The organism is [Flexibacter] sp. ATCC 35103 (genome assembly GCF_001975985.1).
In the GTDB taxonomy this organism is placed as follows: domain Bacteria; phylum Bacteroidota; class Bacteroidia; order Flavobacteriales; family Flavobacteriaceae; genus Flavobacterium.
Map to the genome: position 1 here is coordinate 112064 of NZ_MTQF01000004.1, position 57671 is coordinate 169734.

Genomic DNA, 57671 nt, shown 5'->3' on the forward strand with positions numbered 1-57671 from the left:
ATCTGTGTTGGTGTTTCCGCACTGCCATCCTTTGATTGTATGTTGCAAGTCGTTGAACATATTGATGTTCATATCATAAGCAGAACCTTCCTGCGCCAAAAGATCAGACATTCCGTTGTTGTTGTAATCTCTGTCTGTTAATTTTAAGATCGATTGTTTTGTTTTTTGGCACAACCAAACAATCGCTTTGCTTTTTAATTCCTGTGTCCAGATGCATTCTCCAACAAGCCAAGGCGTTTTGAAACGCGTTAGTTCTACAGCTGCAGACTGGTCCAATACGAAAGTCGCATTAGGGTGGTTTTGTAAAAATGTAGCCGGAACTTCAGAACTGATATCTCCCTGAATGGTTCTCTTGATGATATCGGCTTTGTTTTGTCCCCATGCCATTAGTACGATTCTCTTGGATCTCATAATGGTAGAAACTCCCATCGTGATGGCTCTTTTGGGAACGTTATCGATTCCGTTAAAGTCAGATGAGGCGTCTACTCTTGTAATGTGGTCCAGTGTAATAATCCTGGTTCCTGAATTGATGTGCGATCCCGGTTCGTTGAAACCTACGTGACCCGTACGGCCAATTCCCAGTAACTGAAAGTCAAGTCCTCCCGCATTTTTAATGTTCATTTCATAATCGATGCAATATTGGTTGAGTTCCTCAATGGCAACGGTTCCGTCGGGAACATTTACGTTCTCGGGTTTGATGTCGATATGGTTAAAAAGATGCTGGTGCATGAAATAATGATAGCTCTGATTGTTCTCCCTGCTCATTGGATAATATTCATCCAGGTTGAAAGTGATCACATTGCTAAAACTAAGGCCTTCTTCTTTGTGCATTCTCACTAATTCCTCATAAACTTTTATAGGAGAAGAACCTGTTGCTAAACCCAATACACAAGATTTTCCTTTTTCTTGTTTAGATCTAATTAATTGCGCGATTTCCTGCGCTACAATTACTGAAGCTTCTGCTGAATTTTTGAAGATTTCGTTATGGATTTTCTCAAATCTGGTCTCTTCAAATTTTCCCGCGCTTTTATAGCTAATATCAGGTTTTATTTCTAAAGCACTTTTCATTTCTTTTTTCTTTTTTGTATTTACAATTTTGGTTTTTGAAATGGTATAAGCAATTTGCACTGCTTATACCATTTACTAACCAAACTTAAATTCTTATATTCTTTGATATTTATTTTTAGAAATTTGGAGCATTAACATCCCACCAAAGTCTGGTTCCTCCTGTATCAGGACCTCCTAATTTAGCCACTCCAGTTGCTACACCTTCTTTATTGTTTGCAATCTCAGACTGTACAAAGTTGATTCTTCTTGGACCAAGGGGTGTAGAAATTTTTCCTCCACTGTTATTTACAAGTACAGGAAATAATTTTGGGTAACCTGTTCTTCTGTAATCAGACCATGCTTCTTGTCCTTCAGGAAAACCTGCAATCCATTTTTGAGTAATGATTTTTTGCAATTTTACTTCATTAGTTGCAGCACCATCCCAGGCAATTGTAACATTATTTACCGGTGCAGCATTATTTACAGGAAAATTAGGATCTGTATACGCTACTGGTAATTTTACATTATCTGCTGAATAAGCCGCAGCTCCTGAAACACCTCTTTGATCAAATGAAGCCTGAATACCTAATTTGTATAGTGATTCAGCATCACTACCCATATTCCAGCCTCTTAAAGCTCCTTCAGCTCTTAAAAAATAAGCTTCGGCAGTTGTAAATAAATAAATTTCTTTTGATTTTACGACAGCTCCAATTCCTGAAAAATCCTGGTGATCTCCTTTTCCTCCAATTGTAATACCAGTACGAACTCCTTTGTATTGTCCCGGAAATTGAGCAGATGTATCAAAATAAGCTGCTATTCTAGGATCTTCATATCCTTTTAAGATAGATTCCATATCTGCAGACATACGAATGTCTAACCATGAACCGCTAATTGTAGCAATAGGATTTGTAAAGTCCGGAGATACAATTTTAAACGCATCTCCATTTGTAGTCATTACTCCAAATTTTTGTGCGATTGCTTTTTCAGCCTGTGCTTTTGCGATATCCGGTTTTACTTTTACAATACGCATTGCTAATCTTAAACGCAATGTGTTAGCAAATTTTACCCATTGTTTATAGTCCCCTTTATAACCTGATAAATCAGTAGCGGCAAAAGCTGTAGCTTCACCTGCATCTACTCTTTTTGTTAATTCTGTAACTGCAATATCCAACTCAGAAAACATTTGGTTATAAACTTCTTCCTGAGAGTCGTAAGCTATTGGTGCTTCTTTACCGTATTGAGAATAAATAATTGGTCCGAAAATATCTGTAAGTCTGTGCATTCCTTCTACTTTCAAAATAAGAGAAAGTGCATAAAACTGATCGTATTTTCCTTTTGCTTTATTTGCAATATCATATGCATTAAACATGACGTTAGGATATGCATTACTCCATATAGCAACGTTCCATGGATCAATCAAATCATAAGTAGTATTATTACTTCCTCCTCTAAATCCAGTTGGTGTAGCCATATAACCTGACCAAATATCTGCATTTAAGTTTTGTTGCAGCTGGTATTGATCTTCTCTTTGATTTCCTAATACCTGAATATTATTAAACATTGGAGCAAATCCTCCTTTGATGTGATTAAAGTCTTGCGCTAGTTGCTCCTGACTAAAACCATTAGGATTTGTATTAATATCCTCAAAATTATCTGTACAACCTACTGCAGCAAGTAATGAAATACAGACAGCTGTTGTTTTTATATTTTTTAATTTCATTTTTTTTGAATTTAGAAAGTTACATTTAAATTAAGACCGACACTTCTAGTAGATGGTAAACCATAGATATCAACACCTTGCAAGCCTTCTCCTGTACTTAATGCAATATTTGGATCAAAAGGAGCGTCTTTGTAAATAAAGAATAAGTTTCTGGCAATTAAAGAGATACTAGCTGTTTGAAAAACAGGAAGTCTTTTAGGATTAAAAGTATATCCTATAGAAATCTCTCTTACACTTACGTTTGTACCACTGTAAATATATTCTCCGGTAATTCCGTCTCTTCCTCCAACTGTTTTGTAATATTGTTTAGCATCCATTGTAGTAACTGGTGTTCCATCAGGCATAACAGCGTTGATTGCAACTCCTCCAGCATTTCTGGCATCACCTGTAGCTTTAGATACTCCAAAATAATCGTTTTGAGCCTGAGTCATACTCATAACTTCACCACCAAAACGTCCGTCAACTAATACATTTGCAAAGAATGCCCCTAATTTAAAAGAGTTAGAAAAACCTAACATAAAATCAGGATTTGCATTTCCTACTTCAACAAAACCTGAACCGTTGTTTTGAATGTTTCCGTCTGAATTTAATAAAATTCTACCTTGAGCATCTCTTAAAATAGTTTTACCCATAATAGCTCCAAATGGTCTTCCTTCGATTAATGAATATTGGTAATTATTAACTCCCGGATCTGTAAGGTTAACTACTTTTCCTAATGAATCAGGAAGTTCTTTTACCTTATTTCTATTTTGAGAAAAGTTTACAGATGAATCCCAAGTAAATTTATCACCTCTAACAATTCCAGCATTCAATACAATCTCAAAACCTTTATTTTCGATACTTCCTGCATTAAATCCGTAATATTTAACTCCTTCTGGATTTCCTTCTGGAGCAATAACCTGTAAATATTGATTTTTAGTTTCAGAACTGTAGTATGAAATTTCAAAACCTAATCTGTTGTTAAACATTCTCCACTCAGTACCAAATTCGTACTCAGATTTTAATTCTGGTTTTAAAGTAGTTCCGCTTTGTACACCAACCTGAGGTTGTGCAGGAAGTCCTGGAAGGAAATAATTTACCGGAGTAGTAACAAAAGCATTAATATCGTTACCAACCTCAGCATAAGTTCCACGAACTTTAGCAAAACTGATGAAGTCCGGCATTGTAAACATTTCACTAAGAATACCTGTTACCCCTACTGAAGGATAAAAATAAGATGGACTATCTGTATTAACTAATGTAGATGACCAGTCATTTCTAGCTGCTAAATCTAAATACAACATTTCTTTATATCCAAAAGTTGTAGTTGCAAACACAGATTGTACTTCTCTTTTAGAACCAATTGTTTGGTAATTTCCTGTGTTATTTACAAAGTTATGAAGTGTAAACCAGTTCGTAAGTGTTAATCCTCCTCCAATTCCTGAATCTAAAATTGTTTTTTGATTTGTTAACGTATTAGTTATACTGGTACCAATGTTAGCATTGAATGTCAAATCATTAGAAAATTTTGTATTGATTGTAGCAATTAAATCTCCGTAACGTTGTGTGCTATATGAATTTTCGTTGATGTAACGACCATTTGCATGAGAAAGTGTTCCTTGAGTTGTAGCAAATATCTTTTTGTCAAATTCGCTGTCAATTCTGTTATAGCTATATCTTGAAGCAATTGTTAACCAATTATTTGCTTTGTAAGAAGCTGTAATTGCACCATTAAAGAAGTTATTTTTATCTTCAGATTTATTTCTGTTAATAGCCCAATATGGGTTTTGCATAATATCTCTGTTTGTCATCCAGTTTTGAGCCATTAAATTTCTGTTTGGATCAAAAACTTCAAAATTGTCTTTGTAAGCATTAAAATCGTTTCCTCTTGGCATTAAATAAACTCCAGTCAATGGGTTAAAATAAAGTCCGTTAACTGGTTTATTTATAATTGATTGAGTTGTATAATTTGCATTTACTCCAAGTGTTAATTTATCATCTAAGAACTTAGCACTCTGACGAATACCAAAGTTATTTTTCTTGATACTGTTTCCAGGCATAATTCCTGTTCCTGATGTATTAGCATAAGATAATGCTGTAGAAGAATTTGCTGATGCAGTAGAATATCCTAAAGATGTAATTTGTGTAGTTCCTGTATTAAAGAAATCTTTTACGTGATCTTTTGATTTTTGTTTATTACCCCAAGTTTCATCTTCTCCTGCATTAGCAATGTAATCAGATTGAAATTCTGGTAAATAAGCCGCTGTATCAAAAGTAGTAACAGATGATGCTGAAATATTTCCTTTTCCTTCTTTAGCTTTTTTAGAAGAAAGTAAAATTACTCCATTTGCTCCCTGAGAACCATACAATACAGATGCTGCTGCACCTTTAAGAACTGTCATTCCTTCATAATCATCAGGATTAATCAAAGACACAACATCTCCACCATCACGATTACCTCCTGATAAACTACCAAATGTATCATTTGGCTGTCCTGATCCGGAGTTTAGCATTGGGATACCATCAATAACATACAAAGGTTGGTTGTTTGTTACAGAAGAGTTTCCACGAATAACAACTTTAGTAGATCCACCAGTACCTCCAGAGCTTTTTGTTACGGCAACACCAGCAATTTTACCGGCAATTGTATTGATAACGTTTGCATCTTTTACACGAGTTAACTCTTCTCCTTTAAGTTCCTGAGCTGCGTATGTCAAAGATTTTCTAGTTTTCTTAAGACCTAATGAAGTTACAACTACTTCATTTAATGCATTAGATGCACCTTGTTGCATTTTTACGTTAATTGTAGCAGCATCTCCTACAACTATTGATTGTGTTTCAAGACCTACATACGTAAAAACTAAAGTTTGTCCTTTTTGTGCTTCAATAGTGTACAAACCGTCAAAATCGGTAGTAGTACCTTTTTGACCTCCTTGTACTGCAACAGATGCCCCTGGCAATGGCAACCCGTCAGAATCTGTAATCACACCTTTGACATTTTTTACCTGAGCAAGTGAAACTTGCGCCGTAAAAACAATCATAAAGATTAAGAAAATTTTTTTCATGTTTATTTATTTTGTTAGTTATGGTGTAAATTTATTCTTAAGGGATTGTTAAAAAAAATAATTTATACAAACGACTTTAAATTTTAAACGAACGACATAAAACAATCAACAATACGTTTTACGAAAACGTTTTCAAATAAATAAACCACATGATTTTATATATTTTTCAAAGTTTTATTTATCAAATTAACCATTTGTTTAAAATATCAATTAATCAATAAAGCTCTGAAATACTGCCAGATACATAAAAATTAGGGTATATTTAACAAGATATCATTATCTGAACCCAGATTAGCATCACTTAGCAGAATCTTTATTTTGATTCTGATTTTATTTATTTTTTAAAGACAATTCTATCAATCGCTTTAATTACCACAAAGTCCTGTAGTTTTAAATTTTAAACTGGTATATTTTTTATGAATAACATCTAATAAAGAATATTCAGTAAAAGAATCCTGTGCTAATTCCCAAATCATAATTCCACCTGCATTTTGAGAAGCAAATTCTACTTTTTGAGAAATTGTAGGTCTTCCGTTATAATATGTTTTTCCAAGTTCGTCCTGATCGGCAAATTGAGATCCTGCTTCAACGATTTGCCCATAAGTTGAACTGGTTACTTCAGGATAAGTGAAATTATAACCATAAAAAGGCACGCCGAGTGTTAATTTCTCACTTGGTATATTTTGTAGTTTATGCCAAAAATCAATCCCATCTTTAGCATTACTCATCGAACTGTGTTGTCCCGGATTATTTGGAGTCCACGGTCCTGTGCCGTCATAAGACATAATATTCAGAAAATCGAAAGCATTTAATGCCTGACTGCTTATATTATCGAATCGGGAATTATTTGGCAATGCAGCCGTGAGAAGTTTTTTATGTTCTGTGAGCGTTTTTCTTAATTCTAAAACAAATCCGCTATAACCTGTTGTTACGGCGTCCCATTCCAGATCTACATCAACGCCATCAAGATGATGGAGTGCTACAAAATTTATTATGCTCTGAATTAAAGCCGGCCTGTTTTCAGGTTTATCAATTAAAAATGACCAATTTGCAGCTTGTTCTTCAGATATAACTCCGCCTGCGAGCGAAATACTGATTATAATATTCGGATTAACTGATTTTGCATATTTAATAAGTGCATCTATATCTGCGCTAAAATTTAAACTTCCATCTTTATTCGGATTCGCAAATGCGATATTAAGATGTGTCAATTTACAAAACGGAACTGAAGTCATTTTATTAAAATTATCCGAAGATAAATAACCTACAACTCTTGCTGTTTTTGTTTTTGAATTTTCAGGATTCGTTTCTTTTTTTGTTGAAGCGCTATAGATCGAAAAAAGAGAACTTATAAAAAAGAGAATGCCTAATAAGGCTTTATTTTTTATCATAATTTTAATTTAAACTGTTGTTTTTAATTTTAATTAGAATGAAAATAACACCTTATTAGGCATAACTTTATGTTTGAGATTTATTTTTTAGTTTGCATCCCACCAAACTTTACCTAACCAGTCATTTTTTCCTCCCATTCTGGATATTGCATCTAAATAATTTTTCTGGTTTTTCTGCATTTCATCATTTGGATAATACAAACGTGTTGGTGTAACTCCTCCAGTTTCAGAATCTGTATTGGTTATTGGAAGTAAATGAGGGAATCCTGTTCTTCTCCAGTTTGAATATGCTTCGATACTATTAAATAAATAGGTAATCCAGATTTGAGTTCCAATTTGTTCTTTTTCTTTTCCTGCAACTAAAGGTTTAGCATTTACATAAGCATCAATACTTGCCTGACTTGCAGGAGCTGCACCATAAATTTCTAATTGTTTGATACCGGCTTCAACACCTTTTTTGTAATATTCTGCTGCAGAACCTGAAACCCATCCTCTAAAAGCGGCTTCTGCTAACAACAATTCTGTTTCTGAATAACTAACATGTAAAAAAGGAGTTGTTCTTAATTTTAAATAAGGCTGAATTCCTGAAGCTGAATTTGATCCTCCCGGAAGTTCCCATCTAAATACTCCTGGCCTAACACCTTCATATAATGTTTCGCCCGGTTGTATTGGAGACCAGTAAACGATACTACTGCTAGTTTTTGGCGTTGCGATCATCGTTAATCTGGGATCTCCATTATTTCTTAGATAATCTATTAATAAAGAACTAAAATGATCACCATCTTCATCAGAGATAAATCCGTACGACAATCCATTTCCTCTAAAATCAAGTTTAGAAGGATCATCATTAAAAGGAAAATCTAAATGATGCATAATACAGTTGTCCGCATTGCTTTCAAAAACTCCATTTTGAAGTGCTGCTTTTGCCTGTTTTTCAGCTTCGGCAGGTTTTACTTCAGAGATTCTCATGGCCAAACGCAAACGCATAGTATTCGCTAATTTTTTCCATTTTGAAATATCTCCGTTATAAAACAAATCTCCTTTTACTAAATCTCCTCCAGCATTTAACTGATTAAAAGCTTCGTCTAATTCTTTGAAAAAAGCAGCATAAATATCCTCTTGTTTATCATATTTAGGAGTTACAATTCCTTGAGAAAAAGCTAAACCAGCTTCAGAATAAGGTACATCGCCATAAATATCCGTTAAACGCTGTGCGATCATTACTCTCATAATTTTTGCAACGGCATTCATATTTATTGCTGCAGGATCTGCGCTTGTTTTTTCAAGTATATCAACAATACTTTTCATTTCGTGTGCATATACATTTCGCCATAAGGCTACTGCATACTCCTCGCTGTTTATAAATTTGTTCCCGTATTGTGTTACTGCCCATGAACCGGCATAATGCTGTACAAAACCTCCAGAATATATTAAATTGGTTCTGTGTTGGTAATATCCGTCACCGGACATACACAATTGAGTAAAGGTAAGCTGACCAGCAGGATTTGGTGATAACGCTACCGGATCTTTTACCAGTTCGTCAAAATTTTCGGTACAGCCAACTACTGTAAACACTGCAAGTATGGCTATTATATATTTGATTTTCATAATTTACTTTTTTAGAATGTAATTTTAATATTAAAACCATATGATTTTCTTGATGGCAATGAACCATACTCAAAACCTTGTCCGTTTCCTGACGTGTACATCGATTCCGGATCAATGTTTGGTAAATCTTTATTAAAAGTCAACAGATTTCTTGCAAATGCAGAAACATAGATTGAATTTATTTTTGCACCGCCAAAAACACTTTTAGGTATTGTATATCCTAAACTTACCTCTCTTAATTTTACGTAAGAAGCATCATATATAAAAGGTGCAGGCGTGTTATCAAAAACATTTGTCCAATAAGTCTGAGGATCTACCGGAGTGGTATTTTTTACATAAACAGGATTATCAGCTGTTCCTGTATTTACAACTCCATGTGCTACATATCCGGCTGTAGGAACCCATGTTCCCACATTAAAATTAGGATCGTTTGCGGCGGCTTGCGCTCTGGCTGCATTAAATTCATCCCTGCCTTCTGTAGTGACATCTAAAAGTCCTTTTGTTGCAGCAACTGAATTTGTCATAGAATATACATCCATACCAAATTTCATATCTAATAAAAACTGAAGCGTAATTCCTTTATAAGAAAATCTATTTGTTAAACCAGCTGCCCAATCCGGAAGCCCTTTTCCTAAAGTAACTTTTGTATCTGTGTATAACGGAAGACCATTAGCACCAACGATCATTTCTCCTGAAGGCGTTTTTTGAAAATCTTTTCCAATAATAGTTCCGTACTGACCGCCAACTTGTGCTACGATTGCTGCACCAGCCCAGCGAGCCTCAGAAATAGTGTACGTATTAATATCCGGATGCAAAGAAAGAATTGAGTTTTTATTCTTCGAAAAGTTCAAATCAATTCCCCATTCAAAATCTTTAGTTTTTATTGGTGAACCGGATAAAAATATCTCGATACCTTCATTACGTAATTCTCCGGCATTTACAGAAAGAAATTCATATCCTGATGTTGCAGAAGATGCTAAATCAAGTGTTTGGTCAGATGTGTCTTCACGATAAACTGTTATATCCGCTTTTAATCTGTTTTTAAAGAAAGCGGTTTCTAATCCAAATTCGATTCCTGTTTTGGATTGGTAAGTCAGGTTAGCATTTGGTGCCGATGTATTTTTAATATTCACAACACTTTGTCCGTCATAAGCAGAATAAGTAGTGTAGTTCAAGGCATTTTTATATGCTCCCGGTGCATTGGAAACTTTTGCAATCGACGCTCTCAATTTTCCATAAGAAAATGTATCGCTCTTAATATTAAACGCATCAGAGAATACAAAACCTAATGAAGCCGCAGGATAAAAAGCATCTTTTGTTATAACGCTAAACCAATCGTTTCTTCCCGTAAATTCAGCATATAAATATCCTTTGTAATCAAACTTTGCAGAACCGTAAACCGAATTTGTTCTTGTTTTAGTTTCTGATGGTGCATTAATGGTCTGAGTAGAAAAATTACTGATATATTCTGTTCCCGGCTGAATAATATTTGTTCCCTGGCTGGAATTTTCAGATCTGTTAAAATTTCTTCTGCTTGTTCCTAAAATTCCTGAGAAAGTAAGATCTGTAGCTAGTTTAATTTCACTAAAAGTGGCAATGATATCCGTATTCATTTCAGAAACCGTAATATCATTCAAACCTAAATATCCAGTATCTCTTCCCGGCCAAGTACTTCCGGGCGCCATAAAATCTTTAGAATTAAAAACATAAGTATCAAGACCTGTTCTAAAAGTTAATCCAACCCATTTTTTAAGCTGATATGTTCCGGCGACATTTCCTGTAAAACGATTTTTCTTAGAAGAGTTGTGATTTGCATCTACAGTAAAATAAGGATTCAACTGATAAATGTTATTATTCCATTTATAAATTTCTCCTGTATCCGGATTTCCGTAATTTTTCAACCACGCCTGATCAATATTTGGCGCCAATCCGCTTAAAGAATAACCAACGTTATTAGGAGAATCTCCCAAACCTGGTCTGTTTTGTGTGTTTTCAACCATATAATTTACATTGGCATCCAAAGTAAATTTATCCGATTTTAAAGTAGCATTTAAAGTAGCATTATTTCGTTCTAACCCGGAACCAGGAACTACATCATCATTTTTCAGGTTATTAAATCCAAAACGAACATATGCATTTTCACTACCTCCGGAAAGCGCAACTCCGTTAGTTGTAGTAACTCCGGTTTTAAAAAAGTTCTGAATATTATTGTCTACTTTAGCATAAGGTCTCATCGAACCATCAAATATTTTAACCTGCTGTCCTACCGTTTGCGAGAATTTAGGTCCCCATGCACTTGTAGTATATCCATAAATTTCGCTCGGTGCTTTTGCAGGATCCGGCAAAATTCCGTGTGAACCTGTACCATATTCATCCTGAAAATCTTCATATTTAGCATTTACTCTGTCAAAACTAACACCACTTGTTAATTCTACCTGTAGTTTACCTTTACTTCCTTTTTTAGTAGTAATTAAAATTACCCCATTTAATGCTCTTGATCCATATAAAGCAGATGCTGCTGCTCCTTTTAATACACTCAGGCTTTCGATATCATTTGGGTTAATACTGGATAATCCGTCACCGTTATCACGTCCGTCGAACCATTTACTTGCTGCAGCACTATCATTAGACAAACCTGTATTATCAATAGGAACTCCATCTACGACATAAAGCGGCTGGTTATTCTCGCCTATACTCGAAATACCTCTAATGATAACTCTGGCGCTTCCTCCTGCACCTGTAGCAGGCATAGAAACATCAACACCGGCAATTTTACCGGAAAGTGCCGAGGCTACATTCGTGGTAATCACTTTATTCAATTGGTCTCCTTTTACATCCTGAATGGCATAACCCAATTCTTTCTTCTGTCTCTTAATACCTAAAGCCGTAACTACAACTTCATTTAAATTTTGTGCATCTTCAGCCAGCACAACATTTACTGTAGCTGAACTTGCAACGGTTACCGTTTTAGTTTTAATGCCGATATACGAAAAAACAAGAACATCACCTGTCGATGCCTGTATCGCATACATTCCGTCATAATCAGACTGTGTTGCCGTTTTTGTGCCTTGAATAATAATACTTACTCCCGGCAATGGCAATCCGTTTTGATCGCTTACTAAACCCTTGATTGTTTTTACTTGTGCAATTGAAAATTGCGCAGTAAAAACAATCATAAAGATTAACATAATTCGTTTCATTTTATCATGGTTTTGTTGGTTAAGCGATAAATCTATTGTTAAAATTAACATAAATAAAACATTTTAAACAAACAACACAAAACCTTAAACGAACGACGCAAAACATTCAATAATGCGTTTTACGAAAACGATATCCTCTAAAAATAATTTAGTTTTAATCTTTTTTTCCAAAATTTTCTTCAAAAGAATTGTGTTTTAGCAAGTAATTGTTTAAAGTTGCACAATAATTACAGGCAAGAAGCCAATAACAATAAATCATTACTTAAAGTTGACTGAAATTCAAAAATTAAAATTTGATATTAAACTTAAAAATCACGTTTGGTTTTGGGGCAGCTACTTCACTCTTAACTTTTTACGTTGGGGAGCTTACTTTAATGACTATCCCTATTCGTTTAAATCAAACTTAATTGAGTTCTGTTTACACATTCCTCTGGTCTATTTTAATCTTTTTGTTTTAGTACCTCGTTTTGTACTTAAGCAGAAATATATTCAATATACATTTTCTTTAATAGTAAGTCTTTTTGGAATTTATTTATTAAAAACAGCTCTTACCTATTATATTATATCAGAAAACATCTGGCCTGAAGCAAACAGAGAATACCATCCTTTTGAAATCAATCATATTGTTGCTGTTTGTATTGGCGAATTGTATGTTCTGGCTATGGCTTCATCAGTTTACCTGACATTAACCTGGTTAAGAGAACGCGAAAGAAACCGATCATTAAGAGAAAATCAGTTTAAAATAAAATTGAAATACCTGGAAAATCAAATTCAGCCTCATTTCTTTTTCAATACTTTAAATAATCTGTACGCATTATCATTAGAATCCTCTGATAAGGTTCCGGATGTAATTATAAAACTGTCGAATTTGATGGAATATGTTTTATATGACATAAAAGGGACCAAATTTGTTCCATTAATCAAAGAGATAGATTACATTCAAAATTATATCGAAATTGAGAAGTTACGCTTTGAAAACGTTGAAGTTACGATTAACCTGGAATCCAATATAGAAGATATCGTTGTACCGCCCTTAATATTTATATCATTAGTTGAAAATGCCTTTAAACACGGAGGTTTTAACAACAATAACTTAAAAATTAAGATCAATTGTAAGGTTGTTAACAATAAAACGTTAGATTTTGAAATCCTAAATAATTTTGTAAATTCACAAAATCTTAATACTAAAGGCGGAATTGGTTTAGTTAATACCAAGAAAAGATTAAAATTAATTTACAAAAGTGATTTCAGTTTAAAACATAAAACGAAATTAAATTACTATATAATCCGTTTGCAAATACCTATTAATAATGAAGATTAAATGCGTGTTGATTGATGATGAGCCATTAGCAATCAAAGTCCTGCAAAATTATTTTACAAATTTTACAGACTTTGAAGTCATTGGTACATTCAATAATTCTCTGGAAGCGCTTGATTTTATAAACAGTACTGCTGTTGATGCCGTATTTTTAGACATCAACATGCCTATGATGACGGGTTTTGAACTCATTAGTTTAATCGAAAATAAAACCAAGGTTATCATCACCACCGCTTTTAGGGAATTTGCTGCCGAAAGCTATGATCTTGATGTTTTAGACTATTTAGTAAAACCAATTCCGTTACCTCGATTTATAAAATGCATTAATAAAATTACAACCGAGTACAATTTAAAAAACAATATTAAGGTCGAAACCACAAAAGGGGACTCTCATATTTTTATCAAAGTCGATAAAAAAATGATGAAAATTAATATCGAAGAAATTTTATTTGTCGAAGGAATGAAGGAATATATCAAGGTTGTTACTCCTGATAAAACCTATATTACCCATAAATCATTGACTTCATTATCTGAAGAATTGCCTGCAGATCGCTTTTTAAGAATTCATAAATCATACGTTATTGCACTAAATAAGGTAAAATCTATCGAAGGAAACCGCATTCAGATCCAGTCATACACCATTCCTATTGGCAGAAATTACAGCAAAGAGGTCAAAAACAAAATTCTTGAATAAATTCTTATTCTCAATTTCATTTTATAACTCAGTAAAAATTAACACATTGTTGAAAAAATGATGCCGTTGGTTTAAATTTAACATTATTTGTGCCTTTTTATTTTTTTTTGATATACTTAACAAATATATTTACGGTCTTCAAAAAACAATAAAATAAAAAATTAACCTCTTAAATTATGAGTTCAGAAAATGTTCAAACCAAATGGGGACAGTTTATCTCTTTGATAATTGTTTTCTTCTTTTGGGGTTTTGTTGGTTCAGCCAATGATATCCTGATTCCAGTATTCAAAAAAGTATTCACTTTATCACAAGTACAATCTCAATTAGTAGCCTGGGCATTTTATGCTGCGTACTTTGTAGGATCTATGATATTCTTTTTAGTTTCCTTAAAATTAGATGTTTTACAAAAATTCGGATACAAAAAAACACTTTCTGCCGGTTTACTTCTTTCTGCAGTTGGTTCATTTTTATTCATTCCTGCTGCAACAATGGAAAGTTTTCCTTTCTTTTTAACCGCTTTATTTACAGTAGGTTTAGGATTTTCAATACAACAAATCGTTGCCAATCCGTTAGCTATTAAAATGGGAAGTCCTGCAACAGGAGCGCACCGTTTGACATTGGCCGGAGGAATAAACTCTTTTGGAACAACAATTGGAGCTATCCTTTTAGGAATCGCTTTGTTTGGAATGGGAGACAACAAAAACACATCACTTTCATTAGAAGATATCAAATTACCTTTCGTTATTCTTGGGCTTGCATTTATTGTAGTGGCCATTTTCATGAACTTCTCTAAAATCGAAGATCCTGCAAAAGAAGAGGAAGAAGTAGTTAAAGTAGCACACGAAAAATTCAACATCCTGGATTACCCACAATTATATTTAGGAATGTTAGGAATCTTTATTTATGTTGGAACAGAGGTTACCATTATCAGTAATTTACCTGCATTGCTTCATACTGCAGAATTCGGAAACGTATTAGAAGATGCCATTGCACCATTTATCGCCTTATATTGGGGAAGTTTAATGATTGGTCGCTGGAATGGCGGAGTTAACGTTTTTAATACTTCAAACTTAGTAAACACGGCATTAAAATTCATTGTACCGGCTGTAGCTTTTGGAGTAATTATTGGAGCTAACATTTTTGCTGCTCATGACGTTTCTGCATTTTACATTTACCCAATCTGGATCTTATTGTTTATCGCTGTAAGTTTTGTAGGTGGTAAAAATGCGGGAAAAACATTAATGCTTTTTGGAATATCAGGTTTATTAATGATGGTTGCAGGATTAGCCTGGCCAGATCCGTCAATTGCTAAATTCTTCTTTATTTCCGGAGGTTTATTCTTATCTATCATGTGGCCATCGATATTCGATTTAGCTATTGCAGGTTTAGGAAAAAACACAGGAAAAGCGTCTTCATTCTTAATTATGATGATTCTTGGTGGAGGAGTTATTCCATTAATTCAGGGAAGTATCTGCGATATTGACTTAACAAGCCCGGGTGGAATCTTCGGAATCACCTGGACTCACTTCTCTTACATCGTTCCACTTCTTGGTTTTGCTTATTTAGGATTCTACGGTTTCTATTGCCCTAAAATCTTAAAAAGACAAGGAATTAACCACGTTGAAGGTGGCGGTGGAGGTCACTAAGCCAAAACATAAAAAATAAAAAAAAATCCCAAATTCCAATTTTATCGATAGGAATTTGGGATTTTTTTATTGCTGCAAATTTTCAAACCCAATAACCTTTGCAACTTTTTACCTTTTATTTCGCATTTATAATATTACTGAGATTCTTTTTAAAAACCTCTTTATTTTTCGCTGATAAAGTATAAACAACATCTTTGTCAGCATGAACAATAACTTTATCTATATTCGCTTCTAATAGCGCTTTTGGATCTTTTATTTTCAATGTACAAGCCCCGTCAAAAAAGCCATCATCTTCAATGATTTTTTTAGCTTCGATAATCGTTCCGTCACTTAATACCGCAGAGATAGTCATGGTTGTATTGAGCGTTTTCGAATAAAAACCATCCATGACCAACAGTAGCCGATATGAGTTTTTTAATTCCGGACCTTTAAACTCATGACGCGTAATATTGTAACGCAAACCTTTTGCCAGAGATTGAAACTGTACAGAACAATCCAGTTCAAAACTTGCAACATCACCAGCTTCACTAACCTGCTTTATTATTTTAGCAGCCTGTGCATTTACAGAAATACCAATGACCAAAAACACGAAAACCACAATAACTTTTTTCATATGTACTTCTTTTTTAGACATATAAATGTAAAAAAAAATCGCCACCTTTTTTTAAAAGATGACGATTTTATATTTTAAATACCTGAGTATTACTTATTTCCTTTTTCGAAATCAGCTACAAACTGAGCCAATCCAATATCAGTCAACGGGTGTTTCAATAATCCGTAAATTGCAGAAAGAGGTCCTGTCATAACATCAGCACCAATTTTAGCACAGTTTACAATATGCATAGTGTGACGTACAGAAGCAGCCAAAATTTGAGTTTCATAACCATAGTTATCATAAATAGATCTAATTTCTTCGATCAAATTCAAACCATCTGTAGAAACATCATCTAAACGACCAATAAAAGGAGAAACATACGTTGCTCCGGCTTTTGCAGCCAATAATGCCTGACCTGCAGAAAACACAAGCGTTACGTTAGTTTTGATTCCTTTATCAGAGAAATATTTTGCAGCCATTACACCTTCTTTTGTCATAGGCAATTTAACTACGATTTGCTCATGCAATTCAGCCAATTCTTCACCTTCTTTGATCATTCCATCAAAATCCAGCGCATTCACTTCAGCACTAACATCTCCTTCAACAAGATTACAAATGTCAACATAATGCTTTAAGATATTGTTTTTTCCGGTAATACCTTCTTTCGCCATCAATGACGGATTAGTTGTTACACCATCTAAAACACCTAAAGCCTGTGCTTCTTTAATCTGAGCTAAATTAGCTGTGTCAATAAAAAATTTCATAATTATATCTATTTAATTGTGTTCTTACTTTGGGCGTGATTTCGCCGCGGCGAACCGGCTTTCGGCTTTATCTTAAGAAGCTCTAAAAATAAAAATACCTAACAGCCACCGGCTGTTCTCCTCTTAATCTCAAATCTCACGCAAATTCGGTGCAAAATTACAATTTATAATTTCCATAAAATAAAAAACTAAAAAAATAATTGTAAATATCACAAATTCATCCTTATAAAAACATTTATATAAAAGCTAATTTTATTTTTGTATTTTTAAAAAATTAAAAATACTCCCCAAAAAAGTGCTAGAAGATCATTTTAAACAAGATATAATTAACATTGAGAACATCACAATTGTTCCTACTTTACTTAACGTTGTTTGTCAAACTACCGGAATGGGTTTTGCAGCTATAGCAAGAGTTACAGATGATCGATGGATTACTTGCAGCGTTCAGGACAATGTTCAATTTGGTCTAAAACCGGGAGACGAATTACAAATAAAAACAACAATCTGCGACGATATTAGAAAAAATCGGAGAGCAGTAATTATTGATAACGTAAGCGAAGATCCGGAATACCACAACCATCATACTCCGGCAATGTACAAACTGCAAAGCTATATTTCAGTTCCTATAATACGCAAGGATGGTAGTTTCTTTGGGACTTTATGCGCTATTGACCCCAAACCAAACAGTTTAAAAGAATTTAAAGTCCGTGAAATGTTTAATTTATTTGCAGATCTTATTGCATTTCACCTCACAGTAATTGAACAGGAAACAGAGAACGAAATAGCTCTAAAAGAAAAAAACAATCTCTTAAAGAAAACAGAAGTTGAGAAAAAGGAGATTCAAAAATTAAATTCGGATATAGAGAAAAAGCTTCTTCAGAAAAATATTTCACTTGAAAAAATGAACAGCGAATTAGAAGCTTTCAATTATATCTCAAGTCACGATCTTCAGGAACCTTTGCGCAAAATTCAGCTTTTTACAGATACAATCGAACGTGAAGAAGCGCATAATTTATCTGAAAAAGGAAAAGCCGCATTTCATAAAATCAAAATGTCAGCTTATCGAATGCAAAACCTCATTAGTGATCTTCTAATATATTCCAAAACAAAATTTGACGACAGAAAGTTTGAATTAAAAGACTTAAATCAAATTGCCCAAGATGTCATTGAAGACCTTACAGATGAATTTGATAATAAAAATGTAGTTTTTGATATACAACCATTAGGAAAACTGTCTGTAATTGAATTTCAATTTAGACAATTACTATATAATCTAATCAGCAATTCATTGAAATTTGCAAGTCCTGGCAGAGATTTAATCATAACAGTATCAGCAAAAATGACAAATGGAGAGCTCGAAAAGCTTTCTCCGCTTACCAAATATTACAAAATAACGATTTCTGATAACGGTATTGGATTTGATCAGCAGTACAACGAAAAGATATTTGGTCTCTTTCAGGCCCTACATACAAAACCACTTAAAAGTACCGGAATTGGACTTACAATAGTAAAACGAATTGTAGAAAACCACAACGGTTTTATTAAGGCAGAAGGAATTTTAAATCAAGGAGCAAAATTTGAAATCTTTATTCCTGTAGAATAATTTCAAAATTTGCTCCAGTCAAATTATTATAACTTATAATGATTCATTAGCATCTTCTCATAAACTTTATCCGGAAGAGCGCGCTTTAATACAATTGAAAATTTTTGCATAAAAGCCCCTACTTTATAATGCACATTTGGCTTTTTTTGCTGCATAATTTTATAAACCGCTTCAGCCATTTCATTTGGATTACTTCCTGCATCAACATGTTCATTCATCGTTGAAAGCGTTTCTCCATATACTTTTTCATAAGCAGAACCAGCTATAACCGGCGCATGATAACGACCAGACGCGATATTTGTTGCAAAATCTCCCGGTGCTACATTTGTAATTTCAATTCCAAATGATTTTACCTCCATACGCAACGCTTCCGTAATCAACTCTAAAGCTCCTTTTGAAGCTGAATATACACTACGATATGGCAATCCCATATAACCGGCAATCGAGGTAATATTGATAATCAAGCCTGATTTTTGTTCTCTCATTTGTGGCAGAACTGCTTTCATTACTTCAATTGGACCAAAAAAGTTAGTTTCAAAATTATTCTTGATTTCTTCTGTTGGAATTTCTTCAAGAGGTCCTGTAATTCCAACACCTGCATTATTAATTACAACGTCTAATCGTCCGGAATTGGCAATAATTTTATTTACGGCAGTTTTTATAGATTCTGCATTTCGAACATCTAAGGCAACTAACGGAAAAACCGAATTCAGAACCTTTTCAGGATTTCTGCTCGTTCCATATACTACGAAACCTTTTTTATGTAAAAATTCTCCAATTGATTTTCCAATCCCTGAAGATCCTCCGGTAATTAAAACGACTTTGCTCATTTAATTTATTATAAATTATTACTTTAACTTGTACTAAAAAGAAAAAATCTAGTTTTTATCGTTAATCATTTCACCTATTCTCTTAGAAAAAATAGCAACCCCATTTTTATTCATATGCGTATAATTGTAGAAATTTTCTTTCTTTAAACATATAGAATCACGTGAAAAATTACGATATTTAATATTGTTTTGCTGTGCGATTTTATTTAAAATATTATTTATGCATTTTTTATTATATGGCCTGTATAAATTAGCTTCAAAATAATACGGAGACCAGACAAAAAAAACTTTAATATTATTGCGTTTACAGTCTTCTATAATCTCCTTCAAAACTACAAACCCTTTTTTATATTTATTAAAATTAAAATCATCTTTTAATTTACCATCTTCTATTATTTTTTTAAAATTGAGATAGTCTTTATCGATCCAGTTAATATCACTTTCAACATAACCTTTGACATTTTTAGGACAATAAGATGCTTTTCTTAAAGACATTATTTGCTGAAAAATAGTCATTTCATATCCTCTGTATTTATAAAGGGGAATATATTTTTCATAATAATAATCACCATCTATTTCTTTAGCTACAGCATCATATTCACTTGTATTTAAGTAAGGCAAATATTGAAATTTATTAAATAAATCTTCCGATTCAAATAACGAATTATCATCCAAGTCCAAAATTAATATTTTCGGCTTAGGATTACGGTCCCGATATAATTTCCACCTCATTTGCAAAATATCATAATGTGTACCACTCACACCTAAATTATAGGTATCCAGACCTGTTAATTTTTTAATCGCCTCAGTATCATAATGCACCTCTGCTCTGGAAGTCCCTAAAATAACTATTTCTGTTTTAATTTTACCATTATAAATTTGACTCCAGGTATTATTTTCACATATATTATCTTTTTTTAAACAAAAATCTATCGCACTCTGCATACTAAATAATAGCAGATAAACGATTATAACCGCAGCGATGAATTTTAAAATAAATTTTTTCATATCTAAAATTGAAAATAAATAAAACTGGCCGCTTGATTTTTAATTGAAAACATAATACTAATTATTGCGAACATATAAAGTAAATATTTTAGAACTGTTGACGTTTTTGTAGTATGAAATTTTGTAAAAATTACCTCTTCATTTTTATAATACCATTCTATAATTAAAAACATGCCTATATAAAAAAACAAACGCCTAATACTTAATTCATATGTTTTAGCAGATTGGATCGTAAAAAAACCCTCGTATTTAAAAATTCCTTTTATATATTTTATAGCATCTGCTAAAGAACTTGATCTAAAAAAAATCCAGGCAAAAGTTGTGAGACCAAAAGTGATAAAAATATCTTTAAATTCATTAACTTTTGAAAGAACATCATTTTTTAAACTATGATTATTACTTAAATATTTCCTGTTACTTTTCATTAAAAATGACGGAATAAAATACAATGCATTCAATGCTCCCCAAAATATAAAAGTCCAATTTGCACCATGCCAAAACCCACTTAAGATAAAGATAATAAAGATATTACGTATTGACTTAATCAAAGAAACCTGAGAACCTCCTAACGGAATATAAACGTAATCCCTGAACCAGGAAGATAATGAAATATGCCAACGTCTCCAGAAATCTGCAATATTCCTTGAGAAATAAGGTGTTTTGAAATTTGTAATTAAATCAATACCCAGCAATTTTGCTACTCCAATAGCAATGTCTGAATATCCTGAAAAATCACAATAAATCTGAAAAGAAAAAAGTACCGCACCAAGTATTAAAGTACCTCCTGAATAATCAGAATAATTTTGAAATATATCATCAACAAAAATTGAGCATGTATCTGCTATAACTATTTTCTTGAAAAGTCCCCACAAGATTTGTCTTAATCCATTTGAGGCTTTTTCATAACTAAATATCCTTTTATTTTTAATTTGAGGCAATAAATGTGTCGCTCTCTCAATTGGACCTGCCACTAATAATGGAAAAAAGCTAACAAAAACAGCATAATCAACAAAGCTCTTCTCTGCTGTGATTCTTTTTTTATAGATATCAATAACATATGACAATCCATGAAAAGTGTAAAATGAAATACCAACGGGCAATACGATATTTAATGTAGTGGCATTTATTGTAAAACCAAAACCCGCGAACAGATCTACGAAAGACTCAACAAAAAAATTATAATATTTAAAAACGCCTAAAAAGCAAAGATTTACAGAAATACTTAGCCAAAACCAAAATCGTTTTGAACTTGTTTTTGAAGTATCTGAAATTTTAATTCCGGAATAATAATCTAATAAGGTAGAAAAAACCAGCAAAAATAAAAAGCGCCAATCCCAGAAAGCGTAAAAGAAATAGCTTGAAACTAATAAAAGTAGATTTTGTAATTTTAAATTCCTATTCGCGACAAACCAATATAATATAAAAATTAATGGTAAAAAAAACGCAAAATTCAAGGAATTAAAAAGCATGTTTATTTTTCATTTATTTATGGTTAGTAATCATTTTAAAACCTTAACACACCTATATATTTTAAACCAATATGCATTATTATTTTAAAACCAGCCAAAAATAAAAAAATCCTCCATAAAGGAAGACTCATTTGTATAAATTCTAAAAAATAAAAAAAATGGCAAGCGACCTACATCGCACCGCTCAACCACGTACCCTTGCTATGTTCCCATCCTGGGGGAGTCTGCAGGAGCTGGTCGTGTAGGACTTGCCGGTGCAAATATACAATCTTTTTATATTTTTGCAAGACCTTTGTTGCTATAAAAATATCGTCGTATATTGGCTTATTCAAATTTTAAACTATGAAAAAATATAACTTCCTAACTGTCATTTTATTAGGAATCACATTAATTGGATGTGGAGACACAAAAAAAGGTGAAAATTCTTTGTTTACTATCGATGATTCTGCTTTTCCGGCACATTTTACACAAGAAAAAGCAGTTTCTATCGGAATTTTAAACCCAAATTCGAAAGAAATCGACAGCATTGTGTACTTCGTTAACGATAAAAAAGTGGGAAGCATAAAAGGTGCTCAAAAATTTAATTTTGCATTAAAAGATCAAAGATTAGGATATCAGTATATAAAAGCAACCGTTTATTTTGGATCTGATTCATCTGATGCTACCAAGCGAATCGAATTAGTTTCGAATATTGAACCAAAATTATTAAAATATAAAGTAGTCAATACATATGCTCACGATAAAAAATCTTTTACGGAAGGTTTTGAATTTTACAATGATACTTTATACGAAAGTACCGGACAAGAAGGCGCTTCATTCATAAAAAAATATGATTACAAAACAGGAAAAATTTTCAAGCAAATTGATCTTGATAAACAATATTTTGGAGAAGGAATCACCTTTATAAATGGCAAATTATTTCAACTGACTTATAAAAATAAAAAAGGCTTTATCTATAATGCAAAAACATTAAAACTGGAAAAAACCTTTGATTTTGAAAAAGAAATTGAAGGCTGGGGAATGACAAATGATGGGAAATATATTTATCAAACTGACGGAACTGAAAAAATCTGGAAAGTAGATCCTGAAACCCAAAAAATGGTAGACTATATTAATGTTTATTCAGGATCTTCAAAAATTAAATCTATCAATGAGCTGGAATGGATAAACGGAAAAATCTATACAAATGTTTGGTTTAAAGATGCTATTGCTGTTGTAAACCCGGCAAATGGAGCTGTTGAAGGAATTTTAAATCTCTCAGACCTGCGTAAATCTATGAATGATATTACAACTGATGATGTTTTAAACGGAATTGCTTATAACCCAAAAACGAAGACCATTTTTGTAACCGGTAAAAACTGGAGCAAAATGTTCGAAATTACAGTTTCAGAATAAAATACAAAAAAATAAAAACACGAATTTCACAGATTTCACGGATCAGTTCGTGATAATTTGTGAAATTTGTGTTTTATAACAATATCAATAATGACAACATTAATTACAAACATAGAAGAATTACTTCAGGTTCGGGAAACTTCTGTTTCTAAGGTTTCAGGTGCTGAAATGGCTATTCTTCCTACTATAAAAAATGCTTTTTTAATTTTAAAAGACAATTTGATTCATGATTTTGGTTCGATGGAAAATCTTCCTGAAATCAAAGCCGACAAGATTATCGACGCAACTGGAAAAATTGTTTTACCATCCTGGTGTGACAGTCATACACACATTGTATATGCTGGCAATCGCGAACAGGAATTTGTAGACAGAATCAACGGATTTTCATATGAGGAAATTGCCAACCGCGGTGGCGGAATATTAAACTCAGCTAAAAAACTCAATGAAACCTCAGAAGATGAAATCTATGAGCAATCTAAAGTTCGTCTAGAAGAAGTCATGCATTTAGGAACCGGAGCTGTAGAAATAAAATCCGGTTACGGATTAACAATCGAAGGCGAGATGAAAATGCTTCGTGTGATAAAAAAACTGGCTCAGAATTATCCAATTACTATAAAAGCTACTTTTCTTGGCGCACATGCTTTTCCGCTACATTATAAAGACAACAAAAACGGTTATATAGACGAAATCATAAACCAAATGATTCCTGAAATTGCTCAAAATAATCTAGCAGACTACGTTGACGTATTTTGCGAAACCGGATATTTTTCTGTGGAAGAAACCGAAAAAATTATGCAAGCAGGAATAGCATCGGGTTTAAAACCAAAAATTCACGTGAATCAGTTTAATTCTATTGGAGGAATACAAGCCGGAATTAAATACAAAGCTCTTTCTGTCGATCATCTCGAAATTATGAAACCGGAAGATATTGAAGCTTTAAAAAACACAGAAACAATGCCTGTAGCATTACCTTCATGTTCTTATTTTTTAAGTATTCCGTATACTCCAGCCCGTGAGATGATAAAAGCAGGACTTCCGTTAGCATTAGCAACAGATTTCAATCCAGGTTCTACTCCATCCGGAAACATGAATTTTGTCGTTGCAACAGCTTGTATCAAAATGAAAATGACTCCTGAGGAAGCCATAAATGCAGCAACTATAAATGGCGCTTATGCAATGGGAATCTCAGAAACCCACGGAAGTATTACCAAAGGTAAAAAGGCCAACCTGATCCTCACAAAACCAATTTCATCTTATTATCAAATTCCATACGCATTTGGCAGCAATTTAATCGAAAGTGTTTTTGTCGAAGGTGAAATTCTATAAAATGAATTATAATTTTAATTCCTTTTCAATACATAGAATCATAGATTTTGTAAAGCTATCAAAGGCGTTTCATTGGTATTAACAAACATAGAGTTATGTGTAAAGCAACTAGTTTTCTTTTTTACATTCTTACACACATCTAAAACTATGTTTCTATGTGTTAAATCCCTTTTTAACTAATCAACAAAGTTCTTTAATATGATTTCCATAAAAAAAGGTCTGTGAAAAACTTCACAGACCTTTAATATTTTAGTGGTATTGTTGCCTAAGCGACTTGGTGTTATCTTAAGTTAAAACTAGTTTTAGAAACTAATTCGTCATTATCAAAAACATTGATAAAGTAAGCACCTTTAGCAAAATCTTTACCTGGTAAATCTTCGCTCACATTTACTGTTTTATTTTCATATTTAACAGTTGTTTTAAAACTGTAAGTTAAAGTATTATCACCAAAACTTTCTGTTTTCTTTTCGCCTAAAACATTGTTTTTAGAATCGATAACCTGTACATAATAGGTTTTGTCTCCTGATTTAGCAATTTGGTTTTCAGCAATTGTAAAACTAACTTTCAAAACATCAGCACGGCTTGCTTTATCTGTTTCAATTTGTTTTCCTGAGCTTTTTAATTTATAAGCAGCAGTTTTAGTATTCAGAACTGATAATTTAGCTCCTTTTTCAACAGTTTTAGCCAATTCTTCGTTTTGACCAACTAATACTTCATTATACTTTTTAGACTCTCCTAAAACTACAATTGTACTATCTCTTTGAACTGTTAAAGTACCGTTTTGCTTTTTCAATTCATCGTTTTCAGCAACTAAAGTCTTCATTTTACCTTGCATTGCCTGAACTTGTGATCTGTATTTAGATACATCACCTTTCGATTTATTCAAATCATCCATCAAAGCTACTACTTTATCTCTTTCCTGAATCAATTCATCAGACATAGAAGTATTTTCAGCAATTGCAGCATCATAAGTCGCTTTTAACTCTTGCAAATCTTTCATAACAGAATCTTTCTCTGTCATTGTGGTTGTAAGTTCAGTCTTAACTGTATCAGTATCAGACGATAATTTAAAAATATACACTAAGCTACCAATAAGTAGGACTGCTAAAACTGCGATTACCGCTTTTAGACTTGAGTTGTTGTTCTTTGGGTTTTCCATATTTAAAAAAATTTTCTTTAAAACAAATTTAAGAATTAATATAAGGTAATAACGTAAGTTAATACAATTATATTATTTTTGGAAAATAAATTTTTTTCATGGAGAAATTAATCCCTTTTACTATTAATGATTTAGCAAAAGTCACAAATCATCGAAGCGGTGAAATAAAGTTTGGCGAAAAGATGATTATCATTCCTAAAGGAGTTGATAAAATAACCTTTTTAAAAGAAAGTGAAGCTAAATATGTACTGCTGGGAATTCCGGAAGATATTGGTGTGCGCGCAAATTACGGAAGACCCGGTGCAGCATCAGCATGGGAAAGTGCCATAAAAAGTATTGCCAACATTCAGCACAATCGTTTTTCTAAAGGAAGTCAGATTATTGTTTTAGGACAAATTAATGTTTCAGAAGAAATGCGTGATGTCGAAAATCTTGATTTTAATGATATTGATGACCGATCAAAATTAAGTCAGCTTGTTGAAAAAATTGACAAAGAAGTTTCACATATTATTTTTAATATCATAAAAGCAGGCAAAACACCAATTATAATTGGCGGAGGTCATAATAATGCTTATGGAAACATAAAAGGATCGGCTTTAGCCAAAGGAAAACCTATAAATGCCATAAATTTTGATGCCCATTCTGATTTTAGAATTTTGGAAGGCCGCCATAGCGGAAACGGTTTTTCTTATGCTTATGAAGAAGGGTTCCTGAAAAAATACTTCATCTTTGGTTTACACGAGAACTACACGTCTAAAAGTGTTCTGGATATTATCAAAAAATTAGAAGACCGCGTTCGGTACAATACTTACGACAGTGTAAATATTCGTAAAGAAAAAGACTTTGACAGAGAAATGGCTTTGGCTCTGGAATTTATAAAAACAGATTCTTTTGGTATTGAAATTGACCTGGATGCAATTCCAAATATCGCAAGCAGCGCCATGACTATCAGCGGATTTTCAGTCGAAGAATTGCGCCAGTTCGTGTCCTTTTTCGGGCAAAACAGAAATGCTGCCTATTTACACATTTGTGAAGGAGCGCCAGATTTAGCCGATTCTCCTAACAACAATTTAATAGGTAAATTAATTGGTTATTTAGTTACTGATTTTATCAAGGCCAATAATGAAAAAGAATAATTTATCGAAAGTTGAACAGCTGAAAATTAGCTCATTTGCCAAATAAAACAAGAATCAAATAAACGATTGGTCGAATAAACCTATCTTTGCACAGAATTTTAGTAATTAAAACTAAATTCTTAATACCTAAGATATGTTATTCGAAGATTTATCCCTTTCAAAAAGTATACAAAAAGCCGTATTTGAAGAAGGCTACCTAAACCCCACTCCTATTCAGGAACAATCTATTCCGATTGTTTTAGCAGGAAGGGATTTAATTGGTTGTGCCCAGACAGGTACAGGAAAAACTGCTGCATTTGCAATCCCAATCATACATCAATTACACCGAATTGTAGGTTCATCAAAAAAAGCCAAAGTAATTCGTGCCTTAATAGTTACTCCAACACGTGAACTAGCCGTTCAAATTGGACAAAGTTTTGATACTTATGCAAAGTACACCAACTTAACCCAATTGACAATTTTTGGCGGAGTTTCGCAAAACCCACAAGTAGACACGTTGAAAAACGGAGTTGACATTTTAGTAGCAACACCGGGAAGATTACTTGATTTACAAAAACAAGGTTTTCTTGATCTGGATCACTTGCATACTTTAGTTTTAGATGAAGCAGATCAAATGCTGGACATGGGATTTATAAACGATGTAAAAAAGATCGTAAAACTAACTCCTAAAAACCGTCAGACATTATTATTCTCTGCAACAATGCCAATTGCAATTCGCGAATTAGCCGAAATGTTTTTGCAGGATCCTGCAAAGGTCGAAGTTTCTCCGGTTTCATCAACTGCAGAAAACGTTGAGCAACGTGTTTATTTTGTTGAGAAAACAGAAAAAAGAAATTTATTATATCATCTTATAAAAAACGAAGAATTATCAAACGTATTGGTTTTCTCCAGAACCAAACACGGAGCTGATAATGTTGTAAAAGCATTGCGTAAAAAAGATATTCCTGCTGAAGCAATTCACGGTGATAAATCACAAAATGCAAGACAACGTGTTTTAGATGCTTTTAAGAACAAAGAAGTTGGCGTTCTTGTCGCAACAGATATCGCAGCAAGAGGAATAGATATTGATCAGCTGCCATTTGTAATCAATTTTGATTTACCAAATATACCGGAAACCTACGTACACAGAATTGGACGAACAGGTCGCGCAGGAAATGGCGGAATCGCAATTTCATTTTGCAGCAAAGATGAACATCCTTACTGGAAAGACATTCAGAAATTGATAAAAGTAGATGTAAAAACCATTACAGACCATCCTTATCAATGGCATGCAGGAAGTCCTGAAGCAACGGAAGAGAAACCTAAAAACTCAAACCGAAGCGGAGGAGCTCACAAATCAAGAAAATCAAATGCTTCTAAGCAAAACAAAAAACGTTGGTACTAACCAACGTTTTTTGCTTCATGTATTAAGTAACTTATAATTTTAAACAGCTTAACAGGTTCAAAAGGTTTAATGATAATATCATTTATTCCGGATGAAATTGCCTCATCTGTAATTTCGTCTTTATCAAAAGCGGTCAAAGCTACAATTGGTGTTTTTATATCTTTTAGACGAATTCGTTTCGTGGTTTCAAACCCATTCATCAAAGGCATATTGATATCCATTAAAATAAGATCAAAATTTTCTTTTTCGAGAATTTCCAAAGCAGCAAAACCATCATCAACTACTTTACAGATATAATTGTTCTTTTCGATGATTTTTTTTGTTACCAGCTGATTGATCAGATTATCCTCTACAATCAGTATTTTATAAACATCACTTGATGTTAAGTCTACCTCGATCTCAGCTATAATATTTTTGGTTTTTTCAGGATCATGCTCGAAAGGAATTATAAACGAAAAAGAAGTTCCCTCGCCAATATCACTTTTTAAGCTAATGGTACTTCCAAAAAGACCTAACAATCTTTTTACAATACTCAAGCCTAATCCCGTTCCCTGATAATCTTCATCTTTTCTGCCCACCTGAACGAACTTTTCAAAAATTTTACCCTGATCAACAATTGCAATTCCAACGCCATTATCTCTTATAAGAAAATCCAGAAAATATATTTTTTCTTCTATTCTATTTAATTGTACTATAATTTCTACTTCGCCATCTTTAGTAAATTTCAAGGCATTGCTCACTAAATTCATTAAAATCTGTGCTAACCTTAATTTATCTCCAATTAGATATTCTGGTATATGCGGATCGATTGACACTGTAATTTTATTATTATTCTTTTGAGATAAAAAAGAAAGGGAATTTTTGATCATTGTAATTTCATCCGAAATATTAAAAGTCAAGTTTTCCAGCACTACTTTATTTTCTTCAATTTTATTAATTTGAAGAATATCATTTACCAGCGACAACAAATATCTGGCTGAAAATTTCAGTGAACTCAAATGCTGGCTTCTTGACAATTCTTTATGTTCTTCAAGCAGCATATTTGTAATACCTACGACGCCATATAACGGAGTACGCAATTCGTGGCTTATAGTCGAAATAAATTGAGTTTTGAGCAAAGAGGCTTCTTCAGCAATTTCTTTTGCTTTTAAAAGCTCTAAATTATGTTTTTTCTTAAATCTGATGTTTTTGACCAGAGTAATAATCAGAAAAAGAAGAATCAAAGAAATCAGTACAAACAAAATGACAATAATTCTGGATTTTTTCAGACTTTGATATTGGGAGTCTTTTTCATTCTCGATTTTATCTATTTGCCTTTTATATTCGTCTAATTCCAGATTAAATCCGGCAATAGATGCTTTCTTTAGCTTTTCTTCATTGTATAATTCTGCCGTAATTTTATTATATGCAGCCAGGTTTTCGTATGCTTCTTTGTAATTCTTGATTTTGATCAAAAATTTTGAGTATTCTAAATGAGCATAAGAAAGATCTGATTTCTCTTCGTTATTTTTCCTTGTCTTTATCGCTTTCAAAAAAAATGCATTTGCTGATTCATTATCATTCAGATAATCGGAATACATTCCGTTCAGCATATTCACAATAATTTCGGTCGATTCATCACCATATTTTTCGACATTATTGCCAACAAATTTCAGATAAGGATATCCCTCTTTAAATTTACCAATATCAAAATAAGCCCACGCTATATTTACGTTTGTAAAATAAACCTGGCTCATATCATTAATTTTTAAACTATAAGCTATAGACTTTTTATAATAATTGATTCCTTTATTAAATTGTTTTTTTTCGAAACAATAAATATTCCCCAGGTTATTATGAAGGCTGTATTTAATAGAATCATTTTGTGTTTTATTAGCATAATATACTCCTTTATTGTAAAAGAAAATAGCTTTATCAAACTCTGATAATTCACTATAATTACCGGCAATAATCTTGTATGATTTTGCTATTAGATAATCATTCTTTGAAGCTGTAGCGTAATTGAGGGCTATTCGTGAAGTAATTAATGATTTTTCGAAATTAGAATCCTTATAATCATTCCAGGCTTGTTTAACAAGTTTTGCAATTTTATCTTCAGGCATAGAATCTGACTGCGCAATTGCCGAATTGTCAAAACAATTCAGGAATAAAAAGAGCGATAAAAAAATCCGTATTTGGGGCATAAATAGGCTAATTTTATCAAATATACACTTAAAAATAAAAAAAAGCTGTATTTCATATAAAAATACAGCTTTTCTTTATTTATTTAAATTTTACTAAATATTCCGGGGTTTTTCTAACGAAAAAATAAGATATATTTAGTCTATAGAATTCTCTCCTAAGTCTTTATCATCTTCCCATTTTCCAACAACAGATGTCGCCAATGCATTTCCTAAAACGTTAGTAGCACTTCTGAACATATCACAAAAGTGGTCAATAGGCAGGATTAATGCAATACCTTCTACAGGAATCTTAAACATTCCGCAAGTAGCCGCAACAATAACCAAACTTGCTCTTGGCACACCTGCAATACCTTTACTGGTAAGCATTAAAACCAAAAGCATGGCCATTTGTGTTCCTAAATCTAAATGAACGCCATAAAACTGAGCAATAAAAATACTGGCAAAAGTCATGTACATCATACTTCCGTCAAGGTTAAACGAGTAACCCAATGGCAGCATAAATGCTACAATTTTGTCCTTAACACCAAAATCTTCTAATTCTTCTGTTAATTTAGGAAAAACTGCTTCACTGCTTGTGGTTCCAAAAGCGATTGCCAATGGCCCAACAATACGTTTTAATAACTCCGTCATTCTTCCTTTAAGGAAAATATAACCCACCGCAATCAAAACTACCCATAACGTACTGATCCCGACTAAAAATGATCCGAAAAACTTAAAATAGGTAATTATTAATTCTTCGGCATCTCTAATGGCAAATACTCCTGCAATAGCCCCAAAAACTCCAATTGGAGCAAAGTTCATTACATAGTTTACCATTTTTAAAACAATATGCGAAGCTTTATCAAAAGCATTTATAATTGGTTTTACTGTAGTTCCTAATGAAGCTGCCGCTAAACCAAAAAAGATAGAAAAAATTACAATTTGTAAAATTTCATTGGTTGCCATTGCTTCAAATATACTTTTAGGAACAATATGTTCTACAAAATTTTCAACAGATAATATTTTTGTTTTTGCCGTAACCTCAGATGCAGCAGCCATATCGACATGATCTAATTTTAAACCTACTCCTGGTTGTAAAATATTCACATAAAACAATCCTATTAATAATGATATAAACGAAGCTGTAAAAAACCATCCAAGAGCTTTTCCTCCAACTCTTCCAACTGTTTTTATATCTCCTAATTTTGCAATTCCAACTACTAAAGTGGTAAATACTAAAGGAGCAATAATCATTTGCACTAATCTGATAAAGATCGTGGCAAGCATTTTTATTTTATTACTGAACGATAATGCTGCCTCCTCTGAAATTGAATTATGAATAATAATTCCAAGAGTTGCACCAAGCACCATTGCAATTATAATTTGCCCTGTTAACCCTTTAAGAAATGATTTTTTTTTAGTTTCTGTAACTTGCATTAATTTGTTTTTTTAGATTAAAATACTAAGACCCTCACTGTCTTAACTTTTATTAATATGTTTTGTTGATCAAATAAAAATCAGCCAAAACAATTGCTGCCATCGCCTCAACAATAGGCACAGCACGAGGAACCACACACGGATCATGACGACCTTTTCCGGTCATTGGTGTAATATTCCCTTTATTATCTAACGAATCCTGGGTTTGCATAATAGTCGCAACAGGTTTAAAAGCAACTCTGAAATAAATATCCATTCCGTTGCTTATTCCTCCCTGGATTCCTCCTGAAAGATTTGTTTTCGTAGTTCCGTCAGGATTGTATAAATCATTGTGTTCGCTTCCTTTCATTTCAGAACCTGAAAATCCGCTGCCATATTCAAAACCTTTTACTGCATTTATAGAAAGCATTGCTTTACCTAATTCAGCATGTAATTTATCAAAAACTGGTTCGCCTAAACCAACCGGAACATTCTGGATCACACATGAAACAATACCTCCAACAGTATCTCCCTGCTTACGGATATCACGAATATATTCTTCCATAATCGCAGCTGATTTTTCATCAGGGCAACGAACAGGATTACTTTCTATTTTAGAAAAATCCAAATCCTGATATGGTGTATCTAAATGAATTGGTCCAACAGATGAAACATAAGCATTAATTTTAATTTCAGGTAACATTTGCTTTGCAATTGCACCGGCAACTACTCTGCTGGCAGTTTCTCTCGCTGAGCTTCTTCCGCCACCACGATAATCACGAAAACCATATTTCTGGTCGTATACATAATCAGCATGACTTGGTCTGTAATTATCTTTTATATGCGAGTAATCATCAGATTTTTGATTGGTGTTCGGGATAATAAAACCTATTGGGGTTCCGGTAGTTTTACCTTCAAAAATTCCGGATAAAAACTGAACTGCATCCGGTTCTTTACGTTGTGTTACAATTGCTGACTGTCCTGGTTTTCTGCGGGACATTTCAAGTTCAATTGCTTCTAAATCAAGTTCAATTCCTGATGGACAACCATCTATAATTCCGCCTAAAGCTTCACCATGAGATTCTCCAAATGTTGTTACTTTATATAGGGTGCCGTAGCTATTTCCTGCCATTGTAATTTGTTTTGAGCAAATGTAAGTTTTATGAATTAAATTAAAAAATTTAAAATTAGTATTATTAACTAAAGGTTAAGCAGTTTAAAAATCACAATTTATTAAAATTGTACCCAAATTGATAACCTTTTGATAAAATATATCTTACCAAAGTTTCTTTTATTTGTTAAACTTCAAAAAAAGAAAAATTGAAAAAACGAAATGTCGAACTGGTTATTCTTTCAGATGTCCATTTAGGAACTTACGGAAGTCACGCGAAAGAACTAAACAACTACTTATCAAGCATTAAACCCAAAACACTCGTTTTAAACGGAGATATAATTGATGCCTGGCAATTTCGCAAATCATACTTTCCAAAAGCACATTTAAGAGTGATTCAACGCATTATTGGGATGGCTTCAAAAGGTACAAAAGTGTATTATATTACTGGAAACCATGATGAAATTCTTAGAAAGTTCAGCGATATGAACATGGGAAATTTTTCTTTAGTCGATAAATTAGTTTTAGAACTGGACAATAAAAAAGCCTGGATTTTTCACGGAGACGTTTTTGATGCTTCGGTACAACATTCAAAATGGATCGCAAAACTGGGCGGTTTAGGCTATGATTATCTAATTCTGACGAATCGTTTCGCAAATTGGTGTTTGGCAAAATTAGGACGTGAACCGTACTCTTTTTCTAAAAAAATAAAAGCAAGCGTAAAAAAAGCAGTGAAATTTATCTCTGATTTTGAAACTACAGCTACAGATTTAGCAATCGAAAAAAATTACGATTATGTAATATGCGGACATATTCATGAACCAAAAATTATTACTAAAGAAAACAAACACGGTTCTACCTTGTATTTAAATTCCGGCGACTGGGTCGAAAATCTTACAGCATTAGAATACCATAAAAAACGATGGAAATTATATTCATACGCTGAAAGCAATTTCACCGAAGAAGAAAATCTTTTTGAAATGGAAGATATTTTAAGCTCTCAATTAATTTCGTCTATTATTCTTAAAAAATAACTTCTCAATAGGCCAGGCCTTGATTTATTAAGAAAAAACAGGTCTTTAAAATGGTATTAGTTAGTTTCAAAATGTGAATTATATAACAATTTTCAATAATAATATACGTTTGAAAATTACACGTCACAGTACATTTGAAAAAATTAATAACCATTTTTATGAAGAAGATTATTTTATCAGCCATTATGCTATTAGGATTAGCGTTTACGGCTCAATCACAAGAAATTTCTAAAAACGCTTTAGGATTGCGTTTAGGAGACAATAACGGATTTGGAGGAGAAGTATCATATCAACTAGGATTAAACCAAAAAAACAGACTTGAATTTGATTTAGGCTGGAGAAACAGCAGCGATGTAGACGCTATAAAAGGTGTTGCTCTTTACCAATGGGTTTGGAACATCGACGGAGGTTTTAACTGGTATGCTGGTGTTGGTGGTGGTATTGCTGCCTGGGATCATGATTACTATTCAAACAATTTTAAATACAACGACAGCGGAACTTATGTGTTTGCAGCTGGAGACATCGGTATAGAATACAGATTTAGCGAAGCGCCAATTACATTATCATTAGATGCAAGACCGGAAATTGGTTCTGGGTATTATGATGATGACAATTTTGGATTTGACGTTGGTTTAGGCGTTAAATTTAGATTCTAAATAAAAATAAAAAATAATTGTAAAAGAAAACCTGTCGTTTAACTGCGACAGGTTTTTTTTGTTTTTATTACTATAACTACTTAATAATAATTTCTTTTTTAGAATGTATTTTTACAACTGTATAAGGATACGTGATAACCTGCATCACCATAGCATCAGGAGCAGGATTTATTTCTTTAACCGTGATGATAATATTCTTGTCTGTTTCTTCTACTTTTTCAACCCCAATAGAATAACCTCCAGTATTTTTCTCACCCATGTTTAAAATAACATAATTAGAATTACTAATATCATCATGTTTCATTTTAGATGCCAAAAGCGGATCGTTTTCTAACATTTTGATTTCATTAGGTTCTGTCAAAATCTCAAAAAATTTAATATTTCCACCTCCATCAGATTGTTCCGTCAAGACTTCATACAAAACTTTAGAACCTGAATCTGATGTTTTTTTTGCTCCACAAGAAATCAAAACAAAAACTAATAAAACCGAAATTACTTTTTTCATTTACGCGTATTTTTAAATTATGTCTTACTCTTTATAATCGTCTATTGCTTTTTGATACAAAGCTTCGTACTTAGGCAATATATTTTGAATATCAAATTTCTTCGCCACCTCTAAAGCATTAGCTTTAAATTCGCTCAGGGTTTTATCATCTTTCAAAATTCTAATTGCATTTGCAGCCATTTCTTCAACATTTCCAACATTACTCAAATATCCTGAAATACCATCAAAATTAACTTCCGGTAAACCTCCTGAATTACTCGAAATTACAGGAACCCCACAAGCCATTGCTTCTAAAGCTGCCAAACCAAAACTTTCAGTTTCTGATGGCAGTAAAAACAAATCCGTAAGACATAAAATTTTATCAATTTCATTACTATTTCCAAAGAAAATTACTTTGTCATAGATTCCTAATTCCATGCATAAAGCTTCCGCCTTTTCTTTTTCAGGACCATCACCCACCATCATTAATTTTGCAGGCATTTCTTTCTGGATATTATAGAAAATCTTGATAATATCCGGAATACGTTTTACCTTTCTAAAGTTACTGATATGCGTTATGATACGCTCATTTTCCTTCGCCATCACATATCGGTGACAAGGCTGTTGCGGATCTTTTCTCATCTTATCCAATTCGATAAAATTCGGAATCACCTTAATTTTATTCTTAATCTTGAATAATTTCAAAGTATCATCTTTCAAACTCTGCGAAACTGAGGTTACATAATCAGATTTGTTGATACTAAAAGTCACTGCCGGTTTATAAAACGGATGATTTCCAACCAGCGTAATATCAGTTCCGTGAAGTGTTGTAATCATCGGAAGATTAATTCCTTCATTCTTTAGCATTTGCTTTGCCATATACCCCGCATAAGCGTGAGGAATAGCATAATGCACATGAAGAACTTCTATTTTATACAACTTAACCATATCGACCAGTTTGCTTGACAAAGCCAATTCATAAGGCTGATAATGAAAAAGAGGATATTCAGGAACGTTTACTTCGTGATAATGAACATTAGGATTTAAAAGTGCCAATCTAACTGGCTGACTATAAGTAATAAAGTGGATTTCGTGTCCGCGTCTGGCTAATTCAAGGCCTAGTTCTGTTGCAACTACACCACTACCACCAAATGTTGGATAACAAACTATTGCTATTTTCATGTATTAAATTTAATACTACGAAAGTACTCAAAAATAGCGTTATTCGAAGATTTCGATTGTTAGATTTTTGTGAATATTAGATTTATCACAGTATTAGATTGTTAGGCCTTTATATCACTATTCTCGTTTTTATCCTCAGCAAATTCACAAGGCTTTGCGTTATAATTTTTATTTGCAGCAGAAAAATTTCATTCAAAAAACCACTTGTCCCGCTGTACGTTATATCTTTTCCTTGCTAAAGAAGCAAGAAAAAGGATACCACTTCCATCGGGGCTAGAATAGCTGTTTTTCGTTTTTTGAAGAACTTTTCTTAACAGCTTTGTCAAAGATTGTACACGAAACCCAATCAGCTTTGTCTCAAACTTCGGGCAATCTCCTTAAGCTAAGTATTAAATAATAAAAAAATGCTCCAGCGGAGCTGAATATTTATAGCACAATTTATTTCATACACAAAAAGCTCCGGAGGAGTGGCATATTTTTCAACAATATATGTCGCTCCTCTGGAGCTTGAAATAATCGTTACATAATTGCTATAAATATTCAGCTCCGATAGAGCTTTCGCAGCAAATAAAAATTCGAAAATAACTAGTATTCAATCAAAATCTCTTAACTAATACAAACCCGACAGGTTTTTAAAACCTGTCGGGTTTAACTAAGATTGCGCATGAAACCCAATCGGTTTTGTCTCAAACTCCGGGCAATGTCCTAAAGTTAAGTATTAAATAATAAAAAAATGCTCCAGCAGAGCTGAATATTTATAGCACAATTTATTTCATACACAAAAAGCTCCGGAGGAGCGGCATATTTTTAAACAATAGATGTTGCTCCTCCGGAGCTTGAAATAATGGTTACATAATTGCTATAAATATTCAGCTCCGATGGAGCTTTCGCAGCAAATAAAATGCATAAAAAACTCGTATTAAATCAAAAATCTCTTAACTAATACAAACCCGACAGGTTTTTAAAACCTGTCGGGTTTAACTAAGATTGTGCATGAAACCCAATCGGTTTTGTCTCAAACTTCGGGCAATGTCCTTAAGCTAAGGATTAAATAATAAAAAAATGCTCCAGCGGAGCTGAATATTTATAGCACAATTTATTTCATACACAAAAAGCTCCGGAGGAGCGGCATATTTTTAAACAATATATGTCCCTCCTCCGGAGCTTGCAATAATGATTACATAATTGCTATAAATATTCAGCTCCGATGGAGTTTTCGCAGCAAATAAAAATTCAAAAACAACTAGTATTCAATCAAAAATCTCTTAACCAATACAAACCCGACAGGTTTTTAAAACCTGTCGGGTTTAACTAGTAAATGTGATATTTCTTAAAACAAAAAAAAGGCACAAAACTAAGTTTCATGCCTTTTTAAATATATTATAGTTTCTCTTAGAAAAATCTGCTATGCCAGCTATCGGCAGCAGGAACTTCCCAGGATTCATTGTATTCTTCGATATTGTTTACCAAATTATTAAAGACAATCGTATTCTCAGAAACCGATTTATCTTTCACCATTTTCTTGAAATCGATTAATGGTTTATGTGCAATATGTTCACCAAGTTTAAAAGTAACGTTCATTTTATCTAACAAATCAACATTATATTTTTTCTCTAAACTCTGGATAAATTCCACTGAACTATCAATAGAACAACCAGTCGCAGCTTGCACATCCTGATTTACAGCCAAAATAATAAATCGGTTGTATTTTAGTTCATATGAAGCTTCTAAACTTGTTCCATGTGCTGCCCAACCTTCAACAAAAGCTTTCAGGTCAGTTTCTATTTCAGAAAATTCTTCCTCAGAAAATTTTCTGTTTGATTGATAAATCCAAATTTTGGATTCACCCGGTAAATCTTCAAAAGGTATATACATTTTTAATTTTTTCTTTTAGTATTTTTTGTTTCAGGTTTCAAGTTGAAAAAACTTAGAACCTTAACATCTCAAAACCTTATTTACAAATCCTGTGCATTAGCAATTAACTCTGCTATATCCATCACTTTTACTTGTCCTTCTTTTTCCTGATGTTTAATACCATCCGTTAGCATAGTATTGCAAAACGGACAACCCGCAGCAATAATATCAGGCTGAACTGCTAAAGCATCTTCTGTACGCAATACGTTTACTTCTTTGTTTCCCGGTTCAGCATCTTTAAACATTTGTGCCCCTCCCGCTCCGCAACATAAACCATTTGCTTTAGAACGTTTCATTTCGACTAATTCTACATCAAGTTTTTCGATTAAATCCCTTGGTGCTTCATAAATCTTATTGGCTCTTCCTAAATAACAAGGATCGTGAAAAGTAATTTTCTTTCCTTTAAACTGACCACCTTCAACAGTAAGTCTTCCGTCATCTATTAAGGACTTCAAAAACTCTGTATGATGAATTACATCATATTGACCACCCAATTCAGGATATTCGTTTTTTAAAGTATTAAAACAATGCGGACAAGCCGTAACGATTTTTTTAGCTTCATAAGCATTCAAAACCTCGATATTCATCATGGCCTGCATCTGAAACAAAAATTCATTTCCGGCACGTTTTGCAGGATCTCCAGTACAACTCTCCTCAGTACCAAGAACCGCAAAAGAAACATTCGTACGATTTAAGATTCGCACAAATGCCTTTGTAATTTTCTTTGCTCTATCATCAAAACTTCCTGCACAACCTACCCAAAACAAAACTTCTGGTTGTTTTCCTTCGGCCAGCATTTCTGCCATTGTTGGTACTACTAAACTTTCTGACATCTTCTTTTGTTGTTAAATCGGTTAATTGTTAATTTGGTTAATCGCTCTCTTGAAATAACCATTTCACTAACATTAACACTGAAATTTATTTTATGAATTGATTAAATGGTTAAATAAATAACTACTTAAACTATTTTAGTTCTCGTTTTTCCAATTCAGTCTATCCTGCTGATTGTATTGCCAAGGCGCACCATTATTTTCAATATTTGTCATCATAGCATTCAATGACATTGGCGCAGCACTTTGTTCCATTACTAAATAACGACGCATATCCATAATAATAGATAATGGACTAATATTTACCGGACATTCTTCTACACAGGCGTTACATGATGTACATGCCCATAATTCTTCCGGAGTAATATAATCGTTTAGTAATGTTTTATTATCCGGAACAAAAACGCCTTTATTGACATCAATATTTTTTCCTACTTCCTGCAAACGATCTCTTGTGTCCATCATAATTTTACGAGGAGACAATTTTTTACCCGTTTGATTTGCCGGACATGATGATGTACAACGTCCACATTCTGTACAAGTATAAGCGTTTAACAACTGAACCCAGTTTAAATCCTGAACATCACTAGCTCCAAATTTACTTGGTGCAGCATTTTCGTCTACCGGAGCAGCCGCAAAAGGATCTGCATTTGGATCCATCATTAGCTTTACCTCTTTTGTAACTGATTCAAGGTTATCAAACTGTCCTTCCGGATTTAAGTTTGCAAAATAAGTATTTGGGAAAGCCAATAAAATATGTAAGTGTTTTGAGAAGTATAAATAGTTCATGAAAACAAGAATACCTGCAATATGCAACCACCAGAATACTTCAGACAACAACATTACCAATTCATTAGACATTCCGTTAAAGATTGGTGCAATAAACTGACTTACAGGAAAACTTCCTGCTTTATGAAAATGCGAGAATCCTCCCGGAACATTTTGCAAATGCAAATCAGATGCATTCATCAATAAAAACAATGTCATTAATACCATCTCAAAATACAAGATGTAATTGGCATCACTTTTAGGAAATCCTTTTAAATCAGGATTAATAAAACGCTTTAAACGAATAATATTTCTTCTGATCCAGAATACGGATACAGCAACCAGAACTAAAAGCGCCAATATTTCAAAAGAACCTATCAGTACATCATAAGCAGTTCCCAGAAAAGCAAAAACCCTGTGTGTACCAAATAAACCATCAATGATGATTTCGAGTAATTCTATATTAATGATTATAAAACCCAGGTAAACAACGATATGCAACACTCCAGCTACAGGACGTTTTACCATCTTAGATTGCCCAAGAGCAATCATTGCCATGTTTTTCCAACGTGCTTTAGAATTATCTTTTCGATTTACATCTACTCCCAAATTAATGTTTCGGATTATTTTTTTTACGCTCGTTGCAAAAAAACCGAAACCAACTATAAGAAGGATAGCGAATAAAATATTATCTAAATAACTCATTCTAATTAATTTTTAGTAGTTGAATTTGCATCTTCTGTTGGTGCTACATATGGCTTGTTTTTCTTTCCAAAAAGAGAAACATTTACATAACGTGTTGGATATAAACGAACATCCTGCAATAATAATTCTAACTCTTTTGAAGTTTTAGACAAATTATTATACAAAGCATCATCGTTTAATAATTTTCCTGCAGTACCTTTTCCTGAATTTAAGTTACTCATTATACCATCTACTTTAGCTAAAGTCTGGTTTAGATTTCTAACTGTTTTTCCTAAATCGGCTTTGTTTAAGGAATCAGATATTTTATTGAAGTTGTTTGACATTTTATTAAAGTTTGTCACCACTCCGTTAATCTGACCTTTGTTTGTATCTAAAATTGAGTTTAAACTTCCTGAAGCTCTATGAAATTGCTCCATAGTCTGGCTCAATTCTGCCAATGATTTTTTTAGATTTTCCTGTCCTTGTTTGTCCAAAACATTATTTAACCCTGCAACCAGAGTATTAATATTAAGAAGCATTAAATCTAATTTTTGCTGAATAGGCTCAATTTTACCTCCCAGAGATTCCGTTAATCCTAATTCTACTGCAGATTCTAAAGTCTGTCCTTCAACAGCCGGATCTTTATCTGCCAGATTAGGTAAAATCTTAATTTGTTTTCCTCCAATTAAGCTTGGTGAATACAAAGCAGCTTTACTTGTTTTTGAAATAGGAAAATCTGTTTTTAATTGAAGTTCAACTAATAGTTTACCTGTTATTTCGTTAATTGTAATTTTACTTACTTTACCAATTGAGAGTCCATTTATGGTAACGGGTGCTGATGCTGACAAATCCTCAACATTATCATATTCAACATATAATGTCTTGTAATTTGTAAAAAGGTCTTTGCCTTTTAAAAAACTGTAGCCCCAAATAAATAATAAGATTGACGCGATGACTAAAATAGCCGTTTTAATTTCTCTTGTTAGTTTCAAAATTCTTAGTGTTTGTACAAAATTAATATAAATATTCGAACTTGTGGCTATTATTTAATGGCGTCCTGAATACTGATCTTTTCTCCGTCTTTGTTTGCAATTAAAAAAGCGGCTCCATATCCTTTATCCTTAGCTTCTTCCAAATATTTTTTAGCAGTTTCATAATTTGAAGTTTCCTGATAGAAATATTTGTAAATGTTGTTTTCATACAACATTGTTACATTTTTCAAACCTTTAAAGTTTTTAGGTTCCAGCGGCGTTTTTTTAATACTGGCAATAAGCTGTACTTTAAAGAAAATTCCTTTTGGAGCATTCTTCGCAGCTGCAGCACTTTCTACAACCTTTGTTTTAGTTGGTGTCGAAGTATCTTTTGCAGGTCTTGCTTCTATCATTTCGGTATTACCTGACCCAAAATATTCTCTTTTATAACTTAAAATAGCTTCTGCAATCGCTTTTGCAATATCATCCTGTCCTTCTTCTGAATTTAAAATATTGCCTTCTGTTGGATTAGAAACAAAGCCGGTTTCTACTAAAACTCTTGGCATATACGCTTTATGAAGTACCATAAAAGGTGCTTGCTTTACGCCTCCTTGTCTTAGTTTTTTTCCTAGTTTTTCAAAATTATCTTCAATTTTACTCGCTAATGATATACTGTTATCCTGATATTCTTCCTGCATTAGGGTCAATCCGATCATAGATTCAGGAGAGTTAGGATCATAACCTTCATATTTACGTTTATAATCTTTCTCTAAGGTAATAACGGAGTTCTCTTTTTTTGCAGCCTCAAGATTCGATGCCAATTTACTTAAACCCATTACATAAGTCTCTGTTCCATCTGCAGCTGTATTTTTATTGGCATTACAGTGAATAGAAACGAAAATATTTGAATTTGCCCTGTTCGCAATATTGGCTCTTTCGACCAAATCGATAAAAACATCTGTTTTACGCGTATAAATTACATTTACGTTTGGACTGGCTTCTAATATTTTCCCGACTTTTAAAACAATAGCCAAAGCAATATTTTTTTCAATCCGCCCGCTATAAACAGCTCCAAAGTCATGATCACCATGTCCCGCATCAAGTGTTACCTTAAAAACATTTGATTGGCTATAGGCAGAAAAAGACAATATCGTTAGAAAAAAAGTAAATATTACTTTAATTGTGTTAAATCTATTCATAAATGTAAAAGTTAATTTTAATAAAACGTAACAGCTATAATTTTTACAATTGATTATTTTTGACAAAAAATTATATGTAAGTTTGACATGTCAAAAAACAAGCCATAATTTTACAAAAATAGCATTTAAACCTTTGCATACAAACTTATTTAATATCGTTTTATTATCATTTTTCCTAACATTAGGATGTGGTAATTTATATTCGCAAGAGATAAAAAACAAAAAAAAGCCATTATCAACTGTAAAACAATCAGATAAGCCTGAAATTACAGTAAAAGACACTATAAAACTTGATACTGTTAGGGCAAAAAAGACTTTTCTTGATGCTCCAACAAAATACAAAGCCAAAGATTACGCAAAGTACGACAAGAAAACAAATACGCTAACTTTATATAATGAAGCGGAATTATACTATAAAGATGTTGAGCTAAAATCAGGTATTATTGTACTTAATACTGAAAAAGATGAAGTTTATGCAGGAAGAATTAAAGATTCTGCGGGCGTTTTAGTACAATATCCTAACTTTAAACAAGGCGCCAGCGAAGTTCAGCCTGATTCTATTCGTTTTAATTTTAAAACTAAAAAGGCATTAATTTATAATTCGAGAACTGAACAAGGAGAATTTAAAATTAAAGCTGCAGTTACTAAAAAAGAGAACGATTCGGTTTATTTCTTAAAAGGGGCGCGCTTTACGACTTCACAAGACATCGATAATCCTGAATATTATTTCCAGACTAATAAAGTAAAGTTTATTCCGGGTAAAAAAGTAATTACCGGTTTAACTAATATGGTAATTGCTGATGTTCCTACTCCACTGGCTTTACCTTTTGCTTATTTCCCTATGAGTCAGGAAAAAAGTGTTTCGGGTATTATTATACCAAGTTATAACGATTCTAATACCAGAGGTTTCTCCTTGCAGAACATGGGGTATTATTTTGCTTTAAGCGAAAATTATGATCTGACCGTTTTAGGAGATTACTATACAAATGGTAGTTACGCCATGCGTTTTGAATCAGCTTATGCAGAACGCTATAAATACAGAGGAAATATTAATGTACGTTTTGAAAATCTGATCAATAGTGAGCGTGGTTATCCTGATTACAGCAAACAAAGCATTTACAATATCCAGTGGTCTCATGCAAAAGACACAAAATCGAATCCAAATTCAAGTTTTTCTGCCTCTGTAAATATGGGTAGTAGTAAATACTTTAAAAGATCTATTAATCAGGCAAACGTAGGATCAAATTTAAATAACACATTAAATTCATCGATCTCTTACAACAAAACCTTTAATACCATACCACAAGCACGTTTTTCATTGACTGCGACACATTCACAAAATACACAAACAGAACAAATTCAGATGACTTTACCGGCTTTACAGGCCAGTGTTGATCGTGTATATCCTTTTGTTGGAAAAGATGGTGTTAAAAAAGGACTTATCAAAAACATCAATTTACAATATAACCTGAGTGGTAAAAACAATTTTAACACAACAGATTCCTTGTTTTTCAAGCCACAGATGTTTAGAGATGCACAAATAGGTATGCAGCACAGTATTCCTATCAGCACCAATTTTAAAGTATTTAAATATTTCAGTGCCGGAGCATCTACAAATTATCAGGAAACCTGGGTTACCAAAACTATAGATAAAAATTACGATTACGATCAAAGTAAAGTGATCGATAAAACGGTAAATGGTTTTGACGCTTACAGAACGTATAATTTCAGCACAAATTTAGGAACTACGATTTACGGTACATTTAATTTTGGAAGTGACAAAAAAATCCAATCAATTCGTCACGTCATGAGACCAACCGTAACTTACTCTTACACACCAAGTTTCGATCAATATTACAACAATTATACCGTTGACGCTACCGGAAGAATCTCTACTTATTCGAGATTTGATGGCGGTATTTTTGGAGCTCCTGGAAAAAGCAATTCAAACATTGTATCTTTTGCTTTAAGCAATACTTTTGAAGCTAAAGTAAGGGACAGTGACAGCACAAAAACAGAGCCTAAAAAAATAATGCTGTTAAACAACTTAAACTTCAGTACAAGTTATAATTTTAATGCTGACGGAAAAGAAAGTTTAGCCTGGCAGCCAGTACTTGTAAGTGGTGGAACTCAGCTTTTTGACAATAAAATGAATGTCAATTTTGGTGCTACGTTAGATCCATATGCTATCGACAATGGCGGAGCCAGAATAAACACTTACAATATTGATAATGGCGGAAGTTTGTTTAGAATGACCAGCGCTAACGTTACATTGAATTATTCGTTCTCAAACAAAGGAACCGGAAAAGAGGAAAATAAGCAAAGTGAACGGAATGGTGGTCGTAAAGATGATTTATTCGGAACAAATACGGACTTAAATGACAGCAGAAATAGTCAATTTGCGAATGAAAAAGATGATGATAAAGATGTTATAACCGAATTTTTTAATTCTAAAATTCCGTGGGATATGACAATGGCTTATTCATTAACGTATTCAAATGTCAATCGTGAAAACAAAATTACCGGTAATTCTATCATGATTTCAGCCAATATGGATATTACTCCTAAATGGAAAGGTGGAGTTTCAACCGGTTACGATTTTGTTCAAAAAGGGGTTACTTTTACCCAATTTCGTTTCGAAAGGGATTTATTAAGCTGGAGAATGGCTTTTAACTGGACTCCACTGGGTGTAAACTCAAACTGGAATTTCTTTATCGGAATTAAATCCGGAATGCTTAGTGACATCAAATGGAACAAACGAAGCACTTCTAACCGATAACATTATCATTCAAAACATATGTTGGTTATCGTGAAATTAGGCTTAAACATTTAATCTTAATTTCATAATACCTGATTAAACTATAATTCTTCAATTTAGTATCTTAATAACTATTACTATGAAAAAGATCATTTTTACAGAGAAAGCACCAGCTCCAATCGGGCCTTATAATCAAGCTGTATTATCAGGAAATACACTTTATGCTTCTGGTCAGATTGCAATAAACCCGGCTTCAGGAGAACTTATTACAGAAAACATTAATGATGAAACAAAGCAGGTAATGGAAAACATTGCAGCAATTTTAGACGCTGCAGGTATGACTTTTGAAAACGTAGTTAAAGCTACTATCTTCATCATGGATATGAATAATTTTGCCGCAATAAACACTATTTACGGTTCTTATTTTAATGAAAAAACAGCTCCGGCACGTGAAACGGTGCAAGTTGCATGTTTACCAAAAAACGTAAATGTAGAAATTTCTATAATTGCTGTACAATAGCATTCAATACTAATTGTGCCGTTGCTTCGTTAGTCGCCAGCGGCACATTATGAACATCACAAATCCTGAGCAGCATATTCACATCAACTTCATGAGCATGACTTGCCAAAGGATCTTTAAAGAAAAAGACCGTATTAATACTGCCTTCTGCTACTTTTGAAGCAATCTGAGCATCACCTCCCATACTGCAAGGCAACATTTTTTTTACTTTAAATCCTGATTTTTCTGCATTCCTGCCTAATAATCCTGTGGCAATAAGTTTTACTCTTTCATTTTTCAGTGTGATACCGTTTTTTATAAGAAACTGGATCATATCTGCTTTTTTATTATCATGTGCAATAATTGCAATTATATGTTTTTTCATAATTTTAACAATAAATTTATTACCGAAATTACATTAAAAAAACAAGCTTATAGAAATTAAAACAATGAATATCAAATATTTAACAGATGCAAAAATTAAAAAACCAATGAGAACAACAGAATAGCTAAGATTTAAACAAAAAAAAACCGCTCAATAAATGAAACGGTTTTTTGAATATTAGTTATATAAGTAATTTTCTATAATTGCAGTGCGATGGCATTAAGCAATAACTGAGCAGAAGCTTCGTTTGTTGCCAGGGGAACATTATGTACATCACAAACACGAATAAGCATGTTAATATCGACTTCATGAGCGTGACTTGCAAGCGGATCTTTAAAAAAGAAAACCATTTGTGTTTTGCCTTCGGCTACACGGGCAGCAATCTGGGCATCACCTCCCATTGGTCCTGAAAGCTTTCTTTTTACCTTAAATCCAGCATTTATAGCTTTACTTCCGGTTGTTCCTGTTGCGATCAATTTAATGTTTTCCTGAAGAAGAAGGGTTTTGTTTTTGTTTAAAAACTGAACCATATCTGCTTTTTTTCCATCGTGAGCTATAATAGCAATTTCCATATGTTACTTTTATTATTGATTAGCAACGTGATAAGCTATCAATCCGTCAATAGGTCTTCTTAAAACATTACCCAATTGAAGTTCATACTTATCAAATGTCTCTTGTAATTCGTCTTTCAGGTAAAAAGCAATCGAACCTACAAAATGAACCGGAATTTCTTTACAGTTATCATACTGTTTGATGTAGTTTTTTACAAAAGATTTCATTCCTTTAAAAATGATTTTTCTGCAAAACTCAGTATCCTTATGTTTGATTAGGAACTTTGCAAAAGTCGCTAAATAAGCATTTGGATTTGGCTCTTTGTATAATTTGTTTTTAATAAAATCAGGATCTAAATCATATTCTTTTTCAAATTCTACTGCCAGTTCTTTTGGCATTTTATTGAAATAATATTTTCTGATTAATTCTTTTCCAAAAACATTTCCGCTACAATCATCCATAGCAATATAGCCTAATGACTGAACTTTTTGATGCAATAATTTTCCATCAAAATAACTACAGTTAGAACCTGTTCCTAAAATACTTACGATTGCTTCTTCTCCTTTTGGAGTTGTTGCATAAACCGCTGCATAGGTATCTTCATGAACTTCTACTATAGCGTTGCTAAAATATTCCTGAAATATTTGAGAAAGTGATGTTTGCATTCTCTCCGTTCCACAACCTGCTCCGTAAAAGAACAAATGAGTGGCATTTTTTTTATTTTGCAGAATATCAAAACGGTCATTTAATCTTGAAATAATTTCAGGACCGTCAAGAATTTCAGGATTTAATCCTAAAGTTTGTGTGGTGAATAATACTTTTCCATTATCATCAATTGCAATCCAATCGGCTTTAGTAGATCCACTATCAACTATTAATTTCATTTTATTTAGTTTTTGGATTAGTTTTCTTTAACTAAATAAAAAGTGTGTTTTTTACATTAATTAAAGGCATAACAAAATAAGAAAATCCCGTTACTTTGAAATAACGGGATTTTGCAAAAATATATAATATTATTTTAAACCTGCGATATGTACAGATAAATCAATCAATTTACTAGAGTATCCGTACTCATTATCGTACCAAGATACAAATTTAAAGAAAGTTGAATTTAAACCAATTCCTGCAGTTGCATCAACGATTGAAGTTCTTTTATCAGAAATAAAATCCTGAGATACAACAGCATCTTCAGTATATCCTAAGATACCTTTTAAGTCCGTTTCAGAAGCTTTTTTCAATACAGCAAGGATTTCTTCGTAAGTAGTTTCTTTTGCTACTTTTACAGTTAAATCTACTACAGAAACGTCAGCAGTAGGAACACGGAAAGACATTCCTGTTAATTTTCCATTCAAAGAAGGAATTACTTTTCCAACAGCTTTTGCAGCTCCGGTAGAAGAAGGAATAATGTTAATGCTTGCAGCACGTCCACCTCTCCAGTCTTTTCTTGAAGGACCATCAGCAGTCATTTGAGTTGAAGTTGTTGCGTGAACTGTTGTCATTAAAGCTTCAACAATTTCGAAGTTATCGTGAATAACTTTAGCTAAAGGAGCTAAACAGTTTGTAGTACATGAAGCATTAGAAACAACTAAATCAGAAGCTTTTGCAGTTTCATGGTTTACTCCCATTACAAACATTGGAGCATCTGCAGAAGGAGCAGAAATAATTACTTTTTTAGCACCACCTTTAATGTGCTCATTTGCAGTTTCGATAGTTGTGAATATACCAGTACATTCAGCTACTACATCAACATCAACTTCATTCCATTTTAAGTCAGCAGGGTTTCTTTCTGCAGTAATACGGATGTTTCTTCCGTTTACAAAAAGTTTTCCTTCTTTAACTTCTACAGTTCCGTCGAAACGACCGTGAACTGAATCATATTTTAATAAATAAGCTAAGTGATCAACATCTAACAAATCGTTGATTGCTACCACTTCTACATTATCTCTATTGAAAGACTCTCTAAAAACGATTCTTCCGATACGTCCAAATCCGTTTATTCCTAATTTTACTTTTGACATTTTACTTAATTTTTGCTTTTGTTTTTATTACACTAATTTAAAGTCTAATTTCCTCACAATAAACTTCTTTCCTTTTTAAACTTTTATTTTATGTTGACATGATATCAGATACTCTCAAAAGCTCTCTATCTATCTCAGATTTACCTTTAATTGCCTGTTCAAGAGGTGTTAAAGCAACTTTATCTGCTTGCAGACCCACCATGTAATTTGATTTACCTTCGATTAGTGATTCTACTGCCTTTACACCTAAACGGCTTGCTAAAACACGATCAAAACAAGATGGTGAACCACCACGCTGCATGTGTCCTAATACGGATACCCTTACATCGTACTCAGGCAAATTAGCTTCAACGTAATCTTTTAATTCGAATACGTTTTTACCAATTTTATCCCCTTCGGCAATAACAACTATACTTGATGATTTTCCTGAAGCTTTACTTTTTTGAAGAGAGTCCAGTAATCTGTCCAGACCTAAATCTTCTTCAGGAATAAGAATTTCTTCTGCACCTGCACCAATTCCGGCATTAAGAGCAATATGTCCGGCATCTCTACCCATAACCTCTACAAAAAACAGACGATTATGTGAACTGGCAGTATCTCTAATTTTATCAATACAATCTACTACTGTATTCAAAGCAGTATCATACCCTAAAGTATGGCTGGTGCCAAAAATATCATTATCGATTGTACCGGGAATTCCCATTACAGGAAAACCGTATTCTGAATTGAATATTAATCCTCCGGTAAAACTTCCGTCACCACCTATTACAACCAGAGCATCAACTCCTGCTTTTAATAGATTTTCGTGGGCTTTTTTTCTACCTTCCGGTGTTCTAAACTCAACTGAACGAGCAGATTTTAAGATCGTTCCGCCTTTGTTTACAATATTATTTACGCTTCGGGGTCCCATTTCTTTGAAATCTCCTTCGATCATTCCCTGATACCCTCTATAAATTCCTATGCATTCTATATTATGATAAGCACATGTTCGAACAACTGATCGTATTGCGGCATTCATTCCTGGTGAGTCTCCTCCCGATGTAAGAACACCAACTTTTTTTATTGTTTTTGGCATTATTTAAGTATTAAAGTGTAAAATTAGCAAACATTCACCACTTTTCGGGTTATGTTTATAATAAATTAATAAAATATGTTAAATTCAAACGTTTTCGTTAATAAGTTTTTCGATAGTAAAAAATTCATTTAAAATAATAAAAGCCACTTATTTTAATTAAATCTTTAAAATTAACAATACATAAATGAAGTGTTATAAAAATCTATAACTTTAAATATATCGTAAAATTTATGAGCCGCTAAATTTAGCATAAAAAAACCATTCGCGGTAACGAATGGTTTTATATATGGTTATTTTAACAATCTTTTAGAAATCATTGTCAGGAATCAGCCCTTCATTATTATTTTGAGGTGGCGGTTTTTTCTCTTCTTCTTTCTTATCTGGTTTTTTATCTGTTTTCTTTTTGTTCTTTTCAGCATCTTTTTTATTGGTGAAATTAACAAAATCAGGATTTAGATAAGAATCCTGTAAATCATCGGAAGAGCTTTTTATGGCTTTTTCTAATTTATGATTTTTAAAGAGTTTATTTACCAATTCGCTAAAAGTATCAAAATCTACCTCATACGAAATACCAACTCCTTGCGTATACCCAATTCCTTGTCCTATATAATTTATATCATTTTCTTTATTAAACAAGCGCAGGTTCATAGATCCATCTTCATTTACCCTGTACAATATCTCGATGTCTCCCACAATAGCAGATTCGTTTACACCACCAACAGGAACTCCTAATTTTCCGTTGATCGTGATTCTTTCATTTACCTGCGAGGTTATATTTGCCACAAACTGACCGTCAGCTTCCTGACCTAATCTTTTATCAGCAGAAATATAATTTAAATCAATATTCACTTTATCATTATCAGATTTTATGATTCCGCCCAATAAACTGGAAGCGGTTTCTGATAATGTTCCGGACAAATCGCCCTGACTAAATCCGTCTGTACTCATAAACGAACCTGTAGACAATAAATACAATGCCTGAGTCTGACGAATATCTTTATCATCCAGCTTATATTGTATCTCTGATTTAAGAACATTGCTGACAGATGGAAACTGAATATCAAAATTAGGTTCCGGACTGGTTAAATCCCCTCTTAATCCAATAACAACTTCTACCGGTACTTTTTTATTAAATGACGAAGTATTATCTAACAATACAGCAGGATTTGCAGAGGTTTTATAAACCGCTTCAAGATTCAGCTGAGCTTTCATAGGGTTTCCTTCCCAAATAATAGATCCTCCTTTTTTGACTGAGAATTTTTTATCGATTAATCCACCGTATTTAAAATTATAAGTTCCTTCGTATGCCTGGAAATCTCCCCACATATTAAATTTACCCAGCGTATTTATCTTGAATAATAATGATCCGTATCCTTTTCCTTTCATACCGTGTCCGGAATTTCTATCCAGGATCACTTCGACCTCTGCATCCGGGGTAATATCAAAATCGAACTCTAATTCAAGACCATTATAATTTCTGGTTTTTTCGATAATACCATTGGCCAGATTGTATTTTTCTTTTGGCGTTACAAAATGAATCCAACTGCTCTCTCCCACACTTTGCGCGTTATTGATAGGAATCTTAACTTCTGTTCCTTTCTCAGATTTCGCATCTACCTTTATAAATAAGTTTTCTGTTGGCCCTTTTATACTTGCCGTACCATTAATAAATGCGGTACCAAAATAGGCAGCATCTTCACTATCTTTTGTATCCAGCGCCAGCAATCGTTTTGATGTTATGGTAAGATCCAACTTCCAGTCTGCAAAATTATGATGCTCAATGCTACCATTCAGCAATCCTTTTGTTTGATATTTGGTATCAGTAAGCTGATTATTTCTAAATAAAAACTTTTCATCGGTTAAATCAATAACAGTTCGATCGCTCAGTTCATAATCTGTATTAAGGTACGGAATTGTCATTCCGGCTTTTTCTACATATAATCGTCCGTTTATTTCCGGTTTTTTAAGATTTCCTATAACTGCGGCATTCCCGGAAACAGATCCTCGCACATTCGACAACACATCGCCTCCAACTGTCCCTAAGGTTGCAAGATTAAATCCTTCCAGTTTTAAATTCAAATCCAGAAAAGTCTCTTTATTCTCGATTGCAAAAGTTCCGTTTGCCCTAAACGATTCTGTAAAACCGTTTTGAATCGACGAATTTATCGTGAACTTTTTAAAACTTTCATCTCCTGAAATATCAAAATTCAAGGTTCCTAAATCTATTTTATTCAAATTAAGATGATCGATGGTAATAGCAGCTGTTGGCTGATAAACATTCTTATTCTGCTTATAATTTATATTCCCGTTCAAATTACCATTAAAGACAAATTTAGAATTCAGAGGTGTAATTTTATTTATATCCACATCCTCAAAATTCAGTACAATATCTTTATAATCATTTCCTTTTATCACTCCGTTTAAATCAATTTTCTGATTTTCATGCGATAAAATAATATTATCAATTGTGAAGTTTTTAAAATACTGATCAAAAACAATCTGATTATCCTCTTCAGAATTTTCGTTTAAATACCATAAATAGTCTTTAAATTTCATTTCTGATTTCTTGATTCCAACAATGTTATTTTTGTTTTTATCAATGGTATGATACAAATCCAGATTAAAATAATCCTCTCCTTTTTCTCCACCTTTAAACTCCGATCGAACAAACAAAGTATCTTTTGATGTTACATTAATCAAATTAAAATCACGTACTTTATAATAAGGAGTTTTGATACTGTCTAATTCGACATACGCATTATAAAGCGGGTTTTTATTATCAATACTAATTCGGATATTATCGAAAGTATTTTTTGCTGCCGTAATTTTCTGAGATTTGAATCTAAATTTAAATTCCTGTAAATCAGAATCAATTTTTCCACGCATTACCGTACTTGAATCAATATTAATTTCAGGATAAAGCATTTCGACTACTTTGTCGTAAACATGAAAATTAAAACGCAGAAACTGTCCTTTTTTAACTTTATAAGGTTTGTAGTTGGTATAAAGGCTTCCAACGGAATTCATAACCAGCTTTTCTAATTGTGCAAACTGAAATTTACCTACTATCTGACCATTTACAACATCTTTTGAATTAATCGTAATCGTACGTAATTTATCCGCATCAAAATTAGAATTAACTATTATTTCATCAAAAGCATACGTTGCTTTCGGATTTTGATATACCGCATCTTTGATCGAAATATTACCCTGCAGGTTCTCTATAGAATTTCCGGTAACTTCAACAACTGCATCTCCCCTAAAACTGGAAATAGAATCGTTTATGAATTTCAGTTTTCTTAAATTGGCATTTTCTACATTAATATGAAAATCATATCTGCTTTCGCGCTTGCTTAAATCAACCAAACCATCAAAAGTCAGGCTTAAATTGGGATCATTTACAGAAAGTTGTCCTTTATAATACGGCAATTTAAAATTACCATTAACCACAATATTATTGTAGGTATATTTATTATAATCTAATTTTGAAATATCACCTTTTATAATTGTATTCAGATATTTTTCGGTAAATCCAACACCGTCAACATCTAAATTCAGGGTTGTCCTGCCAACATCTTTTCGATTAAGCAAAGCACCAACATTAAAATTATCTAAAATAATATTTCCTGAATAGGATGCTTTATCGATAAAATCCATATTATTCATATGTAAATCGGCTTGCCCGTTTCCTAAATCAGTAATCATTTTAAAATTAGTTTCTAAAGCTGTTGTCGAAACTTTAGCCTTACCAACAATATTAAATTTACCAATTCTCTTAAGCTCTTTTGGAAGTTTTTTTCCTAAAATTCCCGGCAATATCACCACTAAATTATCATAACTTGATATCAGTTTGTCAAACTTTCCATCCATGGCAAACTTTTGGGTTTTACTGCCTAACAGATTTTTAAAGTTAATCGTTCCGTTAATCTTAGAACCATTTGTATCACTTAATTTAAGATGCCTCAAATTAAGATTGTTTAAAGTTCCTTTTATCTTGGTTTTGATTTTAAAATGCTGGTTTTTACCCAATCCGTCATAAAAATAACGAATATCATTTGATGCAATAGAAGCGGAATCCAGGGCAACATCAAACTTTACTTTATCTGTAAAATGCAGAAAATCTTCTACTTTATAATTTAAAATAGCTTTACCGTAAATCCAGGATCTTTTTGTTTTTATTGCCAGATTTTCTACTTTGATTTGTTTTTTGGTATACGTGAATTTACCCGCAAAATTCGAAACATATAAACCACGGTGATCTAAAAAAGAAAACCTGTGAATGTTTGTATTTATATCTGGTCCGTACAATTTAAAATCACTGATGTAGGCGTTTAATTTCTTGAAATCCAGAAATAAAGGTGTCGTTTTATTTTCGTCTACCACAGAAAACTTCCCATTAGATATGTATGCATTTCTGGCTGTAAGCAAAAAATGTCCTTTTGATTTGGATTTTTTACCCGTCTCAAATAATTTAATAAACTTGTTGATATTATTTTCGTTTTCGTTTTTATAGGTTTTCAGGTTAAAAATCAAACCTGTTAAACGAAGATCCCCAAAAATCAAATCTCCATCGATTAGCCTCTTAAAACTCAAAATATCTGTTGAGATAATATCAGAATAGATTAAAGTTTTTTTATGATGATCCAGGATTACTACATTTTTAAGCTTAACGCCTCCAAAAATGTTTATCGCCACTTTATCAACGTTAATATCTGCTTTAAAATCGGTTTTGAGAGATTCTGTTACGTAGTGTGCAATTTTTGTCTGAACAAACGGCAAAGACAAAGTTATAGCGAGTGCCAACAAAAGTAAAATTAACCCAATTAGGGTTCGGGATATTATTTTCTTTACTGTTTTGATAGCTGCTTTTATTTTTAGTTTTCTTTTAATTTATTTTGAACAGACAAAGAACGACTGTTTTTGATAAAAATTCTTTAATTTTGGCTTCTCCTTATAATAAAAGAAAATCAAATATTTGATTTGTCAAATATAATTCAAAATTCGTGCCTTTATATGCAAAATTCAGAGGTTTTTATTCTTGCCATCGAAAGTTCCTGCGATGATACTGCCGCCGCGGTTTTACATAACGACAAAGTACTCTCAAATGTTGTGGCCAATCAGTTAATTCACAACCAATATGGTGGTGTAGTTCCTGAATTAGCCTCGAGAGCACATCAACAAAATATTGTTCCGGTAATAGATGCTGCACTTCGCAAAGCAAATGTACAAAAAGATCAACTAACAGCTATTGCTTTTACGCAAGGTCCGGGCTTAATGGGCTCTTTGCTGGTAGGAAGTTCTTTTAGTAAATCACTATCACTTGCCTTAAAAATTCCGTTAATCGCTGTAAATCACATGCATGCCCATATTCTGGCACATTTTATAGACGAAGAAGGTTTTGATAAACCTGAATTTCCTTTTTTGGCCCTGACTATTAGTGGCGGTCATACTCAGATTGTAAAAGTTAATGGCTTTTTTGATATGGAAATCATCGGTGAAACCACTGATGACGCTGTTGGAGAAGCATTTGACAAGAGTGCTAAAATTCTCGGACTTCCTTACCCCGGCGGTCCTTTGATCGACAAATATGCCAAAGAAGGAAATCCGAAAGCATTTGCGTTTACAAAACCAAAAGTTCCCGGATTAGATTTTAGTTTCTCCGGATTAAAAACAGCTATTTTGTATTTTATTCAGAAGAAAAAACTGGAGAACCCCAATTTTATCGAAGAAAACCTGAATGATATTTGCGCATCTATTCAATATACTATTATCGAAATTTTGATGGATAAATTGAAATTAGCGGTAAAAGAAACCGGAATCAAACAAATCGCCATTGGCGGAGGAGTTTCTGCAAATTCAGGAATCAGGACAAGATTAAAAGAAAGTGAAGGGAAATACGGTTGGAAAACTTTTGTTCCCAAATTCGAATACACTACAGATAATGCCGCAATGATAGGAATTGTAGGGTATCAAAAATATTTATCAAGTCGTTTCGAAACTTCAGCAGTAGTTTCGAAAGCGCGAATTCAATTTTAATTATGCAATTATTTTACAATCCCGATATTGACGAATCAACTGAAAGTTTTACTTTTGATAAAGAAGAAAGCCGACATATTATAAAGGTTCTCAGAAAAAAAGATTCAGACATTTTACATGTTACAAACGGTTTTGGTTTACTGTTTGAAACCGAAATTACATTGGCATCAGACAACAAATGTATTGTTCAGGTGCTTTCGATAAAAAAATCTCCTGAACCAAAATTTCATTTGCATTTAGCCGTTGCCCCAACTAAAATGAACGATCGTTTTGAATGGTTCTTAGAAAAAGCAACCGAAATAGGTATTCAGGAAATCACACCCATTATTTGTGATCGCTCTGAGCGAAAAGTAATTAATGCAGAGCGTTTTGAAAAGATTATTCTTTCGGCAATGAAACAATCGAACGAAACATATTTGCCTAAATTAAATGAAGCAATCTCTTTTAAGGAATTCGTTAAGCAACAAAATAAAGGCTTGCAATTGATCGCACATTGCGAAGAAACAGATAAAAAATCATTAAAAGATATTCTAAAACCTAATGAAAGCGTTACGATGCTTATTGGTCCCGAAGGTGATTTTTCTGAAAAGGAAATCGCATTGGCTTTAGAAAATAATTATCAGCCTGTTACATTAGGAAATACACGCTTAAGAACTGAAACCGCTGCAATTGTAGCGTGTCATAGCGTTGTTTTTTTTAATGAGAATATCTAACTGATTGATTACATTACGTAAACCCGACAGGTTTTAAAAACCTGTCGGGTTTTATGCTGAGTTGCTTGCAAAGATTCCATCGAAATGAAAAAACAAGTATTTCAAAAAAATATAAATTATATGAAAAAAATATTTTGCTTATTATTTCTCGTTTCCCTTTCTTCCTTTTCTCAGGAAATTGCTTTGCTTAAATATAGCGGAGGTGGCGATTGGTATGCAAATCCTACTTCATTGCCTAACTTAATTAAGTTTTGTAATGCGAATATCAACACCAGAATAAAAGCAAAACCTTCGACTGTTGAACCGGGAAATCCTGATTTACTTTCGTACCCTTTTGTACATATGACCGGACACGGAAATGTAGTTTTTAGCGATTCTGACATTAGTAATCTTAGAAATTACCTAAACGGCGGCGGTTTTCTTCATATTGATGATAATTACGGAATGGATCAATACATTCGAAAAGAAATAAAAAAAATATTCCCTAACAATAATTTAGTCGAAATTCCGGCGAGTCATCCCATATTTCAAAAACCTTTTCCGTTTCCTACAGGATTACCTAAAATTCATGAACATGACGGAACGCGTCCTCAGGCTTTTGGAATTTTTATAGAAAACAAATTGGTTTTATTATACACTTACGAATGTGATTTGGGTGATGGCTGGGAAGATGCAGAGGTTCATAATGATCCTGCGGCAGTTAGGGAAAAAGCCTTAAAAATGGGTGCCAATATTATCAATTATATTTTTACTAATTAAAATTTTAAAAGTGCAGCTTACTCACGAAGAAAATCAATTTGAGCGAAAAACATTTCCAATCACATTAGTTTGCGATCACATTTATTTTCAGCAGAATATAGGCTCGCTTTTTAGAATAAGTGAGGCTT

44 protein-coding genes and 1 other RNA gene (1 of these 45 cut by a window edge) are annotated in these 57671 nt (G+C 33.0%); 16 read left to right on the forward strand and 29 right to left on the reverse strand.

Translation table 11 applies throughout. The features are described 5' to 3' along the window. From nagB to BXU01_RS08570, 6 genes are all read right to left on the reverse strand, one after another. Positions 1–1068: glucosamine-6-phosphate deaminase (gene nagB / locus BXU01_RS08545; RefSeq protein ID WP_083693273.1), on the reverse strand; the 1068-nt coding region annotated here is incomplete at its 3' end. Positions 1069–1183: 115 nt separating this feature from the next. Then, positions 1184–2767 carry a RagB/SusD family nutrient uptake outer membrane protein gene (locus tag BXU01_RS08550; protein ID WP_083692796.1) on the reverse strand — a complete coding sequence of 528 codons (1584 nt, stop codon included), beginning with the start codon at positions 2765–2767 and terminating at the stop codon, positions 1184–1186. An 11-nt stretch (positions 2768–2778) separates the two neighbouring features. Further along, a complete protein-coding gene (locus BXU01_RS08555; RefSeq protein ID WP_083692797.1) occupies positions 2779–5811 on the reverse strand; it encodes a SusC/RagA family TonB-linked outer membrane protein in 3033 nt (1010 codons plus the stop codon). Positions 5812–6176: 365 nt separating this feature from the next. Continuing rightward, positions 6177–7202, reverse strand: a complete 1026-nt coding sequence (locus BXU01_RS08560) for a glycosyl hydrolase family 18 protein (protein WP_083692798.1) — start codon at positions 7200–7202, stop codon at positions 6177–6179. Positions 7203–7289: 87 nt separating this feature from the next. Beyond that, complete coding sequence (locus tag BXU01_RS08565) at positions 7290–8810, reverse strand: SusD/RagB family nutrient-binding outer membrane lipoprotein (RefSeq protein ID WP_083692799.1); 1521 nt, start codon at positions 8808–8810, stop codon at positions 7290–7292. A gap of 11 nt (positions 8811–8821) precedes the next feature. Next, the gene (locus BXU01_RS08570) at positions 8822–12010 is read right to left on the reverse strand and encodes a SusC/RagA family TonB-linked outer membrane protein (RefSeq protein WP_206196610.1); all 3189 of its coding nucleotides are present in this window, start codon (positions 12008–12010) and stop codon (positions 8822–8824) included. Between the two features lie 268 nt (positions 12011–12278). On the opposite strand from BXU01_RS08570, the gene BXU01_RS08575 reads away from it, so the two are divergent. The 3 genes from BXU01_RS08575 to BXU01_RS08585 all read left to right on the forward strand — a co-directional run bounded on the left by BXU01_RS08575 (position 12279) and on the right by BXU01_RS08585 (position 15668). Continuing rightward, a complete protein-coding gene (locus BXU01_RS08575) occupies positions 12279–13331 on the forward strand; it encodes a sensor histidine kinase (protein ID WP_083692801.1) in 1053 nt (350 codons plus the stop codon). Continuing rightward, a complete protein-coding gene (locus BXU01_RS08580; RefSeq protein WP_056249762.1) occupies positions 13321–14022 on the forward strand; it encodes a LytTR family DNA-binding domain-containing protein in 702 nt (233 codons plus the stop codon). Before BXU01_RS08575 ends, BXU01_RS08580 begins: the two co-directional genes overlap by 11 nt. A 176-nt stretch (positions 14023–14198) precedes the next feature. Continuing rightward, positions 14199–15668 (forward strand): MFS transporter, encoded by a 1470-nt coding sequence (locus tag BXU01_RS08585; protein WP_083692802.1) that lies wholly within the window; start codon positions 14199–14201, stop codon positions 15666–15668. Between the two features lie 115 nt (positions 15669–15783). Here the strand turns inward: BXU01_RS08585 and BXU01_RS08590 are convergent, their stop codons facing one another. After that, a complete protein-coding gene (locus tag BXU01_RS08590) occupies positions 15784–16281 on the reverse strand; it encodes a hypothetical protein (RefSeq protein WP_083693274.1) in 498 nt (165 codons plus the stop codon). Positions 16282–16370: 89 nt separating this feature from the next. Beyond that, on the reverse strand, positions 16371–17027 hold the full coding sequence (fsa, locus tag BXU01_RS08595; RefSeq protein WP_055096519.1) for a fructose-6-phosphate aldolase: 657 nt from the start codon (positions 17025–17027) through the stop codon (positions 16371–16373). 295 nt (positions 17028–17322) lie between these two features. On the opposite strand from fsa, the gene BXU01_RS08600 reads away from it, so the two are divergent. After that, positions 17323–18630, forward strand: a complete 1308-nt coding sequence (locus tag BXU01_RS08600) for an ATP-binding protein (RefSeq protein ID WP_083692803.1) — start codon at positions 17323–17325, stop codon at positions 18628–18630. A 26-nt stretch (positions 18631–18656) separates the two neighbouring features. Here the strand turns inward: BXU01_RS08600 and BXU01_RS08605 are convergent, their stop codons facing one another. From BXU01_RS08605 to ffs, 4 genes are all read right to left on the reverse strand, one after another. Next, positions 18657–19460: an SDR family oxidoreductase gene (locus tag BXU01_RS08605; RefSeq protein ID WP_083692804.1), complete on the reverse strand. Its 804-nt coding sequence runs from the start codon at positions 19458–19460 to the stop codon at positions 18657–18659. 48 nt (positions 19461–19508) lie between these two features. After that, a complete protein-coding gene (locus BXU01_RS08610; RefSeq protein WP_083692805.1) occupies positions 19509–20468 on the reverse strand; it encodes a hypothetical protein in 960 nt (319 codons plus the stop codon). A 2-nt stretch (positions 20469–20470) separates the two neighbouring features. Next, a complete protein-coding gene (locus tag BXU01_RS08615; protein WP_083692806.1) occupies positions 20471–21937 on the reverse strand; it encodes an MBOAT family protein in 1467 nt (488 codons plus the stop codon). 156 nt (positions 21938–22093) lie between these two features. Further along, an RNA gene (gene ffs / locus BXU01_RS08620) (signal recognition particle sRNA small type) lies at positions 22094–22191 on the reverse strand. An 88-nt stretch (positions 22192–22279) separates the two neighbouring features. Here ffs and BXU01_RS08625 point away from each other — a divergent pair. Together BXU01_RS08625 and hutI are read left to right on the forward strand one after the other, a co-directional pair. Then, positions 22280–23332, forward strand: coding sequence for a glutaminyl-peptide cyclotransferase (locus BXU01_RS08625; protein ID WP_083692807.1), 1053 nt, complete (start codon positions 22280–22282; stop codon positions 23330–23332). 90 nt (positions 23333–23422) lie between these two features. Then, a complete protein-coding gene (gene hutI / locus BXU01_RS08630) occupies positions 23423–24658 on the forward strand; it encodes an imidazolonepropionase (protein ID WP_083692808.1) in 1236 nt (411 codons plus the stop codon). 280 nt (positions 24659–24938) lie between these two features. Here the strand turns inward: hutI and BXU01_RS08635 are convergent, their stop codons facing one another. Next, positions 24939–25817, reverse strand: a complete 879-nt coding sequence (locus BXU01_RS08635) for a hypothetical protein (protein WP_055096505.1) — start codon at positions 25815–25817, stop codon at positions 24939–24941. A gap of 98 nt (positions 25818–25915) precedes the next feature. On the opposite strand from BXU01_RS08635, the gene BXU01_RS08640 reads away from it, so the two are divergent. Then, positions 25916–26953: a formimidoylglutamase gene (locus BXU01_RS08640; RefSeq protein WP_083692809.1), complete on the forward strand. Its 1038-nt coding sequence runs from the start codon at positions 25916–25918 to the stop codon at positions 26951–26953. 133 nt (positions 26954–27086) lie between these two features. Further along, a complete protein-coding gene (locus BXU01_RS08645) occupies positions 27087–28337 on the forward strand; it encodes a DEAD/DEAH box helicase (RefSeq protein ID WP_083692810.1) in 1251 nt (416 codons plus the stop codon). Here BXU01_RS08645 and BXU01_RS08650 read toward each other — a convergent pair. The 3 genes from BXU01_RS08650 to aroC form a co-directional block, all read right to left on the reverse strand. Beyond that, positions 28334–30520, reverse strand: a complete 2187-nt coding sequence (locus BXU01_RS08650; RefSeq protein ID WP_083692811.1) for a response regulator — start codon at positions 30518–30520, stop codon at positions 28334–28336. The two genes, BXU01_RS08645 and BXU01_RS08650, sit on opposite strands and share 4 nt — an antisense overlap. Positions 30521–30655: 135 nt before the next feature. Continuing rightward, positions 30656–31936 (reverse strand): dicarboxylate/amino acid:cation symporter, encoded by a 1281-nt coding sequence (locus tag BXU01_RS08655; protein ID WP_083692812.1) that lies wholly within the window; start codon positions 31934–31936, stop codon positions 30656–30658. 52 nt (positions 31937–31988) lie between these two features. Continuing rightward, a complete protein-coding gene (gene aroC, locus BXU01_RS08660; RefSeq protein ID WP_055096496.1) occupies positions 31989–33047 on the reverse strand; it encodes a chorismate synthase in 1059 nt (352 codons plus the stop codon). Between the two features lie 188 nt (positions 33048–33235). Here aroC and BXU01_RS08665 point away from each other — a divergent pair, with 188 nt between their 5' ends. Both BXU01_RS08665 and BXU01_RS08670 read left to right on the forward strand, forming a co-directional pair. After that, positions 33236–34060, forward strand: coding sequence for a UDP-2,3-diacylglucosamine diphosphatase (locus BXU01_RS08665; protein WP_083692813.1), 825 nt, complete (start codon positions 33236–33238; stop codon positions 34058–34060). Positions 34061–34218: 158 nt separating this feature from the next. Further along, on the forward strand, positions 34219–34716 hold the full coding sequence (locus tag BXU01_RS08670; protein ID WP_083692814.1) for a hypothetical protein: 498 nt from the start codon (positions 34219–34221) through the stop codon (positions 34714–34716). Between the two features lie 76 nt (positions 34717–34792). Here BXU01_RS08670 and BXU01_RS08675 read toward each other — a convergent pair whose 3' ends face one another. From BXU01_RS08675 to BXU01_RS08705, 7 genes are all read right to left on the reverse strand, one after another. After that, the gene (locus tag BXU01_RS08675; RefSeq protein ID WP_083692815.1) at positions 34793–35221 is read right to left on the reverse strand and encodes a protease complex subunit PrcB family protein; all 429 of its coding nucleotides are present in this window, start codon (positions 35219–35221) and stop codon (positions 34793–34795) included. Between the two features lie 24 nt (positions 35222–35245). Then, the gene (gene bshA / locus BXU01_RS08680; protein ID WP_083692816.1) at positions 35246–36382 is read right to left on the reverse strand and encodes an N-acetyl-alpha-D-glucosaminyl L-malate synthase BshA; all 1137 of its coding nucleotides are present in this window, start codon (positions 36380–36382) and stop codon (positions 35246–35248) included. A gap of 1392 nt (positions 36383–37774) precedes the next feature. Next, positions 37775–38257 carry an ABC transporter ATPase gene (locus BXU01_RS08685; RefSeq protein WP_083692817.1) on the reverse strand — a complete coding sequence of 161 codons (483 nt, stop codon included), beginning with the start codon at positions 38255–38257 and terminating at the stop codon, positions 37775–37777. An 80-nt stretch (positions 38258–38337) separates the two neighbouring features. Further along, on the reverse strand, positions 38338–39129 hold the full coding sequence (locus BXU01_RS08690; RefSeq protein ID WP_083692818.1) for a (Fe-S)-binding protein: 792 nt from the start codon (positions 39127–39129) through the stop codon (positions 38338–38340). A gap of 135 nt (positions 39130–39264) precedes the next feature. Continuing rightward, on the reverse strand, positions 39265–40599 hold the full coding sequence (locus BXU01_RS08695; protein WP_083692819.1) for a (Fe-S)-binding protein: 1335 nt from the start codon (positions 40597–40599) through the stop codon (positions 39265–39267). 5 nt (positions 40600–40604) lie between these two features. Continuing rightward, positions 40605–41570: an MlaD family protein gene (locus BXU01_RS08700; RefSeq protein ID WP_083692820.1), complete on the reverse strand. Its 966-nt coding sequence runs from the start codon at positions 41568–41570 to the stop codon at positions 40605–40607. Positions 41571–41620: 50 nt separating this feature from the next. Beyond that, positions 41621–42748, reverse strand: coding sequence for an N-acetylmuramoyl-L-alanine amidase (locus BXU01_RS08705; RefSeq protein ID WP_083693275.1), 1128 nt, complete (start codon positions 42746–42748; stop codon positions 41621–41623). Between the two features lie 82 nt (positions 42749–42830). Here BXU01_RS08705 and BXU01_RS08710 point away from each other — a divergent pair, with 82 nt between their 5' ends. Both BXU01_RS08710 and BXU01_RS08715 read left to right on the forward strand, forming a co-directional pair. Next, entirely contained in the window at positions 42831–45527 is a 2697-nt protein-coding gene (locus BXU01_RS08710; protein WP_369819541.1) for a putative LPS assembly protein LptD, read from the forward strand. A gap of 118 nt (positions 45528–45645) precedes the next feature. Beyond that, entirely contained in the window at positions 45646–46026 is a 381-nt protein-coding gene (locus BXU01_RS08715; RefSeq protein WP_083692822.1) for a RidA family protein, read from the forward strand. Here BXU01_RS08715 and BXU01_RS08720 read toward each other — a convergent pair. From BXU01_RS08720 to BXU01_RS08745, 6 genes are all read right to left on the reverse strand, one after another. After that, positions 46007–46390: a methylglyoxal synthase gene (locus BXU01_RS08720; RefSeq protein WP_083692823.1), complete on the reverse strand. Its 384-nt coding sequence runs from the start codon at positions 46388–46390 to the stop codon at positions 46007–46009. The two genes, BXU01_RS08715 and BXU01_RS08720, sit on opposite strands and share 20 nt — an antisense overlap. Positions 46391–46587: 197 nt before the next feature. Then, positions 46588–46962 (reverse strand): methylglyoxal synthase, encoded by a 375-nt coding sequence (locus tag BXU01_RS08725; RefSeq protein ID WP_055096474.1) that lies wholly within the window; start codon positions 46960–46962, stop codon positions 46588–46590. A 12-nt stretch (positions 46963–46974) separates the two neighbouring features. Beyond that, a complete protein-coding gene (locus tag BXU01_RS08730) occupies positions 46975–47826 on the reverse strand; it encodes an N-acetylglucosamine kinase (RefSeq protein ID WP_055096472.1) in 852 nt (283 codons plus the stop codon). 129 nt (positions 47827–47955) lie between these two features. Continuing rightward, positions 47956–48960 carry a type I glyceraldehyde-3-phosphate dehydrogenase gene (gene gap, locus BXU01_RS08735; protein ID WP_055096468.1) on the reverse strand — a complete coding sequence of 335 codons (1005 nt, stop codon included), beginning with the start codon at positions 48958–48960 and terminating at the stop codon, positions 47956–47958. 88 nt (positions 48961–49048) lie between these two features. Continuing rightward, positions 49049–50035 carry a 6-phosphofructokinase gene (gene pfkA, locus BXU01_RS08740; protein ID WP_055096466.1) on the reverse strand — a complete coding sequence of 329 codons (987 nt, stop codon included), beginning with the start codon at positions 50033–50035 and terminating at the stop codon, positions 49049–49051. A gap of 306 nt (positions 50036–50341) precedes the next feature. Next, positions 50342–54841 carry a translocation/assembly module TamB domain-containing protein gene (locus tag BXU01_RS08745; RefSeq protein ID WP_255373728.1) on the reverse strand — a complete coding sequence of 1500 codons (4500 nt, stop codon included), beginning with the start codon at positions 54839–54841 and terminating at the stop codon, positions 50342–50344. Between the two features lie 207 nt (positions 54842–55048). Between BXU01_RS08745 and tsaD the strand changes: the two genes are divergently transcribed. The 4 genes from tsaD to BXU01_RS08765 all read left to right on the forward strand — a co-directional run. Further along, the gene (tsaD, locus tag BXU01_RS08750; RefSeq protein WP_083692825.1) at positions 55049–56071 is read left to right on the forward strand and encodes a tRNA (adenosine(37)-N6)-threonylcarbamoyltransferase complex transferase subunit TsaD; all 1023 of its coding nucleotides are present in this window, start codon (positions 55049–55051) and stop codon (positions 56069–56071) included. A 2-nt stretch (positions 56072–56073) separates the two neighbouring features. Then, a complete protein-coding gene (locus BXU01_RS08755) occupies positions 56074–56784 on the forward strand; it encodes a 16S rRNA (uracil(1498)-N(3))-methyltransferase (protein ID WP_083692826.1) in 711 nt (236 codons plus the stop codon). Positions 56785–56904: 120 nt separating this feature from the next. Then, positions 56905–57543: a DUF4159 domain-containing protein gene (locus BXU01_RS08760; RefSeq protein WP_083693276.1), complete on the forward strand. Its 639-nt coding sequence runs from the start codon at positions 56905–56907 to the stop codon at positions 57541–57543. 10 nt (positions 57544–57553) lie between these two features. Next, positions 57554–57671, forward strand: the beginning of a protein-coding gene (locus tag BXU01_RS08765; protein ID WP_083693277.1) for a TrmH family RNA methyltransferase. 377 nt of this gene lie beyond the right edge of the window; only the first 118 of its 495 coding nucleotides appear in the window; its start codon is at positions 57554–57556; the stop codon falls past the right edge of the window.

Coding starts and splice junctions, on each gene's coding strand:
- BXU01_RS08705 (WP_083693275.1), bottom strand. CDS start 42,748: ATGAATAGATTTAACACAATTAAAGTAATATTTACTTTTTTTCTAACG.
- BXU01_RS08615 (WP_083692806.1), bottom strand. CDS start 21,937: ATGCTTTTTAATTCCTTGAATTTTGCGTTTTTTTTACCATTAATTTTT.
- BXU01_RS08695 (WP_083692819.1), bottom strand. CDS start 40,599: ATGAGTTATTTAGATAATATTTTATTCGCTATCCTTCTTATAGTTGGT.
- BXU01_RS08755 (WP_083692826.1), top strand. CDS start 56,074: ATGCAATTATTTTACAATCCCGATATTGACGAATCAACTGAAAGTTTT.
- BXU01_RS08570 (WP_206196610.1), bottom strand. CDS start 12,010: ATGAAACGAATTATGTTAATCTTTATGATTGTTTTTACTGCGCAATTT.
- hutI (WP_083692808.1), top strand. CDS start 23,423: ATGACAACATTAATTACAAACATAGAAGAATTACTTCAGGTTCGGGAA.
- BXU01_RS08550 (WP_083692796.1), bottom strand. CDS start 2,767: ATGAAATTAAAAAATATAAAAACAACAGCTGTCTGTATTTCATTACTT.
- BXU01_RS08670 (WP_083692814.1), top strand. CDS start 34,219: ATGAAGAAGATTATTTTATCAGCCATTATGCTATTAGGATTAGCGTTT.
- BXU01_RS08590 (WP_083693274.1), bottom strand. CDS start 16,281: ATGAAAAAAGTTATTGTGGTTTTCGTGTTTTTGGTCATTGGTATTTCT.
- BXU01_RS08560 (WP_083692798.1), bottom strand. CDS start 7,202: ATGATAAAAAATAAAGCCTTATTAGGCATTCTCTTTTTTATAAGTTCT.
- BXU01_RS08685 (WP_083692817.1), bottom strand. CDS start 38,257: ATGTATATACCTTTTGAAGATTTACCGGGTGAATCCAAAATTTGGATT.
- BXU01_RS08720 (WP_083692823.1), bottom strand. CDS start 46,390: ATGAAAAAACATATAATTGCAATTATTGCACATGATAATAAAAAAGCA.
- BXU01_RS08585 (WP_083692802.1), top strand. CDS start 14,199: ATGAGTTCAGAAAATGTTCAAACCAAATGGGGACAGTTTATCTCTTTG.
- BXU01_RS08655 (WP_083692812.1), bottom strand. CDS start 31,936: ATGCAAGTTACAGAAACTAAAAAAAAATCATTTCTTAAAGGGTTAACA.
- pfkA (WP_055096466.1), bottom strand. CDS start 50,035: ATGCCAAAAACAATAAAAAAAGTTGGTGTTCTTACATCGGGAGGAGAC.
- BXU01_RS08640 (WP_083692809.1), top strand. CDS start 25,916: ATGGAGAAATTAATCCCTTTTACTATTAATGATTTAGCAAAAGTCACA.
- BXU01_RS08605 (WP_083692804.1), bottom strand. CDS start 19,460: ATGAGCAAAGTCGTTTTAATTACCGGAGGATCTTCAGGGATTGGAAAA.
- BXU01_RS08650 (WP_083692811.1), bottom strand. CDS start 30,520: ATGCCCCAAATACGGATTTTTTTATCGCTCTTTTTATTCCTGAATTGT.
- BXU01_RS08725 (WP_055096474.1), bottom strand. CDS start 46,962: ATGGAAATTGCTATTATAGCTCACGATGGAAAAAAAGCAGATATGGTT.
- BXU01_RS08760 (WP_083693276.1), top strand. CDS start 56,905: ATGAAAAAAATATTTTGCTTATTATTTCTCGTTTCCCTTTCTTCCTTT.
- BXU01_RS08715 (WP_083692822.1), top strand. CDS start 45,646: ATGAAAAAGATCATTTTTACAGAGAAAGCACCAGCTCCAATCGGGCCT.
- BXU01_RS08610 (WP_083692805.1), bottom strand. CDS start 20,468: ATGAAAAAATTTATTTTAAAATTCATCGCTGCGGTTATAATCGTTTAT.
- BXU01_RS08690 (WP_083692818.1), bottom strand. CDS start 39,129: ATGTCAGAAAGTTTAGTAGTACCAACAATGGCAGAAATGCTGGCCGAA.
- BXU01_RS08565 (WP_083692799.1), bottom strand. CDS start 8,810: ATGAAAATCAAATATATAATAGCCATACTTGCAGTGTTTACAGTAGTT.
- BXU01_RS08555 (WP_083692797.1), bottom strand. CDS start 5,811: ATGAAAAAAATTTTCTTAATCTTTATGATTGTTTTTACGGCGCAAGTT.
- BXU01_RS08580 (WP_056249762.1), top strand. CDS start 13,321: ATGAAGATTAAATGCGTGTTGATTGATGATGAGCCATTAGCAATCAAA.
- BXU01_RS08625 (WP_083692807.1), top strand. CDS start 22,280: ATGAAAAAATATAACTTCCTAACTGTCATTTTATTAGGAATCACATTA.
- aroC (WP_055096496.1), bottom strand. CDS start 33,047: ATGGCAGGAAATAGCTACGGCACCCTATATAAAGTAACAACATTTGGA.
- bshA (WP_083692816.1), bottom strand. CDS start 36,382: ATGAAAATAGCAATAGTTTGTTATCCAACATTTGGTGGTAGTGGTGTA.
- gap (WP_055096468.1), bottom strand. CDS start 48,960: ATGTCAAAAGTAAAATTAGGAATAAACGGATTTGGACGTATCGGAAGA.
- BXU01_RS08635 (WP_055096505.1), bottom strand. CDS start 25,817: ATGGAAAACCCAAAGAACAACAACTCAAGTCTAAAAGCGGTAATCGCA.
- fsa (WP_055096519.1), bottom strand. CDS start 17,027: ATGAAATTTTTTATTGACACAGCTAATTTAGCTCAGATTAAAGAAGCA.
- BXU01_RS08730 (WP_055096472.1), bottom strand. CDS start 47,826: ATGAAATTAATAGTTGATAGTGGATCTACTAAAGCCGATTGGATTGCA.
- BXU01_RS08675 (WP_083692815.1), bottom strand. CDS start 35,221: ATGAAAAAAGTAATTTCGGTTTTATTAGTTTTTGTTTTGATTTCTTGT.
- BXU01_RS08645 (WP_083692810.1), top strand. CDS start 27,087: ATGTTATTCGAAGATTTATCCCTTTCAAAAAGTATACAAAAAGCCGTA.
- tsaD (WP_083692825.1), top strand. CDS start 55,049: ATGCAAAATTCAGAGGTTTTTATTCTTGCCATCGAAAGTTCCTGCGAT.